The organism is Anoxybacillus sp. FSL W8-1294, from assembly GCF_037965005.1.
Taxonomy (GTDB): Bacteria; Bacillota; Bacilli; order Bacillales; family Anoxybacillaceae; genus Anoxybacillus; species Anoxybacillus flavithermus_G.
This window is the reverse complement of sequence record NZ_CP150179.1, coordinates 232,501-290,171: the sequence shown is the minus strand read 5'-3', so window position 1 is coordinate 290,171 and position 57,671 is coordinate 232,501. Positions and strand designations below refer to the sequence as shown.

The following is a 57,671-nucleotide window of genomic DNA, read 5'->3' as shown; positions in this document are numbered from 1 at the left end:
TTGATGTATGTCGATCATTTTCGTCAAAAATTTTTCCTTGGTATCCATGCCCACGATATAATTCTGGATTTGTGTACGTCTTTGAATGCGGATCAGCATGGTTTACCCATTGTAAATGTGTATCAACAAACGTCAATCGTCCTAAATGGGTTGGCAATAACAGCTCTTCATATTTTTCTTTCGTTAATTTCGGTGCCGTTTGTTTTACTTCTTGTACCCATTTGTCAAACTCTTTTGGCGTTTGCGCTAAAACTTCAAATTGCATATGCGCATACCCACGTCCATTAAAGTTTGTATTTCTTCCTTCGTACGAACCAGGACGTTCCGCAACAACGTACAATTCTGTCTCCATTTTGTTCATCGTATATTTTTGTCCCGCTAACGCAGGCACCCAAAATGACTGCATAGTCGATGCGGAAGTCATTTTAAATAGCACGAGACGATTGACAGGAATATTGACGTAGTTCACTGTTTCAATATTTTGCTCTGGGTAGCTAAAAATCCATTTCCAATCCGCTGATGTCACGTGAATAACAAGCGGATCTTGATCTTCGTACCCCTTCGGAGGCTTTTCTAAATCATATAATGTTCTCACAGTTGGGATCGTTAACGCAACAACGATTAAAATCGGAATTACCGTCCATACAATTTCAAGCACCGTACTTCCGTGTTCTTCAGGCGGCTCCTCCCCTTGACGCTCAGGTCGATCTCGATATTTCCACACAATATAAGCAAACAAAGCAAAGACAACGACAACAACAAGAAGCATCCACCAAATCGACCAGTTAATCAATTCCATAATGCTTCGTGCCGCTGGTCCTTGCGGTTGAAACACAACCATCTCACAGCCCCCAAGAAGCGGAAGCAGTCCCGCAATTAAGAAGACAAATAAACGCTTCATCATTTTTCACCTCAACAAAATTGTGATTCATTGAACAAGGAAGTAAATACGAAACGAGCGACATTTATTTAGCTTTGTAGTATTAGCACTATCGAAATGATTTTAACATGTATTGTAGAAATAATTGTGACGAAAAAAGTAAGGAAGAAACTGCATTGAGGGGAAAACAAAAAGCAAAATCATTGACAAAAAGAAAAACACTTTTCTCGACATCAAAAATCGTGCGAGAAAAGCGCCATCTTTTATATAATACATGGAAATACAAAAAGAAATAGGTTGTCTGCATGAAAACTTGTCACATTTTCGTCAAATTTTTTTCGTAATTTGTTCAAATTTATTTCCAAAAACAAAAAATACCCATGAAAAATACTTTTTCATCTCAATAGTTTCCGCACCCATTTGAGCGCATTTGGCTAACGTCTACTCCTCCCTCTACAACAGCAACATACTCCTCTGGAAACGCTTCTGAAATGATTGTTTTCAGCAATGCCGACATTTCTGGCGTATATTCAGACGGCTTCACTACCGCACAATTTCCTGCCGCAATCGCGCCGATAAGTGGACTGATCGCAAGCTGAAACGGATAGTTCCACGGCGCAATGATTAGGCTTACTCCATATGGCTCTGGATATACGTAGCTTTTCGAACCAAAGTGCGTCAACGGTGTCGGCACACGTTGTGGCTTCATCCAATCGCTCAGTCGCTTCGTGATAAAGCGAATCTCTTCATAAACGATACCGATTTCTGTTGTATACGCTTCAAACGGTGATTTATTCAGTTCTTTCGCTAATGTATCGATAATCGCTTGTTCGTGCGCTTGAATCACCTCTTTCAAACGCGCAAGCTGTGCAAGCCGAAAAGACAACGAAAGCGTCGCCCCTGTACGAAAATACCGCTTCTGTTTTTGTAGAAGATCATTCATATCCCTATCCCCTTCAATACGTATCTTTTCTCAACTGTTCCACAAGCGCCTCTTGGTATCCTGCTTTTTTCCGCCACAATATTTCTTGTTTTACTGGCTGCAAGTCATGAAGCGTCACCGATTGCAGTTTCGCCAAACGTTCATCGGATAGCGGAACGGTCGGTTTGGTCGCCAAATAATCAGAACAGTCGTAATGCCAAAGCCGAACAGATGAACCGTACCGCTCGACAAGGCGCTGCGCCATTTTTAGTCCTTCCGGGTCAAAATCGCCCGAATAATAAAGGGTAACCCCTTCTTTTACGAGTAAATCAAACAACCACCTCGTCGCTAAATTCAATTGACCGTTTGTGCTAATGAGCGGTACGTTCGCATCTAACAGCGTCGAAAACACACCGGCATTTTCGACGACAAAGACGTTGTTTCCTACGGACGGATACGCCCGCACTAGCGGCATCACTTCCCGTAACGGCACATTTAGCGCCGTATTCGTTGCACATGCGGCAGCGAAAACAGGATGGCGGCCTTTCTCTGTTTCTGCCATCACGCCAGCGCACGTCACAAAGTTTAATACATCTTCCCGCAACAGCCGATACGACTGCAATAGTTCGTTCACGTCTTCGACCGCCGAAAGGTCGTACTCGGTGTCCGTATAAAATTCGAGCGCCGAAAGCAATAGCTTCCCTGCAAGTGTATGCAAATCAAACATATGCGGATCGTTCGCTACTTTTTGCGCAAAAACGGGCAAGCGAACGTAGGTGGACGGAAGCTGTTCGAGCGCGCGGCAAACAGCAGAAAGCGCCACCTCTAACGCGTGATGGTTTTGTTGATACGCTAATTGCACAAACCGCTGCTTTTCTACCGCCATCAACCAATCGCGCTGTGCTCGATACGTATTCATAAGCCGGGTAAAATAGGCTTCCTTTTCCCGCTCTATTTCTTGTTGTTGCTCTTTTTTCGTTACGAGCGGCTCGCCAAAATAGCATGACAGCAACTCCACGAGAGAAATGCCGGCAAACCTTGTATTCGCAAGCTGTTGTTCAAACGCCGCGAGCGACACGCGGCTCATTTCTTTGCCAAAAAACGACGCGATCGCTTCCTTTTCCTCCGCCGAAAAAGACGAAACGGAAATCGTGCCCCCTATGCGACCAAGCGATTCGTATTTCTTTTTCATTTCGCAAAAAAGGCGGTGAAACGAACGTTCACCGCGAAAAAATTGCACCGCTTCCTCTACCCGATTCAATGCGATCCCCCTCTCATCATTGCCGCTAACTTTTCATCCGTAACAAGCTGCTTTATTTTTCCGTTCCAATAATAGCGAATGACCGTCACGAACGAAGCATTTTTCGGACGAACGAGTTCGCAAATCGATAGCGCCGGAACGGTATCATAATCGCCCCAGAGCGCTTGCGAGTTCATCACATAGTTAAACCCAAGCTGCTCGACAAGCCCGAACATATTGCGAATATTATTTTCGTCTACCCCCGCGAACGCTTCATCCAACGAAATAATGTACGGCGCATCGTCTGCTGCTTCTTGATAACGCGAATACGTCGCGGCAAACAACGGAATATACATCGCCATCGCTTTCTCCCCGCCGCTAAATTGATAGAACCGTTGGTTCGTCAACTCTCGTTTCGGTTCATTCGTTTTTTGGTAATAAAGGGTAAATGAAAACCATTTCCGATAGTCTAATACTTCTTTAATAATTTGGTGGAGCGTATTGCCTTGGCCGCGCTCTTCTAGCAATTCGCGCGCTCGATGAATTTTCGAGCGGAAATGTTTCGTCACTCGCTGCAAATCTTCCTCTTTTAATAGCCGCGAGTTCATCCGCAACAACTCGACAAGCTCTTTCGTATCCATCTCTTCTTCCGTTTCCGCGGTGCGCGGCTTCCATTGAATAAACAACACCAGCCCAGAAGACGTGTCGAGCTGTTGCATTAGTTCGTTCATATCTTTTACCCAACGCTCCGCCCGTTGAATGCGGCTGCGCAAAATTCGACCGATCGTTTTTAAAATAATTTCTTCATACAATTCGCGGTCTTGCTCTTTCATATATTCCCGCTGCAAGAAAATGTCGTGCTCGATTTCACGCAATACATAAAATGGTGATACGCGCTGCCCTTTATAATCAAGCAAAAGGACGATGCGGTCTTGCTTTTCTCTCCATCCGGATACTTTTAATTCCATTTCTTCATCTAGCTCGATATCCGTAAACAAATTGTCCTCCTCAGCTGCGACAGGCTCTTGGCTGAGCCGGTATTCCATTAAATTCGCCGACTCTTGGAAAAAGACGCTATTTAATCGGTTCACAAGCGACGTTCGAGCTTCTTTCGCTAGCACCCCGTATTGCTGCATCGCTTCTTTTGCTTTTTCCAACCAATCAGAACCGTGAAGCTCTACAAGCTCAAGGGAAAGCTCTCGCGCAAACGACCGCTTCCACGCCTCCGCTAGCCGCTTTGCGAACGTTTCTTTCACCGAAAGCTGTTCGCATTTTTCACGAATGGCTTTCAGCTCATGCTCTAGCGCAATGCGCTCGTTCATTTTTGCTGGCATTTCTCGCTGCAAAAATGCCAACCGGCCGCGGACGCGCTGAATTTCCGCTTGAACTTCTTCTGCGCCCATTAGTTGCAGCGTCCGCTCGATTTCTTGTCGCTTCAGTTCGAGTTTTTGCTGCTCTTTTGCGAGCATATGCCGTTCGCCTTTCGTTTCATCGATTTCTTGTTGCAACGTTTCTAACTGCTCTGTCCGATGATGAATCATGTCGAGCAAATGGAGAAACTCCCGATGGGTCATTTGCAATTCATGAAGCCCACGCATATACGATTTCATAAAAACAAGCGCCTGTTCATAGCCGTCCTTGGAAAACTCTAAATCGAGCCCCTCGGTTTGCTCGCGCAACGTTTGTTTTGCTTGTTGCCAATCGCGGGCAAGCTGGGCTAACTTTTCGTTTTTCTTTTCCCATTCGCGTTGTTTGCTTATTATCATTCGCTTCGTTTTTTCTCGTTCTTCAAAGGCTGCGCGCATGTCGCGGTCGGTTGGAAAGGCACGAAACCAGCGGGTTATTTGCGCAATCGTCTGCTCGAGCTGTTTTAGCATGTCGGTTCCCTCATGAAGCTGGGTGCGAAGTTCGTGGAGTTCTGCTTCGAGTGCGGCGATCTTTTCTAGCCGCCAACGCTTGCGGGCAGTGCGTCCGATAAACAACGCTTTTTCCCGCGCCGGGGCATGCCCTTTGATTAAGCCGAGCGTATAACGCCCTTCTTCATGAAGCATAAACGTTCCGTCCATTTCTCCATCGGCAAGAACGATGCTTTGAAGTACTTCGTTAATGCGCGTTTTGGACACTTTGCATCCTTCATCTACATCTGGCTGCAAATAGTCTGCTAATGTATGCGCCAATTCGACAGGACGTGGAACAATCACTCGGTCACACGTTACTTCGACATCGGTTTCTGTAATTAACGCATCAAGTAGCCCTGCATGATACAATGCCGATTCAATCCGCTCCCGAAGCGGTTCTGGTACATGGTCTTGAAATTCCACCCCTGCATAAAACGGGACAAAAGCAATCCCTTTTTCGTCTAACTCCGCCCGCGCTGCGATCGTTTGTTCATCGCGCATGAGCTCGGGGTCTTTTTGCGTTTTCCATTGGTTCCATTCGGCTTCTTTTGAGGCGATTTTTTCCTCTAATAACGTGCACGTATGCTTTTGCTTCATTTTTTCTTCGTTTTTTCGATTGAGTGCTTCGTAATACGCTTCCGTAAACGGTTGCTTCATCTCATCGACGTGATACGTTTCGTATAGTTCGTGAAGACGCTGTAAAAATAGTTGGACAGAGGGTTCCGGTACGGAAACGTCTTGGCATTGTTCGAGCCAGCGAAATACTTCTTGTTGGAAACGCGCTTTTTCGTTTTCTAACAGTTCGAGCCATTTCGCTTCTTCATGGCGCAATTCGTCTACTTCCCGCTGCAGCTCCCCTGCCTCTTTACTCGTTTCTTCATAGCGCGCCTTCATTTCATCATGGCGGCGCCAAAGCGCAATCGTTTGTTCTAGTTTTTCAACGTATTCTTGTCCTTCTCGCTTCCAGACGGTAAAATCAAATTTCGTTTGGCGCTGTCGAGCAAAGTCCGCTTCGTTAAGAGCATGGGAAGAGAAGGAACTTTCCATCGCATCATGCCGTAAGTCTTCTACTTGCTGCGTGAGTTGCTTTTCTATCTGATACCGCCGGTCTTCGTCTTCTTCTAACTGGCGCTTATAGCGGCGTTCGAGCTGCTCTTTTTCATCGATTTGCCGCAATAGTTTTTGTTGCTTGTCATGAATGTCGCGTATTTCTTGTTGGACTCGCTCATATTCTTTCGCCGCTTGAAACACTTCGTGGCTCGCTAATTCTAATTCTCGTTGATGCAATACGTCCTGTTCGTTTGCAAGCGTTTGAATGTATTCGCTCAAAGCGACAAGGTGCGCTTGCTTTTCCTGTTCCTCCGCAAGCCATTGCTTTTCTTCTTCTGCTAGCCGCTTCACTTGTTTGTCAGCCTTTATCCATTCGCTTGCTTTTTCCGCAATCATATACTCGTTATACGCTCGATATTGCGCACAAAGCCGTTTTAGTGATTGCTCATCGCGCTCTAGCTGCTCTAACTGCTGTTTCGTTTGGTCCATATTTTCAATCGTTTCCGATAAATGGCGCAACTCGTCGTCTGTCAACGCGGGGAGCGAGCTTTCTAAAATCTCGTAAATGACCGTTGGCTTGAAATCCTTCGATAGCTTCGGGCTACGCAATTGAATCAATAGCTCAATTAATTCTTGAAACGCCTCCATCGATTCAAATCGGAAGACGTGCTTATTGACGAGCTCCATATATTCTTTTTGTGAATCCACGACCGTTCCGCCGTTGCCAAGTACATTCGCCAGTTCGCGTTTGGTGAGCGGGATTTTTTCCGTTCCATCCGCTGATTTTTCCGTTTTATATAAAAATAAATCGCGACCGATGCGGCGGTTATCAAAAATGACGAACCCCCAAAAATCCATATTTTTTTGTCGCTTTGCCCGCAACCCGATTCCCGTTGTCACATATTGGTCCGTCTGCTTTCGTTTATATTCTAAAAACAAATAACCTGTCCGCTCATCGCGATCGACAATTTCCTTTTCGCCAAGCAAGTAATCTTCCATTTTTCGTGCCCGTGAACCGAACGGGTCAAGCCGGTCGGGCGTTTTTTTCCCGTCCAATAAGACAGGAAGCAAGCTTTGCATCGTTACTGACTTCCCAGAGCCGTTCGTCCCGCGCAACAACAACTTCCCGTCAGCAAATTCGAAATATTGCTCGTCGTAATACCAAAAATTTATCAATCCCGCGCGATGAAGCACCCATTTATTCGTCATCATCGTCTCTTCCTTTCGTTGTAAAGTCGTCTGGATATTGACCGACAAGCCGTCCAAGCAGCGGATAAAGAGTCACCATGCCCGTTTCCTGTTCATATTCTGCCATCTTCCATTCTTTTAAAGCAGAGAGCAGTTCAGATGAAAGTTGTGCCAATGTCATTTCTCGATACGTTTTGCTCCAGCCTTCGCCATACTGCTCGCTGCACCGGTGAAGCAGCTGCCGAAAATCGGACATCGTCACGTGGATTTGCCCGTATTCATCCGGTGGATAGTTGTCCAAATGAGCGCGAACGACAGAGGCAAAATGAAGGATAATATCCGACGTTCCCTTTTGATCTGGAAATAACGTATACACATGTTGCCGTTCTGGAATCGTCAGCAAGGCTGCATTTTTATATAGTTCGTAGCGAAAATCGGTATGCGCCTCGATGTCATCGCGCAGTCGATGGCGGAAGTTGCGCAAATAATAAAAGTTTGGGTCGTCTTTTTGCCGACGATATACAACAGGAGATAAAAAGAGCTGCCGATAAATAAAGTGGCGGCGGTAGTCGTCGGGTGACACTTTCCACTCTTCCTCCAACAGTTGCTCGATCGTTTCATATTGAATGAAGTCTTTCGGATAGGACCGCATAAAATAGCGGGACAGTACAGGAACTTCATACAACGCTTCTTCGTCTTCTTGATTGGCAAACGCCTCAACTTCCCCGTCGACGTGATGTATAATCCCGATTTGCTCGGCTGTTTTTAAGACGCGAATTAACGCGCGACGATGTTGGTAGTTCGTCCAATCGAGCGCCGTTTCGCCTGGATACATCGCTTTTATTTCTTCGCATACATCAGACAATAAAAATTTTTCTTCGACTGCTTTTCCTTCTAAATATGCTAACAAGCAACAAAATAACGCGTAGTCGAGCGGTTCTTGAAACGACTCCATTCCCATCCACGCTTCTGGTTCGGCTGGTATTTTTTCGAGCTTAGCAAAATAGCGGTGAACAATGAGCCGATAGCCGAATTTCTCTTGCACATACCGCTTTAACACTTTTTCACGTTCCCGTATTTTTTGAAAAAGTTCCGGCTCTTTTTCCCGAACAATCCAAAACTGTTCAAACAGCGCCGTTAACGCTTCTTTCGCTTTCTCATCGAACTCTTTTTCCATTCTCTCTTCTCCTAGTCTAGCAAATGGATTTCGTAATTTGGCATCATTAACGTACCATCTTCTGCTTTCAGTATAATCGTCCCTTCACGTTGGACTACTTTCACTTTCCATCCGTTTTCCGTTTGCACCGTCCGGTCTTCTCGCCCCATCGCTTTTGCAATCCACCCGAGCAGCGTTTTGCGAATATGCGGAGCAACGACCGGTAGCTCCTGAAGTACAATTTTTCCGTCGTTTATAAGCTGTGTGAGTTCTTCTTCCTCCTGTTGTTTCGCTGCTAAGTAGGCGGCCATCGTTTCCTCTTTTTCTTTCCGCCGATCAATCATTGCTTCTGGCTTTTTCTTTTCTCGGTAGTGGCGAACGCGCGGTTTTACGAGCCATTCTGCCGGCTGTTCCTCCCAAATATCGCGGTACATATTTTCCGTTGCATCGTTTTCGGCGACGATGTGCTTTGTATGAAAACAGCCGAACACAACCGCCGATAATTTATGCGCTTCTTCTATCGTTTCTAATGAAGAAAACCATTTCGCTAAATGCAAGTAATCTTTTTTTCGGCTGCGGAAGTGGTGATGACGTTCCCCTAAGCGCTGAACGACGCGCGTCATTCGCCGAATCGCTTCGTTTGTCTGCTTTTGTAAAAACGACAGTTCGCTTTCATGCCCGTTTCGTCCTAAAAACCATTCGCTTAAACTGCGCCACGTGTCTAATTTCTCTTCTACTAGCTGTTCACGCGAAAGAATCGCCCCTTCAAAGCGTGGAATGGCAAGCTGGTAAGCGACCACTTCCTCAATAAAACGGCGAACACCGTCCTCAGGCAAGTCTTCGAGCAGTTTTTCAATTTGCATCGACGTTTTTTGCAATGCGACGATAAAATCGCGCAAATAAGCGGTAAACTGTTCTTTATAGACGAGAAATGAATCAGACATCATCCGCTCTTCCATGTTTTCTCCGTTTAAATAGGCAATATAGTCGGCAGAATTTTGGATGATTTTTTTAAAATAATCGAACGTTTCTTCCCACACTTGATTCATTTCTTCCCTTTTTTCGGCAAATCCATCGTGGATAATCGATTCCATTCGGACAAGCGACGCATACAAGCGGTCAAACCGCGTTTTTTCGAGCGATCCACCGAACGTCTCCCCTAGCTGCTCAAGCGCGCGAATCATTCGTTCGATTTCAACCGTATATGGGCTGCATTGATAGCGAAACCGTTTCTTTTTAAATTCCTCAATCGTCCGAATATGACCCGTTTCTTGTCTAGCGATTAAGTTTCTCCATTTGACAAGCTGCTCTAAGTCTTGTTGCAGCTCTTCTTCTGTGTAATCTTGAAATTCATCGAATTGTTTTAAAAAAGCGTACACTTCTTCTGGAAACAAATATTGCCGCATTCGTTCGTGTTGCGTATAAAAATAGCGTAAAATCGCGCGGTACCGGTACGCGTTATCCACTACTAAATATTTCGCCTCCGTAATCGGCTTTAGCCACGACGTATCCATCTTTCGCTCCCCTTCTATCCTTCATCTACTATCATTGTAATCGATTCGCTATTCGTTCTCTACTAAAACGTCGTTGGGAAAATGTGCTCCTCAAGTAGCTTGCCTAAAAAATGAACATGTTCGCTAGTCATCCGCTGTCGATTCGTGTAAAATGGAAACGAAAAGGAGGTGAACGAAATGGTGGAACAGTTGCTTTATGAAATTCTTCATGAAGTCAAAGCAACCCGCGAAAAAGTCGAATCGCTAGAAAAACGAGTGGATGTGCTAGAAAAAGAAGTGTCTTCCTTACGCCAACAAGTACAAGCACTGGACGAGAAAGTTCAAGCGCTGGATGAGAAAGTTCAAACGCTCGATGGCAAAGTCCTAGCACTTGACGAAAAAGTGCAACTACTCGACGAAAGAACGCTCGAAACGAAGGCGATTTGTGAAGCGGTTCGTCATGGTCAAGAGGTGCTCGCCGCAAAATACGATGCACTCGCACTCGATGTCCACAACATGCAAGGAAACATCACCCGCTTAACTAACATACTCGAAGAGAAAGTACTCCCTGCCCTCACCGACCACGAATCGAGCATCCAAGTATTAAACAACCGTGTATTTAAAGTCGAAAGCACTTTACAAAAGCTTGTACACCTATAAAAATAAAGCGGCATTGCCATCGGACAATGCCGCTTTGTTTTTATCGTTTATTAATTTCTTCAAGCAATAGCTTATTGACAAGCGGTGGGTTGGCTTGTCCTTTTGTTGCTTTCATAATTTGACCGACTAAGAATCCGATCGCACGGTCTTTTCCGTTTTTGAAGTCTTCGATCGATTGTGGATTCGCGTCGAGCACTTCTAACACAATTTTGCGCAACGTTGCTTCGTCAGAAATTTGCACAAGCCCTTGTTGTTTGACGATTTGCTCTGGATCGCCGCCTTTTTCCACAAGTTCTTTAAAGATTTTCTTCGCAATTTTTGACGAAATTGTACCGTTTTGAATAAGTTTAATCATGCTTGCAAGACTTTCTGGCGTTAACGCAATGTCATGTAATTCTTTTTGTTCTGCGTTTAAATAAGCAGATACTTCGACCATGAGCCAGTTTGAAGCAAGCTTTGGATCCGCACCATTTGCAACCGTTGCCTCAAAAAAGTCTGCCATTTCTTTTGTAAGCGTTAATACTTTCGCATCATACTCTGGCAAACCAAGCTCTTCGACATATCGCTTTTTCCGCGCATCCGGAAGTTCTGGAATGGACGCACGTACGCGCTCTTTCCACTCATCGTCAATATAAAGCATCACTAAATCTGGTTCTGGGAAGTAGCGATAGTCTTCCGAACCTTCTTTTGTACGCATTAAAATCGTTGTTTTCGTCGCTTCATCGAAACGGCGCGTTTCTTGCTGGATCACACCGCCAGACAATAAAATTTTCTCTTGGCGCTTCGCTTCGTATTCTAATCCTTGGCGAACGAAGTTAAATGAGTTTAAGTTTTTCAATTCCGTTTTCGTACCGAACTTGTCTGAACCGATTGGGCGAAGGGAAATGTTTGCGTCACAACGAAGCGAACCTTCTTCCATTTTGCAATCGGATACGCCTGTATATTGAATGATTGATTTTAATTTTTCTAAATACGCATACGCTTCTTCTGGTGAACGAATATCTGGCTCAGATACGATTTCAATAAGGGGCGTACCTTGACGGTTAAAGTCAACTAGCGAATAGCCATCCCCTGTATGCGTCAGCTTTCCGGCATCTTCTTCTAAATGAATGCGCGTGATGCCGATTTTTTTCTTTTTGCCGTTCACTTCAATTTCGATCCAACCATTTTGTCCAATCGGTTGGTCGTATTGTGAAATTTGGTACGCTTTCGGGTTGTCTGGATAAAAATAGTTTTTCCGGTCAAACTTCGTTTCCGTCGCAATTTCGCAGTTTAATGCCATCGCTGCTTTCATCGCATATTCAACCGCTTGTTTATTCAGCACCGGAAGAACGCCCGGATACCCTAAGTCAATGACGCTCGTTTGTGTGTTTGGGGGCGCTCCGAATGCGTTTGGGCTACTTGAGAAAATTTTCGATTTCGTTTTCAGCTCGACGTGCACTTCAAGTCCGATGACAATTTCAAAATTCATCACTCATTCCCCCCTTACAACGTTGGTTTTTGTTTATGATAGTCTGTTGCTTGTTCGAACGCATGAGCGACGCGATAAATTGTGCTTTCATCGAAATGTTTGCCGATAATTTGCAAACCAACCGGAAGCCCGTCGACAAATCCGCATGGAATCGAAATACCTGGAACACCGGCAAGGTTTACTGGGATCGTTAAAATGTCGTTTGCGTACATTGTTAATGGATCGCTCGTTTTTTCACCAATTTTAAACGCTGGCGTTGGGGTTGTTGGTCCGATAATGACGTCGTATTTTTCAAAGACGTTTTCAAAGTCTTGTTTAATGAGCGTCCGCACTTTTTGCGCTTTTTTGTAATATGCGTCATAGTAGCCCGAGCTTAACGCAAACGTTCCGAGCATAATGCGGCGCTTCACTTCGTTGCCGAACCCTTCGCTGCGCGTTTGCTTGTACATCTCCATTAAGCTTTTTGCATTGTCTGTTCGGTAGCCGTAACGAACGCCGTCAAAGCGAGCAAGGTTAGCAGACGCCTCAGAAGATGCTAATAAGTAGTATGTCGCGAGCGCATATTTTGAATGAGGGAGCGATACTTCTTCCCACGTTGCGCCGAGGCTTTCTAACACTTTTAGCGCTTGTAATACCGATTGGCGAACTTCGTCTGATACACCTTCGCCCAAATATTCTTTCGGCACGGCAATTTTTAAACCTTGAATGTCACCTGTTAGGGCAGAAACATAATCTGGTACATCGACATTTGCTGATGTAGAATCCATTGGATCTAAACCAGAGATGACTTGTAGTAAATATGCGTTATCTTCCACCGTGCGTGTAATTGGACCGATTTGGTCAAGCGAAGACGCAAACGCAACAAGCCCATAGCGCGATACGCGACCGTACGTCGGTTTTAAACCAACGACGCCACAAAACGCTGCTGGCTGGCGAATCGATCCACCTGTGTCTGATCCAAGCGCAAATGGCACTTCTCCTGCCGCCACTGCTGCCGCTGAACCGCCGCTAGAACCGCCTGGCACGCGCTCTAAATCCCACGGGTTGCGCGTGAGTTGAAAACCAGAGTTTTCTGTCGATGATCCCATCGCAAACTCGTCCATATTTAATTTACCGATCGTTACTGCATCAGCTTCGTTTAAACGCTCTACAACCGTCGCATCGTAAATCGGGTCGAAGTTGTATAAAATTTTGCTGGCACACGTTGTGCGTAGCCCTTTTGTCACAATGTTATCTTTAATGCCGATCGGCATTCCGAAAAGTAAACCAAATTCCTTTTCTGTTCCCAATTTTTCATCTAGCTCTTTTGCCTTCATGCGAGCTTGTTCTTCGTTTAACGTTAAAAACGCCTGTACTTTTTCTTCTACTTCGGCAATCCGTTTAAACGATTCATCCACTAAATCTGAAACGGAAATTTCTTTTTTATGTAATAAACTGTGCAGTTCAGATACACGATAATCAAACAATGACATATTCTTCCCTCCTTACTCTAAAATGGCTGGTACTCGGAATTGCCCGTCTTGATGGTCTGGTGCGTTTTTTAATACGTCTTCTAACGGAAGACCAGCTGTCGGTACATCTTCACGCATGACGTTTTTCATATTTAACACGTGCGACGTTGGCGGAACGTTTTCTGTATCCAGCTCATTTAACTGCTCCGCAAACGTAATAATGGCGTCTAATTGTTTCGCAAACATTGTCGCTTCTTCCTCTGTAATCGCTAAACGTGCTAAATGCGCGACGTGTTTTACTTGCTCGATTGAGATTCGTGACATATGTTTCACCTCCGATATTGTCGACCTTTCACAATACTATGATGATACCAAACTTTCGTGCAGTGAAGCAACATTTGCCATTCATTTTAGATGAACAAAAAAACGAGATGCCCAACTGGACATCTCGTTATCGTTGGGAAAACTGTTTCAATCGCTTCTTGTGTATAACCAGATCCAGGGTTTACCCCTTTTAAATTTTCGACAATGAAACAATATACATTTTTATCGTTTATTCGACATAAATCAAGCATTGACGAGAGAACAAATAACATTGTAGAATGAAAAAAATTTTTGAAAAACAACTCGTATAATTTCGGAAATATGGTCCGAAAGTTTCTACCAAACGACCGTAAATCGTTTGACTACGAGGATTGCTCCTCGTATCGAGTTGGGGTAGCGTCAAAAAATCTATGAAAAGTCATCATGGTCTACCTGTTGAAGGAAAATAAAGAGGATAGTGGAATTGGATTCGCCCTTGACCAACACTCGCCAAAGGAGAAAAACGGTCAGTAAGGGCAAGGGCAGAAAAGAAGGGCATAGGAAAGCAGCCCTTGCCCTATCCTGATTTTACCTTTGGCGAGGTTCGGATGGTCAAGGGTACGCTCCGCCGAATCCGTCCTTAGGATGCAGCTTGTTGGGTCAACATCTCTTGAGCCATGACAATGAGCCTTGCCCAACGTGCCGGCATATGCGGAAGGCTCTCTAATGCTGGGATGACGACCGGTACCCGTTTTTCTAACGCGCTATGCGGACGCAAGAAGTTGAAATACGCCACAAAGAGTGTGACAAAGGAAACCGAGCCTTCTTCTGCGCCAAACCCATGAGTCGGTCGGTAGTTGCCTTTAAACGTTCGGTTGAATCGTTCAATGATCTGTTTAAGTGGTCGATATTCCTCGGACACAGGATCCTCGTTTGTCAGCCCGATGACTTGACGGACATCGAAAGAAATCCCTTGTTGGGCGAAAAAGTGCTGCGCCAACAAGTAGATCGGGTTGCCATCGACGACAAAAGACAAATCTTCAGGAATGGACGGCAGTTTCTTGAGAACATCATCGATCGCACGGATGGCAGAGAGTGTATCCCGATGTGGAGAGACCCGATAAGACAGCACGACCTTTTTCACGGCATCAAACATAAAAAACAAGTAATGCCAGCACCCTTTGACGCGGATATACGTCTCGTCGCCGCAAAAAGAACCAGACAGTTCGTAAGGAAAGTGATCGATGAAAGGTTTGACGATCAGCGCAACACTGTTGGCATAGTTGATGACGGTCTGATGAGAAATCGACAACCCATGAATGTCTTTCATGATCCTCGCTGTTTTCCGCGTGGAGAGTCCATAGTTGACGTGATACGTCAAGATGAGTCCGAGTGTATGCGAAGACACGGAAAGACGCGACAAATCCACCTTCGACTGTATCGGTGACGACGGTGCCAACGGCTGAAAATCAAAGAGAAACTCACGGAAAATGTATCGAACTTTAAAGGCATACGGCGCATGTTGAAACTGTTCTTTTTCCTGAGGTGTCATCTGTCGCAAGTTTGCTTGGTAAAACGAGCAATCATCATTCTTACATTTGTGGATGTAATAATCGTTGCGCTCTTTGATTTTCTCGAGTGCCTTTAAACAATGTGGGCACCGAAAAATCACTTGTTTGGCAAAACGGCTACGATGGTTGAAACGGCAACGACACACTTTGCATTGATACTGCCCTTTACCTCCGTTGTTGGCGTACACATAATTAGATGGCGCTTGGCACTGTGGACACGTCAATGCATCAGGCACCGTGGTTTTCGTGTTCGCGTGCCTCTTGATCGGCTTCAACGGTTTTCCGTGTTGTTGTTCGTATTCGACAAGAAGATGACGATAGTCTAAACGCGGAAGCGTTTCGATGACAGGCAGTTCATCGACTTGGAGTTTCTGATACGATTGATTCACCGGTTCTTCGTCATCCCAGTCTGTGAGGGACTTTCCAAAAAGTACACCTAGTAAATAAATAATGATTTGATATTGGGTCTTGATTATTTGAAGACATTTGATTAATAATTGAGGTAACAAGCTTGTCACTCCTTTGTTTGGATTGGGTGTGTGGTTACCTCAATCGTACCAAAAACAGCAGGGGTGGCAAGCTTTTTTTGTCGAAAACCGCATAAAATCAATAAAAACTTAGGGTATGTCTTTAAAACTTTTGACAATACCCGAGTTGGGGAGGAGGAACATCTATGAAACAACTTGCAGTAGCTTCCAAAAGACAAATCGCTGATATTGTTGTGAAAAACGGAAAAATCGTCAATGTTTTTACCCACGATATCATCGAAGGAGACATTGCGATTACCGACGGAAAAATCGTCGGTATCGGTACATATGACGGGCATACGATCATTGATGCACAAGGAAAATACGTTTGCCCGGGTTTGATCGACGGACATGTTCATATTGAATCATCAATGGTTACCCCAAGCGAGTTTGCTCGCGTCATCGTTCCGCACGGCATCACAACCGCCATTACTGATCCGCATGAAATTGCGAACGTCTCGGGGACAAAAGGCATTGAATTTATGCTAAACGATTCGAATAACATTCCGCTCGATGTATATGTCATGCTGCCATCGTGCGTACCCGCCACCGATTTTGAACATGCTGGCGCGACATTGCACGCTGAACAGTTAACACCGTTTTTCTCCCATCCGCGCGTGCTCGGACTTGCAGAAGTGATGGATTATCCTTCACTTCTAGAAGGAAAGCAACCTATGCTTGCGAAACTAGCCGCTGCGATGGAAGCAAATAAACTGATCGACGGTCATCTAGCTGGACTGGATGAAACAGCTATTAACGTCTATCGAAGCGCAAATGTTCATACCGACCATGAATGTGTCACCGTAGACGAAGCGCTCACTCGCGTTCAACGCGGCATGTACGTTTTAATTCGCGAAGGGTCGGTTGCAAAGGATTTGCATAAACTGCTTCCAGCTGTCAATACGTATAACGCGCGCCGCTTTTTATTTTGCACGGACGATAAACATATTGATGAGCTTGTCACAGAAGGAAGTATCGATCATCATATTCGTCTAGCGATTCAAGCAGGCATGAATCCACTTACAGCTATTCAAATGGCGACATTAAATGCGGCAGAATGTTATCGCCTATATACGAAAGGCGCGATCGCTCCTGGGTACGACGCTGACTTTTTGCTTGTCGAAGATTTACCGTCGTTTTCCATTACGCACGTCTATAAAAAGGGGGCGCTCGTTGCGGAAAACGGACGCGCTACCTTTTCTGTGGCGAAAGCAACTTCGATCGACAAAGCGATTACTCAATCGGTTCATGCCAAAAAGATAACAAAAGAAGATGTGCAAATTTCGTTTACACGCGGAAAGCAAGCAAATGTCATTCAAATTATCCCAAATCATTTGCATACAAAACGGCTCATGACAGAAGTGGATGTTGAACACGGGGTCTTTCAACCATCGGTGGAGCGGGATCTGTTAAAGCTTGTCGTCGTTGAACGTCATCGTGGTCTTGGTGTCAGCGTTGGCATTGTCAACGGCTTTCAACTGAAAAAAGGAGCGATTGCGTCATCGATTGCCCATGATTCACATAACATCATCGCTACTGGAACGAACGATGACGACATCATCAATGCAATTGAACATATAAAACATATAAACGGTGGGCTTGTCGTCGTCGACAATGGACATGTGTTAGCAGACTTGCCGCTTGAAATTGGAGGACTGATGACAGCAAGAACGTATGAAGAAGTGCTAGGGCGGCTACAAACAATTCACAACGCTTTAACAACCATTGGAGCATCAGACGAATTCAATCCATTTATTACGCTCGCCTTTTTAGCGTTGCCAGTCATTCCAGAACTGAAACTAACCGACCAAGGCTTATTTGACGTTTCATCGTTTCAATTTATAGACGTGGAAGCATAGGGGGATTTTTTATCCCTCTTTTTGTCGAATGATGTTATAATATGGTTGTGTGCAAAGGAGGTGAGAAGATGAGCGAGCAATTATTGGAGAAAATTTTACTCGTCGTCACAGACATCCAAAAAGAGTTGCAGGACATTCGTGAAGAGCAAAAAGCCATTCGTGAAGAACAACAAGCTATTCGTGAGGAACAAATGGCTATTCGCGAAGAGCAGAAAACATTCCGTGAAGAAATAAACTTGTTGCGGGAGGAAATGAATGCATTCCGCAAAGAGCAGCAACTCATTCGCGAAGAGCAACAAGCATTAAAAAATGGACAAAAAGAGCTTTACGATCTTATGAACGCTCTTCTCCATCGTCAGGACGAAACGGACGCAAAGCTTGAAGCTTTAACAATGGATGTCCATCATATGCGCGGTGAAATGACAGCAATGAAACAAGAAATCCACGCACTAAACGAAAAAATTGACTCCCACTACAAACAATTCAACGAACGTCTCAACAACCTCCAACTTGACGTTGATTTCACCGTTCATAAAACAACGATGACGGAACGCGAACTTTTCAAAATGAGAAATCGGTTGTTTTCATAGAGAGGGCATTTCCCCATACCCGTCAAGTTTAGTGGTTAGGCATTGCTGTATCCCATGCGCAATGTCTGTGATCATTAGCTGAAGAAAAAGAATACCACATGTTTTAGGCATGCCAAATAACCCTCTTGGAGAGGGTTATTTGGCGTTTTTATGAATCTAATCAATAAATACCCAATTTAACCAAGAGATCCGATGCCGTTTCTTTTCCTTTCCTTCGATCCTTTCTTCCATGTTTTCTCAATAGAAGGAGGAGAGAAGAAAGGCTGATTTCTTCCTTGGATAGGCGCAAAAGCAGTTGTTGCCAATAGGATTGGAGAACATCTAGTGCTTTCCGTTCGCTGATTTGAATTCCTTCTGTTTGTTGCCAATACGTTCGAGCTTGAAACAGAAAGGTCTGAGTCACCAAAATGGCAATCAACGTCCCATATACATGGCATTCGAACCGTTCTTTCTTCATCTTTTTGACTTTCGCCAGATCAAAGATGGACTTCCACGCTTTAAACAACAGCTCAATTTGCCAACGCAAAGAATAAAGCTCATAAACCTGCATCCGTTTTTGTCATTCTTCTTCCGTTAGACGTCGAAAGATCAAGCGTGGGATATACAAACGCTTATGCCCGATGTATACATGTTCCATTTCTACGGCTTCCCCTTCCTTTAATTGATTCCCAAGAGATTCCTAATCTCATTCCTTCCACTGACTATTCTCTTCGATATACACTTTCATATCGGAACGAAGCCGAGTAATATAATACGCTCCGTGGGCGTCGATCTCGGTTAGTGTGGCAATGGAGAAAAAGCCTAAATCACGAATACATAGGTCATTCGGCAAAATCATGTGCTGGGCATGATAGGCAAAACGGGCGTCCGAGTCATTCGCCGATTGCACACATAGTTGAAGACAGGCACCAGACAACAAGTCATATTCAAACTGAATTTTCGCTCCTGATGAGACGGAACCTCGGTAGTCTTCCCCATAGTCGGCAGGAACTAAAAAACTGGTCGAGTCCAAAATCCGCAAGCGAGTAAAACACGTCCGGTGGGCTTGGATGGTGGACCAAAGCAATGTCGTTGGAGGAGAAGGAAAAACACTTCTCGCAAAAACGCCACGGCTCGCTCGGTAAAGCGCTGATTCAATCCTTCGCTGGACAGGGAACAGTCATGGCGGAGCGCGAGAGACGTACATAACCGTTGGAGTGATTGTTGTGCCAGTGAGCCATCTCCCCATGCACAAAGAGTCAAAAATGCTTCTGCCGTTAATGCTCGTTTTCGTTGGATAAATCCTGTTTCTTGAGCAAGATGAGTCAATGTCTTAGGCGAGAAAAGTTGGCGGATGGTTTTCATCCATGCTTGCATTTGATTTTCCATAGAAAAAATCCTTTCTAACGAAGAGTATTCGCTAGAAAGGATACCATGTTTTCAGTGGTGTATAAAAGCTCAATTTCTTAACTTGATGGCTATGGCTATGGGATTACACTCATCCACACCCAGCCGTATGACCCGCAATGCAAGGGAAAAATCGAACGGTTCTTCCGCACCGTACAGACACGGTTTTATCCACTGTTGGAGCGGAATACGCCGAAATCGCTTGACGAGTTGAACGAGCATTTTTGGAAGTGGCTTGAAGAGGAGTATCATCGAAAACCGCACGCCTCACTGGACGGAAAAACGCCGCATGAGGTGTTTCAATCGCAAGTGCATCTCGTGTCGTTCATCGAAGATGACGATTGGCTGGATGCGATTTTTCTGAAACGGGGGCACCGCAAGGTGAAAGCCGATGGCACGATCACCCTGAATAAACAGCTATACGAAGTGCCGCCTCGGTTCATTGGGCAATCGATTGAGCTCCGCTATGACGAACGAGGCGTCTATGTGTACGAAGATGGCAAACGGGTGGCGGAAGCCATTCGGGTGCGTTTGGAGGACAATGCCTATGTGAAGCGCCACCGGTCGCCGTTTGCGGCGGTTTCGGCGAAGGAGGGCGAACAGGATGTATAAAACGTTTTATTCCCTCTCGCGGGAGCCGTTTGCGAAAGAAACCGACCCGTCCGAGGCGTATCAAGGGGCGGCGTTTCAAGAAGCGTTGCGGGCGCTGGAGTACGTGAAGCGAACCTGGGGGATCGGGCTGTTGATCGGAGAGCCGGGGGCGGGCAAGACGTTCGTCCTTCGGGCGTGGAAGGAATCGTTGTCCCCTTCGTTGTATCATGTGGTCTACTTCCCGTTATCGACCGGAGGCGTGATGGATTTTTACCGTGGACTGGCCTTGGGATTAGGAGAGGAACCGAAGTACCGCAAGGTAGACCTCTTCCGCCAAATCCAGCAGGCGATCGAGCGTTTGTATCATGAACGACAGATTACGCCGGTGTTCATTTTGGACGAGATGCATTTCGCAAAGGATGCCTTTTTACAGGACATCGCCATCTTGTTCAACTTTGAGATGGATTCGACCAACCCATTTGTCTTGATGTTGGCCGAGCTGCCCCATTTACAGGGGAAGCTGCGACTCAATCAGCACCGCTCTCTCGATCAGCGGATCATCATGCGATACCGGATGGGGCCGCTGGAGAAGGAAGAGGTGGCGGGCTACATCGAGCATCGGATGAAACAGGCCGGGGCGAAGCATCCGATCTTCACTCCATCGGCGTTAGAGGCGATTGCCCTGCAGTCGCGGGGATGGCCTCGGGTGATCAACACGTTGGCCACGACGTGCCTGTTATACGGGCATCAGCTGAAAAAGGACGTCATTGACGAAGAAGTGGTGCGCATGGCCGCAGAGGAAATGGGGTATTAGGACGAAAGGGGCCGAATCGGCCTCTTTTGTGCTTTCACTTTTCCATTTTCCATCGGTCCATCAGGCGCGCTGGAAATCTTCATCTGAAAGAGCGTGCAAACGTTCCGAAAGAATGTGCAAAATCCGGAACAATCCGCAAAAATTTTGCACATTAGAATCCATCTGAAATAATTTGAAAAAGTGATTCTGAAATAATGTGCTAATTTACAATAACGCTCGCATTCACCATGCCAACATGGTCAAGGAGTTTTTGCGGGAAGAAGGGCAGTGTTTTCACTTTCTTTCCCTTCCTCCCTATTCGCCATAGCTGAACCCGATCGAACACTCATAGAAATAACTGGGATATACAGTGATTGCCAATGTGTTTCACAAGGATCGCAACGATATCATTCAAGCCATTACTCGGTTTGTCCACTACATCCACGAACGTTCGGAGGAAGTGCTGCAGCGCTTAGGGTGTGCAGGATGACTGAGAAGTCAACTCTTCATGTTGCATGTATATAGTTCTTCTCTTAGGGTTTTATGATAAGAAAAAACTCTTTAAAACTTTTCTCTTTTTTGTTAAAATTATATAAAATAGTTTTTTTAATCTAGTTTCTAGAAAAAGGTGAAAATGTAAATGAAGAAAATAATTCTTCCTGTAATTTTATTCGTCAATCTTGTTTTTATAGTGGGTTACCTCATAGATACTGGGTTCCCCTTCGGTTCTTTATGGCTGGTATGGCTACCCTTTTTCGTTGCTGGTATCATCCTGTCCATTATGTTTCTGGTTCGTTATAGAAAGGAATCCAACGCTAGCCTATTTTTATCGCTTGCTGTCTTGTTAAGTAGCCTTAGTTCTTTAGGTCTTTGGAGTTTTTATTATTATTTAGCTCGTGTTATGGGAGGATAAGAGCACGAAAAGAGGCTGTCCCAAAAGTGTTCGCATAGCGTTCGCTTTTCGGACACCCTTCTTTTTTTCGCAAAAAAAGAAGAAAACCGTTCCTTTTTTGGTATAATAGAGTCGCCACAACCCTACCAAGAAAGGACGGTTTTCTTATGTACATTTATTATAACCGAGATCAACTCATTTTGCCAATGGATCTTGAGATTTTCATCCCGGAACATCATCTTTGCCGAATCGTGGATCTAGCAGTGGAACAAATGGATCCGGCTCTGCTCGCTTCTCTCTATCCTGGCGGAGGCCGCCCAGGCTATCATCCAAAAATGATGTTGAAAGTCATCCTGTATGCCTACGCCAATCGGATCTACTCCTCTCGCCAAATCGCCAAGCAATTGAAAGAAAACATTTACTTTATGTGGCTATCCGACCATCAAACACCAGATTTCCGCACGATCAACCGATTTCGGTCGGAACGGATGAAGGACGTCATTTACGAAACATTTTTCTCCATTGTCGATCTTCTGCGTAAAGACTCCCAAAAATTACCGCGGAATGGGAGGCTTATTTGTGCTGCCCACAATTTGAAAAAGTGGGCGGTCACGACCGATCCAACCAGGAAAAAACAGGATAAAATTCAGAAATAAGGAGAAATTCCTGCTTCAAAAAAGGAATAAATAACCAAATGGTAAGAAAAAGAAACAGAGGCTGTCCTCAAAAGGTCGGTTTAACGACCTTTTGAGACAGCCTCTTTTCAAACATTTAGCAAATGCTTCCTAGTTTTCCTTGAGAGCACAATAATCCAAACTCGGCAACCATCCACCAGCCCGGATCATAAGTAGCGTTTGCACAGAGATATAATTCGTAATCGCAACCATCGTCTCCTTTACCAAAATTAGCCCAACAACGATCGTGAGCTTGGCAGCATCGGTCTAATGCGTTAATTGGTGTTCCACTTCCACACTTGGCTCCACAGTACTTGTAGTAATAATATTTTCCACTACCAGAATCATAGAAAACTAAGCATCCCTCATACCAGGCTTCAGGTGCGATTTCATCTTCAGTTATTTTGTCAGCCCCCATTGGGTTTTTAAGCTCTTCTACAAACAAGAAGTAAGAAGCTTCAAAAGGAATTTCAAATTCAATTTCAACTGAATTATCTTTGACAATGGCTTTTCTGATTACTTTTTTTCTGTTTTTTAGAGCAGAGAAATGAGCTTTAATTCTAAACTCGTCCTCATCCTTCAAAGCCTGAATAATTGCCTCATCATTTAACTTTACAAATATAGCATCTATTGTTTTTCCGGTACCAAAAGTAAGTTTTAAAGCATCTGTTTCCTTTACATCTTTTACTGTATGTTGTCTTGAAATTTCGGAAACCAATAAAGCAAATTCATCACTGTTATTAAGCTCTTCAAGTAAAGCATTCTTACTTTCAGTTTCTAATTCCTTGCTTTTAATTAGTACGGCCATTCTAATATCCTCCTTTTTCATTTTTATGGACAATCACAATATTGAAAAGCTAGAGCTCCACTAGGTAGCACTTTAAAAGTTGCAGGACAGCTATCCCCATAATGGCAGCAACTACGATGTGGCGCACAAATCAATGAGGTAGAAGGAAGAATTATTTTTTTTTCATCCTGCCTTTTCATTATTCGTGTTCACCTCTCTTTCTCTCTATTAATAAAGGTGTATTTTCTTTTGAAAAACTCTAAAAAAGACAAAATTTTTTTTTTTTGAGTTTTTTCTAGTTGTTTTCACCTATAAAGATAGAGAAAAAATGAGGGAGGTAATAAAAATGAGCTACTCAATTACGGTTTATACCAACCCGTTTTGTGGGCATTGTTACGCCCTTAAAGCATGGTTAAAGGAAATGGAAATAAACTTTATTGAAAGAGATATTGTTAATGACGTATCCGCAGCTCAGGAATTTAGAGAATTGGGACAAAAATATACTCCATTTACAGTTATAGAGACAGTTGGTGAAAGACACGAGATTTTAGGAGCTAATATCAAGAAAATTGCAAGAATCTTATCTCTAGATAAAGATGTGATTGTTTAAGTATGAGGGTGAAATCGTGGAAAAGATTGATGAGAAAATTAAAAAATATAATCAAATCAAAATTGATCTTCTTAAAATAGTTAAGTGTATTGATTGTTGTACGGAAGATGAAAAAGAACTTTACCAGAATATTGCCATAGAATACTCAAAGGAACTAAAACGTTTGAAGAAATCCATTGAGTCTGCATATGATGTAAAGATATGTGATTACTGTTTCTATTTAGACGAAAAGGAATAATACCAACAAAAAGTAGAGGACATACTATAAGACAATTTTGGGATGAAAAAAGCCGATTTTTCCTACGCTAATAAGGAATCATCGGCTTTTTTGTTTATTGGTAATAACTAAAAAGAGAGCTGCTAAGCTTGTTAGCAGCTCGTTTAATTGTAAAACTTAAATAACTTTTAAAATAATGTGTTAATGACAACCACAATATTGTAGAACAGACGTACCATCTGGAAAGTAATAAAAAGTTCCTGTGCAACTTTCGTTATTTATACAACACTTACGATCTTTATCACAATAAACTACAACTTGAGAAGTCACTTTGTTTTCTTTTTTGGTGTTATGTCTTTCCTGATTCATATTTTTCACCCCCCTTCCAAATGTAATGTTAGTGCTAATTAATAAAGATATAGTGAATAGAAAATAATAACTATTTTAACAATTTTTATATTATATATTTAGTTGGTAATGGCAACTTACATATTTTTCATTTTTTTATTACTTGTTGCAATTGATTAATTGCTTCCGTCAATGATTCTATTTTTTTCTCAAAACGTAATAGTAAATATACAGCCAATACTAAAGGAAAGCCAAAATTTCCGATTGCTTTAATAAACGTTTCGATTGGAGTATTTGTTATTGTTTCCATATTTTTATCTCCCCTTATAATTTAATAATTCCATTTCCTTGTGTTTTGCTAGAATAACCATTTAAAAATAAAGAATGAGAAGCTAAATATAGATATATTTGTTCAAAATTTATCGGTATATTTTGTGTTTTAAATAGGTTTAAAAGTAAAGCGATTGCACCAGTAACGTGAGGAGCTGCCATAGAAGTGCCAGAAAGTTTTGAGTAAGTGTTGTTAGGGAAAGTTGAGTGAATATCTTTTCCTGGAGCCAAAAAATCAATATTTATATTGGTATTGCTAAAGAAAACTGGATTAAGTTGCTCATCGATTGCTGAAACTTGAATTACTTCCTTATAAAAACCAGGATAAAGAATCTCATCTGTTATTTCTGAACCATCACCGTTATTTCCAGATGCAGCAACAATAAAAATGTTTTGCGAAACGGCTTTTTCTACAACATTTTTTAAATCCTTATCATCATTTGGTCCCCCCAATGAAAGATTGATAATATCGATCTTCTCATTGTTTTTACCTCGCCATTCAATAGCAAAATTAAGGGCTCTAATTAAGTTTTTATAATCTCCAGAACCATCTTTTCCGATTACTTTCAAAATCAACAATTTAGCTTTTGGAGCAACCCCGATAATACCGTTCTTATTAGAAGCAGCAATAATTCCTGCGACGTGTGTACCATGACCTGAATAATCGGTTATATTGGTTGGATCTCCATCATCATCGTTTGTGAAATTGAATCCATCTATAATGTTGTCGGACAATTCTTCGTGTTCTCTATCACACCCAGTATCAATCACCGCAATATTAATTCCTTGTCCTTTGAAAGAGCGATCCCAAAATGCAGGGGCATTGATTAAAGAAACCCCGTAATTGTCAAACGAAGAACGCGTATAGTTAGGGATTAAAATCTTCGGCATTTATATACCTCCTTTTGTTAAATAAGTGAAAAGAAAGGCAAAAAAATAAAAGGAAGTTGTTTGGGAAAATATGTATAAAATTACTGTTTTTTATAAGATAATAAGAACACACATTCCTTTTTTATTTTTTTGCAATTTTTTTCACTTTTAATAAAAAAAGGGGGAGAGAGTTTTGTTATCTAAAGAAGTTAATAACAGTGAAATTCGTTGTGAGGTAGAAAGATTAAAGGAACGTTTGCCTATAATATTAGAAAATCCCATTATAAAGGAGTTTTTAAAGGATAGCGATCATAGAGAAGTATTTTATAAAACGTTAGAAGATCCTAGTGTAAACAACGTACAGATGTTAGATGAAAAATTTAAAAAGTTTTATCGCTATAACCGCATCATTAGATATTTAATGGGCTTCATCCGTAGGTATCCCATTGATTATGACAAGAAGGTCAAATTGAGAAGTAGCAGATACCAGTTAATTATTGATAAACCCATAAATAACGGGAGAGATGATTCAAGGGTGTCAATGAGAGAAATGATCGTTGACAAGAGGGAATTACCTTTAGATTTTCTATTAACAAAAGAATACGAGAGGCAAGGTATTTTTTACATTAAAAATGAAGTTTTATCTAATGCCTTGCAAAGTTTAAACCCAAACCAACGTAAAATCCTATATCTTTACTACGAAAGAGGATTTAACAATAAAGAAATTGCTAGAATACTTGGACAAACAGAGCAAAATATTTCCTATTGGCATAAAAAGACGCTGAAACAGTTAAGGGAGAAACTAATTCATTAGACAAAGGAGTATGATATTCGTGGACGAAGAACGCAAAAAAGAAATTGAATTTATATTAAATTGGTTGGACAACGAAATAAAGAAACACTCTAAACAAACGGTATGGTATGAAAGGGAAGATCTTTCGCAGGATATGCGAATTAAAATAATTGAGAAGTTAAATGTACTATTAGAAGAAGAGGCTCCGGGATTTTTAGAATATGTTAAAAAAAATAACCCGTGGTGCTAGATAAACTTGATCAAGCATAAAAATAGCCCTTGCTGGCGGATCTCCAGTAGAATGAAAGTGTCACCCATCATTCGAAAGGAGAGATCCCCCATGCAAGAGCACTTTCATTTTACTACAGATCGAGCCAAACTTCAAAAACAATATGCCGCCATTTTCTGTTTTGTTTCTGCCCAACTGTCGTTGATTCAAATGTATCTTCATCGCCGCAACCGTCACTTGGTCAAGCAAGAAGACGAAGTGGTCATGGCGGTTCTGCTGGGCTTTTCTTCCGAACGAGCCTGGCATCGCTTTGTCACGGGAAATTTGTTCACAAACGGCTCGTTTCTTGAACGCTCCCGATACAACCGCCGCTGCCGAGCGCTTGGCTTCACGGTCAAATGGATTCGTCATGAACTGGCGAAACGTGGCCAACACCATGCTTATGCGGTTGTCGACAGCTTGCCTCTTCCGTTGTGCCATCCCGCAAGAATGCAGCGCGTCAAGTCGAGGGATCGCGGATATGGGGTATTGTGCTTCCAAAAAGCAATGGTACTACGGTTTCAAGCTGCATCTTCAAGTGACCAATCAAGGGCTGGCCATGGGCTTATGTTGTCGTGACGGAAGCGTCCTGCCACGACGTCAAAGCCGCTGAAACGGTGATGACTCAAATCCCTCATCCCTACAACTTTGGGGACAAAGGGTACATCAGCCACGCCCTTCGAGAAAAGCTGTACGAAGAACACCAAGCTGCGTTCTGGACACCGTCTCGACACAATCAAAAGCACGGCCCATCCAAGGCATGGGAAGAATGGATCAGGAAAAAACGCAAAGTCATCGAGACGGTGTTTTCGATTCTCGTAGACCAATACCGGATCACCGACATTCGAGTGAATTCCATGGCCGGGTTTGAAGTGGCACTCGATGGCATCTTGTTGGCGTATTTCTTGGTCACACTAGGGCCGGTTGAGCGCTGACACTCAACTAGCACCACGGGTTTTATATTATATCATTTGCTTTTAACCATTCTTCAAATAGCTTACTTCCGACTTCATAAGATAAATCATCTGCATCAACAGTAAAAATCTTGTAACCATATTTTTCATGGAAATCACACTTATCTAATATTTTTTTAACTAATGTAGTATCTTGTTCATTATCTAAAAAAACTACCCATTTATTTTCATTCTGAATTTTATATGCGGCTGCTTCTATATACATGCACCTTAAAACCATGACTTCTGTATGAACACCTTTTTTCATGGCTATACTGCTCCTAAATACTCATGTGTAAAAGGAGCGGAAAGGACATGAAACGTCTAAAAATCACAAATGATCACGGTTGGACGCCTCGAACACTTCGGAAACAAGAACGGAAAATCAAAGATGCTTCCCTTCGCGTTCGGGTGACCGCTGTTCGTCTTGTCATGGAAGGTCATCTTGGTAAAGATGTCGCGAAAATGGTCAACGTATGCCGTCAATCGGTTGCCCTCTACGTTGCACGTTTTAATCAAGGTGGGCTCGATCATCTACTCGATCGTCGCTTACCACCTGGCCGTGTGCCGTTTCTTACGGAAGAACAACAACAAGAAATTAGACAACTCGTGTTAACCACCACACCTGTGGATGCTGGTTGGGGCATCGCTTCATCATGGAACACGCGCATTTTACAATCTTACATTCAACAAACTTATGGCGTTTCGATGTCACGGGAAGGGATTCGTAAGTTGTTGCATCGTTTGTGTTTGTCATGGACACGTCCGACGTATAAGCTCGTCAAAGGAGACGCTAAGCGTCAAGCTGCCTTTCAAAAGAATTTGAATTTATAAAAAAAAACTAGTTACCGAGAATGTCACGCTGTTTTATGTGGATGAGGCACATGTTCGTGCTTATCAAGCGCTACGTACGACGTGGGCAGAAGTAGGAAATCAAAAACAAGTGCCAAGCTACGGTCACCATGCCCACGTTTCTATTTTTGGCGCCGTCGATGTTCAACAAGGCGATGTAGTGTTTCATCGTGCATCATCCGCCAATGCCGAAACGTTCCTTGACTTTTTGCGCCGATTGAAAGAGAGATATACGGACCGATTCCTCGTGCTTGTGTTGGACAACGCACGCATTCATCATGCCAAGATGGTACAAGCCTTTCTTGATGGCGAGGAAGGCGATGCGTTTCATTTCATCTTTTTGCCACCGTATTTTCCACAGTTGAACCCGATTGAACGGCTGTGGAAGTGGTTGAAAGATGAGGTGATTGCCAATGTTTTTCACAAGGATCAAAACGACATTGCCCAATCCATTACTCGCTTCGAACAGTACGTTCTACAACACCCGGATGAGGTGTTGCGCCGCATCAGGTGTACTGCGTGAACCAGAGGTTAAAATTTTAAATTGGATGTATATACCTACATTGCCTCTAATGTAATCGAGCACATAGTCTTCTCCCTACATAATATCCTAGTGCTCCCATATAAATCGGGGCTGCAAAACCAAAAGGAGGATAAAAAGGAAGCGTCGTAATCGTTGCGATCCCTAAAACAACAGCCCCATCCCATTTAAATCCCCATTTTTCATCGATAAAAAAAATGAGCGCCTCTGTTACCGCACATATAAACGGAACAGCTAGTACTGCAATTGGAAAAATGGCAATAAAGAAAGAAAAACCGCTAAATAATGAGAACGAAAGGGCAAACATGACAAACGACAACAAAACTCCTATTAAAAATTTTTTCACTCATTCTCCCCCTATTCTTCCAATTCACGAACTCGTTTTTTCATCTCTACTAATAATTGATCAAATAAATGAACGTATCGCTGGCGAATATGTTCATAAATTTCCATCGCTATTTGTTCATCGTATGTATGTGATGTCCTATTTCGATCTTCTAACATTTGAATCCACGCTTCTCCATCTTGAATAAGTCCTTCTTTAAATGCTTGTTTAATCGTTTTTCGCGGACTTGTCATTTCGTTGTTCCCGTTATATTCTAAGTAACTTTTCATCCATTTCCATGCTAGTTCGTACGCAAATTCAAATCGTTGAATTGTCGCGTCAAGAGCTAAGTCGTCTTTTTCCACATCACGCGCGATGCTTTGATGCAGTTTATTTAATGCTTTTTCAAAGTCAAATAGTTTATCCATGATTTTATTCATCGTCACAACGGCCTCCCCGCGTTCATTCGTTAAAAAAATTGTCTTTCCTTCGAGATCAATATACGATTTGAGCTTTTCATTGGTGATCTTTTCGTAATCAATAGCATCTACCGTATAAATGATATTTGCTTCCGCTAAATCGTCTTGAATGCGATACAGCTGCTCGTTATGGCTTCTAAACTTAATCGCAATATCGATGTCCGACGTTTCTTTATAATCGCCTCTCGCCCTTGATCCGAACAAAATCACTCTTTCAATGATGTCGGCATAATTTCGAAACACACAAATGAGGTTATAAAATGTTTGCTTTTTTAAGCCGTACATGTTTGTACTCAATCGCCCATCACCACCCACTTCTATATCATATGAAGGATGTTTTTCTTCATTATACCTTATCACTCTTATCTTACATATTTGAAACCCCTCTTAGCGTTTTCGCCAAGAGGGGTTTTTCCATTAAAACATTTCGGATACCGTTTTTGCTTGCATATGAAGAAGTAAGTAGTCTGGTCCACCTGCTTTCGAGTCTGTTCCAGACATATTGAACCCACCGAATGGATGGTAGCCGACGATGGCACCTGTGCAACCGCGGTTAAAGTAAAGGTTACCAACATGGAACTCCTCACGCGCTTTTTCAAGGTTAAAGCGGTTATTTGAAATGACGGCACCTGTTAAGCCATATTCGGTATTGTTGGCAATTTCAAGCGCATGGTCGAAGTCTTTTGCTTTCGTAAATGCCACAACAGGTCCAAAAATTTCTTCTTGCATAATGCGCGCTTTCGGATCAACATCGGCAAACACCGTCGGCTGAATGAAGAAGCCTTTCGAGTCGTCTCCTTCGCCACCTGTCATTAGCTTGCCTTCTTGTTTACCGATTTCGATATACTCCATAATTTTGTTGTACGCCGATTGGTCAATAACCGGTCCCATAAACGTGCTTTGTTCTTCTGGGTTGCCGACTTTTAATTGCTTCGTTAACTCGACGACGCGGTTTAATACTTGGTCATACACGTCTTCAAGCGCGACAACACGCGAGCATGCCGAGCATTTTTGCCCAGAGAAGCCAAAAGCAGATGCAACAATTGATTGTGCCGCCAATTCTAAATCTGCTTCTTTATCGACGACAATTGTATCTTTTCCGCCCATTTCCGCAATGACACGCTTGAGCCAAATTTGTCCTGGATGCACTTTCGCTGCGCGCTCGTAAATGCGAATGCCGACGTCGCGCGAGCCTGTAAAGCTAATGAAACGTGTGCGCGGATGATCAACTAAATAATCGCCTACTTCCGCACCGCTTCCTGGAATGTAGTTTAATACGCCTGCTGGAAGACCTGCTTCTTCTAGCACTTCAACGAACTTATATGCTACGACTGGCGTTGCACTTGCTGGCTTTAAAAGCACCGTATTTCCTGTGACAAGCGCTGCTACGGTTGTTCCCGCCATAATCGCAAATGGGAAGTTCCACGGTGAAATGACAACGCCAACACCAAGCGGAATGTAAAAGAAACGATTCGTTTCTCCTGGACGACTCTCAACAGGAATGCCATCTTTCAACTTCAACATTTGACGTGCATAATATTCCATAAAATCAATCGCTTCCGCTGTATCAGCATCCGCTTCTTTCCACGGCTTTCCTGCTTCTTTCACAAGCAATGCGGAAAACTCATGTTTACGACGGCGCACAATCGCTGCCGCACGGAATAAAATGTCTGCACGCATTTCTGGCTTCGTTTTGCTCCACCATTTGAATGCGGCATCTGCTGCTTGCATCGCTTTTTCTGCTAAATCTTTATTCGCTTTCGCTACACGTCCAACAACTTCCGTTTTATTCGCTGGGTTGATGGAAACAATTTTATCTTCTGTCATGACGCGCTCGCCACCAATGACAAGCGGATAATCTTGACCGAGATAAGCTTGTACCGTTTGTAATCCTTCTTCAAACGCTTTTTTGTTTGCTTCGACTGTAAAATCTGTAAATGGTTCATGTTTGTAAGGTTGTACCATATGTAAGCCCCCTTTGTTGAAATTACAAAAGCGTTTTCATACACACAATTCCATTCTAACGGATGGAACATACATATTCAAATTTTTTATGGTTGATAGATGTGAACGAACGGCTCATTTTGATCTGGATTTTTTATAATGATGCTCTCCGGTCCACGCACCGAAGAAATGTAAACGGAAATCGGCATGTAATCAGGCATTTTCTCCATAAGAAGACCTGTGACATATTGCGTAAATCCGATGACTTCTGTTTTTCCGTAAAACTGCATCACAATATCAATTGTCAATTGTTGCAATTGGTCATCGCGATAAAACGCCCTGCCAATCACTCCAGTATAATTCGGGAAAAATTCTTCAATATCGGATTTTAAATTTAAAAATTTCACTAAATCATCGCGATGATTTTTTTCCGCTTCATCCGATGGAAACACATAATATTCTTCATTTATTTTTTCCCAATCTTGAATATCGTTACTTCCCTTATCAACATAACCAACCGCAAAAAAGTGTCCTGGAACGATAGACGATTTTGGTTGTTGCTCAAATAAACCAACAACAATTGGCACTTCCTTTAACCCATCGATTTGACGTAAGCGAGAAACAATTTCCGCCGCTGCTTTTTTCCCTTCCTTCTCCATATCGCTTTTTGAAATTTTTACTTCGCGTGGATATCCTTCTTCTGTTTCATAGTAATGAACAGAATTCATCGCAAGTCCGATGACAACCCCGCCTAATTTCACTTTATCGTTTCCCGTTTTCACTAAGTAGTTATGTTCTAAAATATGTGAAATGTAAAGGGGAGATTTTTTATTTTTTTCTGCATTTGTCCCTTCATTTCTTAGAGCAGGATTCAACCCTTCGCCATTTCCTTGTTTTCGTTTGAGCCACGACTCAATCGTTTTTCGATCTAAATATTGTCCTTGTTGGAATAAATATTGCGATGGGGAGAATTTCTCTTGTGCAATGCGCATTAAACCAAGTTCAAATTCATCCATATCTAATCTTGTATTCACATTTTCAACGACAAGCCCGCGCGCCTCTCCAGGTTGAAAAGGTAAAATGGTGCGATAATACGAATTAGAAATGTTGTACTTTGGAATAATCGCCTTTTGTTTTTTATTATCTGTCTCTTGCACTACTTGCTCTTCTTGATTAAATTTTGGCGCGCATGCTGACAAAGTAAGAAGCATACAAGCAAGCAATATGATCCACTTTTTCATCGTTCACGAAACTTACGCAAGGAAGCCCACGCCTTTAGGCACGGGGAGGAATTGCACCTTACGCAAGTTCCGCCACCCCCTTTCCATAAGCATATCCGTCAAATCGCTGAATGACTTGGACATATCTATAATTTATTCCTTGTGCGATACGCTTTCCGTCCTTGCCTTTAATATCGAAACTTCCAGTCTTTCTACATGCGACTTCGCCAAACCAAACGCCTTGATATTTCCCTCTTGGGACAACAGCCTTAACCATGTCCCCTGTTTGAAAACCAAAGAAGAATTTTTGTCTTGCAAGATAACCTCTTGGGAAGCCATATCTATCTAGGTTTGTACGAGAGCGACTACCACGCCCTTTTGCCTTGATAAATAACACTTCTTTTGTTTTGAAATATAAGTGATTTGTTGTGCTTTCGCCTACACAACAAGCGTCAAAATAATGTGTTTTCGGCAAGTCTAAACGAATACGATTCATTTTTGTTCGTGCACCTGTTCCACACTCGACATCTAATCCTGTCTGCTTTAACACTTCATACGCTTTCCATCTTGTCGAGTTGATAGCACTTGTATCCTTTAATGTTTCTTTGACTTGCTTTTGAATGTGCGGATACCCGAATTCTTCTGCTGTCTTACTTCCTTTGCGCTGATTACAGTCATGACAGGCAAGACATAGGTTATCCACTCGGTCTGTTCCACCTCTCGATTTTGGAATGATATGCTCCACTTCAAGTGGAACATTTTCTTTTCCGCAATAACAACACTTCCGCCCAAACTTTTCAAGCAAATACTCCCGTACTTCATATCCTTGTAGCGTGCCTTGTTGATACTCTACACCATTGATTTCAGGATTTCGCATGAGTTGCGTGTCGAATTTGGCATTTTCGTATGATATATACCCAATGGGGCATAACTTCTTTAGGCGGTTAACCCATGTTTGGATATTTTGCACACGACTCTCTAGTGATGACGGCAACCACCCCTCCTTTCGCTTGCGGTTCAGAAAGCGTGGTTTTCTGTATCTTGTTTTTCGATTTCGTCTTGCTCGACGAAAAGCACGCCTTTTATCTATTCTTTCCTTGATGTCTGTGCGATGGTCAAGTTGCCCTAACCATACCACTTCTTGTCCTCGCAAAATCGCTAATCCTGTATGCCTGCTTCCATAGTCGATTTTTAGCCGATATGTTGCTTTAATTTCTGATTCGTCTACTGATTTTTTCAAGATGATGGTAAATGGAAATCGCCTGTAAATCGCCGCCTTCCCTTGTTTCAACAGCTTTCTTGCAACTGCTTCGTGACAAGGAGCAAGCGGACGTTTGTTTGTGTCTAACACAAAAACCATAGGGTTCTCCCCTTTCCTCTGCATAAAGCAGGTCATATTCTCCTCGACCATGTTATAGATGCTTGTTATGTGCAAGACACTAGCGCTACCCACCACGCTTGTTTAACCTTGCACGACAGAGGAACGGGCTGGAGAAGCACCCGAACGTGTCATGACATCTATAACGTAGGCTCTGTTTCAAGCCTTGGTCTGGTCAACATGGGGCTTACAAGCCCATGACTTTAGTCATTGGGTTGTTGACACCTGCTTTGATTGTTGTATTTCTTGAAGAAAACGCGCTTCATCCCAAATCGTAATACCAAGCTGTTTCGCCTTCCCTAATTTTGACCCAGCGTCTTCACCGACAACGACAACGTCTGTTTTTTTGCTGACGCTTCCTGTCACTTTTCCACCTAACGCCTCAATTGTTTCTTTTGCCTCACTCCGCGACATCGACTGCAACGTACCTGTTAAAACAAACGTCTTCCCAGCAAACGTGGAGCTTATATCGACTGTCTGTTTTGCTCCTTTATATGTCATATTGACACCATATGCCCGCAAACGTTCAAGCAACTGCTTCACTTCTTCTTTTGAAAAATACGTGACGATTGAATCCGCCATTTTTTCACCGATTTCGTGAATGGCCGTCAACTCTTCTTTTGTCGCTTGTTGGAGTCGCTCCATCGTTTCAAAATGTTCCGCTAACGTTTTTGCCGCTTTTGCGCCAACATGGCGAATACCGAGACCAAACAATAAGCGCTCAAGTGAATTTTGTTTTGACGCTTCAATCGCTCGTAGTAAGTTTGTTGCTGATTTTTCACCCATTCGTTCTAATGCGACAAGCTCGTCTTTCGTTAATGTGTACAAATCTGCCACGCTGCGAACAAGACCATGCTCAAATAGTTGAGCAATGACTTTTTCACCTAGTCCGTCAATGTTCATCGCTTGACGTGAGACGAAATGAATCAGCCCTTCTCGAATTTGTGCCGGACATTGCGGATTCACGCAGCGGAGGGCCACTTCATCATCCAGTCGAACAAGCTCGCTTGCACATACTGGGCAATGGGTTGGCATATCGAATGGCTCTTCTTTTCCTGTCCGTCGCTCTGGTAACGAACGAACAACCTCTGGAATAATATCGCCTGCTTTTTTTATGATAACGTAATCGCCGAGACGAATATCTTTTTCACGAATGTAGTCCGCATTATGAAGAGAAGCGCGTTGTACAATCGTCCCTGCTACACGTACCGGCTGTAAAATAGCTGTCGGAGTGACTGCCCCTGTTCGTCCGACGCTCAATTCAATATGAACGAGCTGCGTTACGACTTCTTCAGCCGGAAACTTATAAGCGATCGCCCAGCGCGGACTTTTCGCGGTTGCTCCGAGTTGTTTTTGCTGAGCAAACGAATCTACTTTAATGACGATACCATCAATATCGTATGGAAGCTTTTCCCGTTCTGCATGCCATCGTTCGATGTAAGAAAGAACATCGTCGATCGTTTCGCATACTTGACGTGCACAATTTGTTTTAAACCCAAGCTCATCTAAATAGCGAAGCGCTTCACTATGAGAATTAAACCCTAACTCTTCCGCATGGACAACACCATATACAAATATATCTAGCTGACGGGAAGCGACGATTTTTGGATCGAGCTGACGAAGGGAGCCGGCTGCCGCGTTGCGTGGATTGGCGAATAATTCTTCCCCGTTCCTTTTGCGCTGTTCGTTCAGCTTTTCAAAAGATTGTCGCGGCATGTATACCTCTCCGCGCACTTCAATCGTCACTTGTTCACGCAAGCGGAGCGGCAACGAACGAATGGTTTTTACATTTTCTGTAATATCTTCCCCTGTCGTCCCGTCCCCGCGCGTCGCTCCTTGTACAAAATAACCATTTTCATAGCGGAGCGATACCGCCAAACCATCTATTTTCAGTTCACATACGTAACGCACATCGCCGACTTCTTGGCGTACTCGCCGATCAAAATCGCGCAAATCCCCTTCGTTGAAGGCGTTGCTTAAGCTAAGCATCGGCACGCGATGGGTCACTTTCGCAAACGACTCTAACGGAGCTCCGCCAACGCGTTGCGAAGGGGAGTCCGGCGTTTTATATTGCGGATATTGCTCCTCGAGTTCTATTAATCTTCTCATCAATTCGTCATATTCAGCATCAGAAATAGACGGTTTGTCTAACACGTAATATTCGTAATTATATTTTTCGATTTGTTGACGTAATTGAGCCATTTGTTTTTCCACGTCGTGCAGTGCCACATTCTCCATCCTTTCTATACTTTCGTAATCGGAGCAAACTTCGCCAATAGTCGTTTAATACCAATTGGGCTTGAGAAAGCAACATCTAACTCTTGATCCCCATCGTTTTCCTTTACGCGCACAATTGTACCAATACCCCACACTTTATGACTCACTTTCTCTCCTACGCGCCATCCCCCTTGCGAAGCTACAGATAATCGCGGAGAGGCCGATTGTTTTTTTGCTCGCTTATGCGCATATTCAATCAATTCTTCAGGAATTTCATCAATAAAACGAGATGGGGCATTGACATGCGTTTGTCCAAATAACGTACGCATATGGGCGCGCGTTAAAAACAGTTCTTCTTCAGCACGAGTAATACCGACATACGCCAAACGACGCTCTTCTTCCATTTCATCTTCATCATTTAATGAACGGTTATGTGGGAAGATCCCTTCTTCCAGCCCGACTAAAAAGACGACAGGAAACTCTAATCCTTTAGCTGAATGGAGCGTCATTAAAACGACCGCATCATTTGTTTGTCCTTCGCTATTATTATCAAGCTGGTCGATATCTGCTACAAGCGCCAAGTCTGTCAAAAAGGCAACGAGCGATTTATCTTCGTTTACTTGTTCAAAATGTTGGGTGACAGATAAAAACTCATCAATGTTTTCAAGTCGGCTATGCGCTTCTAACGTTTTTTCTTCGCGAAGCATATCGCGGTAACCTGAACGATCGAGTACATCTTCAACAAGTTCGGTTACAGATAAATAATGCTGCATTTGGCTCCAATGATGAATTTGTTCGCGAAATTGTACGAGCGGTGCAGCGATGCGAGCGCTAATCCCCATTTCTTCAATGGAACCAAGCGCATCAAACATCGATATCCCTTGACTCGAAGCATATGCTGCAATTTTATCAATTGTCGATGCCCCTATGCCGCGTTTTGGAACGTTAATAATACGAGTTAAGCTAATGTCATCATTCGGATTCGCAATTAACCGTAAATACGCTAAAATATCTTTAATTTCTTTTCGATCATAGAATTTTAACCCACCGACAATTTTATATGGAATGTTCGCCTTCAATAACATTTCTTCAAGCACGCGCGATTGCGCATTCGTACGATATAAAACCGCAAAATCTTTATACGTTCGTTTTCCGTCATCGACATATTCTTTAATTTTTCCAACGACAAATTGCGCTTCATCGACTTCCGTCATCGCTTCGTAATACACAAGCGCTTGCCCTTCGCTATTTTCTGTCCAAAGTTTTTTCGGTTTTCGTTGCGTATTATGTTCAATGACCGCATTCGCTGCCTGTAAAATCCGCTTCGTTGAACGGTAATTTTGTTCAAGCAAAATCACTTTTGCATTCGGATAGTCTTTTTCAAACGATAAAATGTTGCTAATGTCGGCACCGCGCCAACGATAAATGGACTGATCGGAATCCCCGACGACACATAAATTTTGAAAACGTTTTGCAAGCATGTTCACAAGCAAATATTGCGAACGGTTCGTATCTTGATATTCATCGACATGAATGTATTGAAACTTTCGTTGATAATATTCCAGCACTTCCGGAACGCGTTGAAATAATTGGATTGTCGTCATAATTAAATCATCAAAATCAAGCGCATGATTGCGCAACAATCGTTTTTGATATTCTTGATACACTTCCGCTACAAGCTTTTCATATGGGTTTGCTGCTTGTTCGGCATATTTTTCTGGTGTCACCAAATCGTTTTTCGCGCTGCTAATCGCACCTAAAAGCGCACGTGGATCATATTTTTTCGGATCAATATTGCGATCTTTTAAAATATGTTTTAACACCGATAATTGATCAGTCGGGTCTAAAATAGAAAAGTTCGCATGAATGCCAATGCGATCGATGTCACGTCGTAAAATGCGGACGCACATCGAATGAAACGTCGAAATCCATATATCTTCCGCTTGCTTTCCAACGATGCGCTCCACGCGTTCTTTCATTTCACGTGCGGCTTTGTTTGTAAACGTAATCGCTAAAATGTTCCACGGAGCAACGTCTTTTTCCGCCATTAAATAGGCGATGCGATGCGTTAATACGCGCGTTTTGCCACTTCCTGCTCCCGCCATGATTAGAAGCGGTCCTTCTGTCGTTTTTACCGCTTCTTTTTGCTTTTCATTTAATCCATCCAACAGCATATGTGCCGACATACTCATTTTTTTCACCACCAAAACATATGTTCTCTTTTTTATTCTCCATTTATGTTGATTTTCCTTTTACCGCTTCGACTGTTTGTAATGCCATTTGTAAATTTGTATAAATAGCGTTGCCAACAACAACTGTATCCGCCCACATCGCCATCTCTTTCGCTTGGGCTGGTGTATGAATGCCACCGCCATAAAACAAACGGGTGTGTTTTAGCGTCCGCTTTACTTTCTCGACAAGCCTTACATCTCCGTATCGCCCACTATATTCCATATAAAAGATAGGAAAATGATATATATGTTCCGCCATGCGAGCATAAGCGATGACATCTTCCGCTGTTACATTCGTTCTTGCACTCGTTAACGATGCCGCCTTACATTCCTCGTTTAAAATACAATACCCTTCAACAAACAGTTCTTCCCAATTGATTAAATCACCAAACTGTTTGACCGCTTCGTGATGTAAATCAATTAACCAAGTAAGATCGCGGCTATTGAGCACCATAGGAATGAAATAATAGTCAAATCCAGGTGTGACTGCCTCGATATTTGATACTTCTAGCGCACAAGGAACGGAAAAACGACGCACACGTGCAAGTAAGTCAATAACGTTTTCAAGCGTTACACCGTCTGTTCCACCGACGATAATCGCATCGGTACCTGATTCACATATTTGCTCTAACTGTTCGTCAGTAATGGCTTTGTTCGGATCTAATTTAAACACATGTCGCCATGTTGTCATCTCATTCATGTTTTTTCACCTCATCTCATTATAACAAAAATCATACCAAAACATCGTAAAAAGAAGCTGACTCACTGTGAGCCAGCCTCCTCCTTTTGTTCGTTATAAATGCGATCGAGTGCCATCGCATACGCATCATTTCCGTAGTTTAAGCAGCGCTTAACGCGCGAGATCGTCGCTGTGCTTGCCCCTGTTTCTGTTTCAATTTTATGATACGTATACCCTTCGCGCAACATGCGTGCCACTTCTAATCTTTGCGCAAGCGCTTGTATTTCATTGACAGTGCATAAATCGTCGAAGAAGCGGTAACATTCCTCTAAATCTTTCAACGACAAAATGGCTTGAAATAATTGATCGAGCTCTCTGCCACGCAATTTATTAATTTGCATATACATCCCCCTATTCATATTGTACTTGTTGCAAATTAGGAACGACTTGAATCCATGTTTTACCTGGAACAAACCCAAGCGGAACGCCGTCTTGATAAGGAAGAAGGCGGCCGTCAACGTTTCTCCATTGCACTTGTTGTACCGTTCCTTTTTGGAATAAATAACCTTTTCCACCTGACGTGAAATCAATATGTCTTCGTCCGTAATCATCAATCACTTCATGTGTTGCTTCAACAACAAACACATTTTCTACTGCAATAGGTGTATTCGTTTCCCGATCAACAGTCGGCTCGCCACCACTCGAACGAACGTATTTCGTTCCATCATACGTATAATGAACATGAGCATACGATCGTTTAGAATACACAACATCAATATTCGTCGCTTCTACAGCACGTGTCAAATCATTTGAGAAAAACGGCAATGGCTTCACTTCTTCTTCAAATGCATAGCCGTTTTTTTCGGCTCCTTTTTTAATATTTTCAAAGGAAATGTAAGAGTTGTGCGGCGATTTTCTCGTTCGATCTCGCCAAAATAACGTCCCATCGTAAAACAATCCATTGACGTAATCTACTGAACTAGACTGCAATAACCGTTGAGCCTCTGGACTCCATCCATGGCATACATATAACGCGTGAAAGCCGTTGCTTAATTGAATAAAATAATCGCGCGCGCTCCGAACAGGTCCGATCACATCAGGCTGCTCACTTTGATAAATCGCTAACAGCCGCGTAATATCCCCTTCAGCAAGCGCCTCGTAGACGATATCTGCTTTATGTAACCCCGATTGCGGTCGGGCGGTAGGGTAGTTGTTAACCATAACCGCTACGACGCGTTGCATCGTTTTTTCACTCGCTGGCATACCAGTTAACGGGAACGTCCACATCGCTTCTTCTTTCCCTTGTTCATTCTCTTGTTCGATTGTTGTTGGAGGAGACTCCTTTTCTTTCGTGTTTTGCTCTGCACGTTGACATCCAACACCAAACATAACCGCGAGCGTAATGAGCAATAAAAACAATAATCGCCGCAACATAAACCCAACCTTTCATTTTCGTCCCTTTTATATTTTAACGCATTATTGTTGGAAAGAGTACTGTTTTATGCATGACATCGTAAATTCCTTTCGGTGTAATGCGAATATATGGTAAATGTGTCGATGATAAAAAAAGCAAAGTGTAAATTGGATCCGCAAACGCATAACCGCGCGCTCGCAACAGTTCGCCGAGCGTTTTTTCTTCTTCCATTAACACTTCCATCGGTTTTGCCGACATTAATCCGCCTAAAGGAAGCGAAATTTCATGAATGATTTCTCCGTGTTCACAAAGGACAATACCGCCTCCGATTTGTTTCATACGTTCAAAAGCAAACAACAAATCACGTTTACTTTTCCCAATTAAAATAATGTCCCCTGTATTAGAGTACGAACTAACAAGTGCTTGCACATGTGTCGCAAACCCTTTTAATATAGTGTTTACACGCCATTTTCCGTTGCGATCAATAAGCATTAAAAAGCTTTCATCATGATCCGCTGATAGCTCATCAGCAGATGTATCAATCGAAATCGAATATGGCTTAATAATGACCGAGTTCTCCATATATATCCCTAACGGCATTGAAAACTGCAAATCATCCATCTGTAAATCCCAAGTCAGCGCAAGTGGCATAAGACCATGTGCATCCCATTCCATCGTTGAGAAAGCATGAACAGGAACGCCATCACGTTTGACCCATTGTCCGCTTGCTAAAACAGAAATCGGTGTCGGATTGGAAGCATGTTCAAGAATATTAATATGTGCAATACGCCCTGGTGTAATGCTTCCGTGCAAATGATCCATATTATAATAACGAGCGACATTCCACGTTGCCATGCTATATGCATCAATATCGCTTACTCCTTCTTGTAATGCAATGCGAATCATTTCGTCGATCATTCCATTTTCATAAAAAGCAGGGGTCGAACCGTCTGTCGTAAACATGCAATGATCGTAATGATGAATGCCGCATTGTTTCATCTCTTTAAGCAACGTCGGCAAATCAGGCCGAATGGATGAATGACGCAGCGATACGGTATACCCTTGCATCAACCGCTTATAGACGTCACTTCCGGTCATCGCTTCATGGTCAGCGTCCGCACCAAACAGTTTCATTTTCGTTAACGTGCGATCTGAAGCGCCCGGAAAATGACCTTCTACTTTTTTACCGAGCTTTTTCGCTTCCTGTATCCAATGGAGAATGAAATCGTCCCCTTCTAACAGCTTTGGCCATCCAGTTAATTCCCCAACTTGTAATACCGCATCATTTTCCAGCCAACTTTTCATGTTTTTATACGAAAAAAAATGCTCTTCTCCGTTCATTTCTGTCTGTGGATCCAGTCGGCACCACCAATACATCGTCACCGGTTGTTTTTCCATAGCGGACAAAAAAGAAAACGCTTTCTTTTTTGTTAACTGTAAAAAAAGGAATAGATTGTCATTAATAAGTGTTGTTGTACCGTGCTGTGCTGCATATTCCGCTAACGTATGGGGATTATATAACTGAAACGGATGAGCATGTGGCTCCATATAGCCAGCAACAAGCACTTGATTCGAGCAGTCCACTACTTCGCATGAATCGAGTTGCTTCGGTTTATTTGGACCGACATATACAATTCGGTCATCGCAAACCCAAACGTTTCCTTGTACCCATTGACGTACGTATGGATGTAAATACGTTGCGTTCATGAACACTTTTGTTGGCGCTTGCTTTCCGTCAACAACGGCAACGTGTCGGCGAATTTGTTCGTTTTTCCATCGATATCGTTTTTCCATCATGATCGCTTTCCTCCTAAATCGTACCATCGTCTATTCACATTTTAACGGATGAAAGCAAATTTCACAAACAAAAAGGAGGGAGAACATGAAACAAAACATCGGTATCATCAATGCGATGATTCGCATCACATGCGGATTTACGATGCTAGCTTGGGCAACTGCCAATTTTTCTCGCAAACCGTGGCGTGAATCGTATATTTGGGTCATGATGCTCGCTGCGATGAAAATCGCAGAAGGTATCGTTCGTTTTTGTCCTGTGATGGCTTTGTTTGAACGATATCAATGCCATTGTGACAGCAACAATGAGAATGAGAAAGCGATTCCGATTGAGCCAGTTAACCCTTCGTAACAATAACCCCCTTGTATGCATACAAGGGGGGAAAGGAGAGAAAGTATGATTGCCGAATATATAACAGATACATTCTTTATTCTTATTCTTTTAATTGGCAGCATCGTTGCCCTTAGTTTTGTATACGTTCGCAAGCGACGTGCGCGATAGCTTTATTGCCAATATCACGTCGATAAAAAAGTTGAGCACAGTCAATGTTCTGAATTTGTTCATACACAAGACGTTGTGCTTCTTTCAACGTATTCCCACTCGCCACAACAAGGAGCACTCGTCCCCCGTCTGTTACCCACTCATCGTCCACACGTTTTGTGCCAGCGTGAAAAACTTGTGCTTTCGTTATACGTTCTAGACCACGAATAACAGCACCTTTTTCATATTGTTCAGGATATCCTTTCGCCGCCAATACAACCCCAATCGTTGCTTCGTCACTCCAATGCAACGTAACAGGCTTATCTTCTAAAAGTGAGACGATGACTTCAACGAGATCATTTTGCAAACGCGGCAAAATGACTTGTGCTTCAGGGTCACCAAACCGTGCATTAAATTCGATGACTTTTGGTCCTTCTTCCGTCGCAATTAATCCTGCATATAAAAATCCAGTAAATGAACAGCCTTCTTTCGTTAATGCTTTCACCGTCGGTTTGACGATCGTTTCCATCGCATCGTGAACGATCTGTTCGCTTATTTGCGGCACAGGAGAATACGCCCCCATTCCTCCTGTATTTGGACCTTGATCATCATCGAACGCTCGCTTATGGTCTTGGGCGATAACCATTGGATATACACGTTCTCCATGTACAAATGTCATAAGCGAAAATTCTTCGCCTTGTAAATATTGCTCAATGACAACTTGTACCCCCGCTTCACCAAACTTTTTGGCAACCATAATGTCATACAAAGCATGGAGCGCCTCTTCAACTGTCATCGCCACCGTTACCCCTTTTCCTGCTGCAAGCCCATCCGCTTTAATGACAATCGGAGCCCCTTGTTCGTGCACATATTGTACAGCTTCATCATACTCTGTAAATGTCGCATAGCTCGCTGTCGGAATGTTATATTTTCTCATCAAATCTTTCGCAAATGCTTTACTTCCTTCAATTCGCGCCGCCTGCTGTTTTGGACCAAAAATGCGTAATCCTTCCCTTTCGAAACGATCAACTACTCCTTCCAACAGCGGTGCTTCCGGTCCAACAATCGTTAAATCAATCGCTTCTTTTTTCGCCCATTGCACAAGCGCTTCGACGTCAGCCTCTAAAATCGGAACGCGCGTAGCGATTGCATTCATTCCATCGTTTCCTGGCGCCACGTATATGTGGGTCACGAGCGGGCTTTGTGCTACTTTCCATGCAAGTGCATGCTCTCGGCCACCACGACCTATAATGAGCACTTTCATCCGTTGCTTCCCCCTTAATGTTTAAAATGGCGAACGCCTGTAAATACCATGGCTATTCCATATTCATTAGCTTTTTGAATCGAATCTTCATCGCGAATCGAACCGCCCGGTTGAATAATGGCTGTGACTCCCGCTTGAGCAGCCACTTCAACTGTATCGCTCATCGGGAAAAAGGCGTCGGAAGCTAATACCGCTCCTTTCGCTTTCTCTCCCGCCTGTTCAATCGCAATGCGAGCAGCTCCAACACGATTCATTTGTCCAGCGCCGACACCAATCGTCATCCCGTTTTTCGCGAGTACAATCGCATTCGATTTGACATGCTTCACCACACGCCAAGCGAACGTTAAATTCGACCATTCTTCTTCTGTCGGCTGTCTTTCAGTCACAACTTGAATGTTCGCATCATCAATTGTATACGTGTCTTCGTCTTGAACAAGTAGTCCCCCACGTACCGATACGACAAATGGTTCTTTTTTCCGCTCTGCTTCAAAATCGACCGTTAACAGACGAATGCTTTTCTTTCTCTTTAAAATTTCTAGCGCTTGTTCTGTAAATGAAGGGGCGATGACAATTTCTAAAAAAATGTCATGTAATTTCGCAGCCGTTTGTTCGTCAACTTCACGATTAAGCGCCACGATGCCGCCAAAAATGGACGTTGGGTCGGCTTCGTAAGCTTTTTGAAACGCTTCAGCGATCGTCTTGCCAACGCCGACTCCACACGGATTCATATGTTTCACCGCTACCGCCGCTGGTTCAGTGAATTCCCCTACAATTTGTAAAGCTGCATTGGCATCGTTAATATTGTTGTAAGACAGTTCTTTTCCATGTAATTGCTTCGCTTTTGTAATAGAAAATGGTAAACTGAGCGGTTTTTCGTAAAATGCAGCCGTTTGATGTGGATTTTCACCATATCGTAACGATTGTTTCTTCACAAACGTCATCGTCATCGTTTCCGGATACGTTTCTCCAACGACGTTTGTCAAATATTGTGCAATCATCGCATCATACGCTGCAGTATGGCGAAATACTTTTGCAGCTAACGCCCGTCTCGTCTCAAGCAATACTTCGCCATATTGTTTTAACTGTTCAATGACTACATCATAATCGGCAGGATCGACAACAGCTGTGACGTAAGCATGATTTTTCGCCGCCGCTCTAAGCATGGTCGGACCGCCAATATCGATCTGTTCAATCGCTTCCATCAGCGTTACGTTCGGATTTGCGATCGTTTCTTGAAACGGATATAAATTGACAACAACAAAATCGATTGGCGTGATGTTATGTGCTTGTAGCTGCTGCTGATGTGTTTCGTCATCTCGCACAGCTAACAGTCCACCGTGAATATTTGGGTGCAATGTTTTGACCCGTCCGTCTAAAATTTCTGGGAAGTTTGTCACATCAGAAATGCTTGTCACAGGAATTCCGTGTTCTGCTAATACACGCTTCGTGCCACCTGTTGAAATGATTTCCACTCCAAGCTCAGCTAGTTGCTTGGCGAATGTGACAATTCCTTTTTTATTTGACACGCTAATAATTGCTCGTCTTTTCATTCTTTGTACTCCCTTTCTCCGTCAACAATTGTTGAATGACTTGCGGATACAACACATGTTCAATTTCATGAATGCGGCGCTCAACGCTTTCTAATGGTTCTCCGTCATCAATATATAGTGCCCGTTGCGCAATAATTGGTCCCGTATCCATTCCTTCATCAACGTAATGCACTGTAACCCCTGTCACTTTCACACCGTAGCGATACGCTTGGCCAATCGCATCTTTTCCTGGAAACGCCGGCAGAAGAGAGGGATGAATGTTTACAATTCTGTTCGGATATGCCTGTAAAAGCGTTGGACCGATAAGCCGCATATAACCAGCAAGAACAACTAAGTCGATTTCTTTTTGTTGTAGTTGTTGTAAAATCTCACGTTCAAATTGTTGTTTCGTTTCATATTGTTTAGGGTTAAAAACAAATACCGGCACGTGTTCACGAATCGCTCGTTCAATCACTTTGGCATGCGGTCGATCACATACAAGAAGCGCCACTTCTGCTTGAATGTCTCCTTTTTTTACTGCGTCGACAATCGCTTGAAAATTCGTTCCGCTTCCTGATGCAAAAATAGCTATTCGCTTCATTCGATTTTTCCCCCAGCAAACGATACACCTACTCCTTCTTTTACCCGACCGATAATGTACGCCTCTTCTCCACACGATTCAAGCAACTGCACAACGTCTGGCACAACATCGCTATCGACAGCTAATACAAAACCGATTCCCATATTAAAAATATTAAACATTTCCGTTCGTTGTAGCTGTCCATGTTGCTGTAAAAAGTTAAAAATCGGCGGAATCGGCCATGAACCGTAGTCTATTTCGGCTTGTAATCCTTTTGGCAACATACGCGGAATGTTTTCGATAAAACCGCCCCCTGTAATATGTGCCATCCCTTTCACACGAAATTGTTTTAATGCTTCAAGTACCGCTCGAACGTAAATGCGTGTAGGCGTTAACAACTCCTCGCCAAGCGAGCGAGAAAACGGTTCATATATGTCATCTAATCGCAAGTCGGCATCTTTTATAATTTTTCTTACAAGCGAATAGCCGTTGCTATGAAGCCCGCTCGAAGCCAAACCGATCAGCACATCGCCTGGAACAATCGTATCCCCTGTGACTACTTTCGTTTTTTCAACAACTCCAACCGCAAATCCAGCTACATCATATTCATCTTCACCGTACATGCCCGGCATTTCTGCTGTCTCTCCGCCAATGAGCGCACAGCCTGCTTCGACACAACCGTCGGCCATCCCTTTGACAATGTGCTCAATTTTTTCTGGCACCGCTTTTCCACAGGCGATGTAGTCAAGGAAGAAAAGCGGCTCTGCCCCTTGTACGACAATATCGTTTACGCACATCGCTACGCAATCAATTCCGATCGTATCGTGCCGATCAAAAGCGAATGCAAGCATTAGTTTCGTCCCTACACCGTCTGTTCCAGATACAAGGACAGGTTGTTTATACCCGAGCGAAGAGAGGTCAAACATTCCTCCAAAACCACCTAAGCTTCCAAGTGCACCGATTCGGGCAGTTTTGGCGACATGTTTTTTCATCCGCTCTACCGCTTCATATCCAGCTTCAATATTCACACCGGCTTGTTTGTACACATGTGCCAACATGCTCTCCTCCAATCTTCGTCGGATATTGTCCTGTAAAGCAAGCTAAACATTGCCCGCAGTTTGCTGAATCGTTTGGTCTTCCAATCGCTTGCAAAAGCCCTTCTGGACTTAAAAAAGCAAGAGAGTCCGCTTCAATGAGTTGTCGAATTTGTTCGATCGTATGTTTAGCCGCAATAAGCTCTTCTTTTGTTGATGTATCGATGCCATAAAAACATGGGTGCGTAATCGGCGGGGAGCTAATGCGCACATGCACTTCTGTTGCTCCTGCCTCTCGAAGCATGCGTACGATACGCTTGCTCGTCGTTCCACGCACAATGGAGTCATCAACCATGACGACTCGCTTCCCAGCGACGACCCCTCGAACAGGCGACAATTTCATTTTTACTCCTTGTTCCCTAAGTGCTTGCGATGGTTGAATAAACGTCCGTCCAACATACCGATTTTTAATTAGCCCCAACTCGTACGGAATACCTGTCGCTTCCGCATAGCCGATCGCTACTGAAATGCTTGAATCCGGTACACCTGTCACCACATCCGCTGCAACAGGGGCTTCAACGGCTAACTGTTTTCCTAAATTTTTTCGTGCTGTATGAATGTTAATGCCATCAACGTTGCTATCCGGGCGAGCGAAATAAATATATTCCATACTGCAAATCGAGCGGGGAACTTTAGGGGCGAAACGCTCAGAACGAATGCCTTGTTTATTAATCATAATGAGCTCTCCCGGCTCCACTTCTCGCTCATATGTGGCACCAATGACATCAAACGCACACGTTTCCGACGCTACAACGTACGCCTCGCCTAAACGCCCAAGCGATAAAGGGCGAAATCCATGTGGATCAAGAGCGATATACATTTCTGTTTCCGTTAAAATTAAAAAGGCAAAAGCGCCACGTAAATGCGACAACGCTTCTTTAATCCGTTCTTTTAAAATCGGTTCGCCACTACGCTTAATTAAATGAGCAAGCACTTCCGTATCAGAAGTCGTTTGAAAAATACTTCCTTGTTGTTCTAAACGAAAGCGCAACTCATCGGCATTTACTAAATTTCCGTTATGTGCAAGCGCTAAACTGCCGCCTTGGGAACGGAACAAAAGCGGTTGAACATTCGCATACCCGCCTCCGCCGGCAGTTGAGTAACGGACGTGGCCGATCGCAGCCATGCCCGTTAATTGTTCTAGTTCACCGCGACTAAACACTTCTGTGACTAAACCAAGCCCCTTATGAAATTGTAACGTTCCGTTGCCTCCGACAACAATTCCTGCTCCTTCTTGACCACGATGTTGTAAACTATGCAGTCCGTAATATGTCAACGTCGCTGCTTCCTCATGTCCCCAAATGCCAAAAATTCCGCATTCTTCATTTAATCCTTTGATTTCAGCAAGCATGGAATAGCTCCTTTCCATACGTTTCGCATTGTTTCTACTGGAACGTGGATGATACTCGTATCCTCATTCACCACATGAAGCATTTCATCGTTCGTCACTTCCCCAATACATATCGCTTGAACGAGCTGTTCAAACGCTTGACGATGTTCCTTTTTTACAGAAACGATAAAGCGTGATTGTGTTTCACTAAATAGTTCTGAAACGACATCACCTTGAATTGTCACACGTGCACCTAAACCTTGTGCGGTCATTAGACATTCCGCAAGTGCAATCGCCAAGCCACCTTCCGATATGTCATGCGCTGATGCTACTACTCCAGCTCGAATCGCGGTGAGAAGCTGTTGTTGTCGCTCTGCTTCCACATGTAAATCAATCGTTGGCGCTTTTCCAAAAATGCGACCTGTTAGCCATTTTTGTAGCTCGCTCCCACCAAATTCTTGCTTAGCTTCCCCAATGACATAAATCAAGTCGCCAGGTTGTTTAAATGCTTGTGTCGTAATATGACTAATATGTTCAACGACACCGACCATGCCGACAATTGGTGTCGGATAAATGGCTTCGCCGTTCGTTTCATTATAAAGCGATACATTTCCGCTAATGACTGGTGTTTCTAGTACACGACACGCTTCGCTCATTCCTTCTACCGCTTTTTCAAGTTGCCAAAAAATTTCTGGTTTTTCCGGATTTCCAAAATTCAAACAATCGGTAACGGCAAGTGGCTGAGCACCGGAACATACGATGTTGCGTGCTGCTTCTGCGATCGCAATTTTCCCACCGACTTCTGGATCTAAATATACGTAGCGAGAATTACAATCGGTTGTCATCGCCAGCGCTTTATTTGTGCCACGAATGCGTAAAACAGCTGCATCAGACCCTGGAGCAACAACCGTATTTGTTCGCACCATATAATCGTATTGTTCATACACCCATTCTTTACTTGCAATCGTTGGCTGACTTAATAATGCAAGCAACGTTTCTTCATAATCGTTAATCGTCGGTACGTACTCAATCGTTTGAAACTCACGATAATATGCTGGTTCTTGCGACGGCTTATGATATACAGGGGCATCTTTGGCAAGCGCATCAACCGGAATTTCGGCAACGACTTCCCCGCGGTGATACAAACGTAACATTTGATCATTTGTTACGCGACCAATCGCTTTCGCCTCGAGCCCGTATTTAGCAAATACATCTATAATTTCTTGTTCACGACCCTTCTGAACAACAAGAAGCATGCGCTCTTGCGACTCAGACAACATCATTTCATACGGTGTCATTCCTGTTTCGCGTTGTGGTACAAGATCTAAATTTAGTTCAATACCAGAGCCTGCCTTGCTCGCCATTTCGGCCGATGAGCTTGTTAAACCGGCCGCCCCCATATCTTGCATACCAACGAGTGCATCGCAATGAATAACCTCTAAACAAGCTTCAAGAAGCAATTTTTCCATAAATGGATCCCCGACTTGCACAGCTGGACGTTTTTGTTCAGATTGTTCCGTTAATTCTTCCGATGCAAATGTCGCCCCATGAATGCCGTCACGCCCCGTTTTCGCCCCGACATACATGACCGTATTTCCAACGCCTGCCGCGATTCCTTTTTGAATATCTTCATGTCGAATCACCCCGACGCACATCGCATTTACAAGCGGGTTTCCTTCGTATGCCGCATCAAATTGCACTTCACCACCAACAGTCGGAATACCGACACAATTTCCATATCCCGCAATCCCTGCGACGACGCGCTCAAATAAATATTTCACGCGCGGTGACGTTAATTCGCCAAAGCGAAGCGAGTTTAATAACGCAATTGGTCTTGCCCCCATCGAGAAGACATCGCGAATAATTCCCCCAACACCTGTGGCAGCCCCTTGATACGGCTCAATCGCAGATGGATGGTTATGACTTTCAATTTTAAATGCTACCGCTAATCCATCTCCAATATCGACAATACCAGCGCCTTCTCCTGGTCCTTGGAGCACATGTCTCCCTTCAGTCGGAAACTTTTTTAATACAGGTTTCGAATTTTTATAGCTACAATGTTCTGACCACATGACAGAAAAAATGCCCGTTTCTGTATAATTAGGCAAACGTCCAAGAATACGCTCAATCATCGCAAACTCTTCATCTGTTAATCCCATATCACGATACATCTTCTGTTCTTTAATCATTGTTGGACTTGGCTCAAGTAATAACGACATGTGCGTCCCTCCAATATGTCACAATTGATTGAAACAGTTTTAAACCGTCTGCCCCTCCAAGCAACTCATGAACAGCTCGCTCAGGGTGTGGCATCATACCAAGTACGTTCCCTTTTTCGTTCACGATGCCTGCAATGTTGAATAAACTACCGTTTGGATTTTCTCCCTCATACCGAAAAACAATTTGGTTATTAGCGATAAGCTGTTGTAACGTTTGTTCATCACAATAATAGTTTCCTTCTCCGTGCGCAATGGGGATTGTAATCACTTCTCCTTGCTCGTATTGCGATGTAAACATCGTTTCGTTATTTTCGACACGAAGCTTTACCGGGCGGCAAATAAACGTTAACGTATTGTTGCGTCGCATCGCCCCCGGGAGAAGCCCCGCTTCTAGTAAAATTTGAAATCCGTTACATACACCTAAAATCGGTTTCCCTTCGTCTGCTGCTTTTTTTATCGCTTTCATGACGTTGGAAAAGCGCGCAATCGCTCCAGATCGTAAATAATCCCCGTATGAAAAACCACCTGGCAAAAGAATAGCATCAAACTCATCTAAACTTTCTACATCATGCCAAACGTATTCAACATCTTCCCTTAATTCATCTGCAATCGCATGATACATGTCGACATCACAGTTGGAACCCGGAAATACAATGACCGCAAATTTCACTGAACGACGACCTCCTCAATTTCATAGCGATAATCTTCAATGACCGTATTCGCCAACAACTTTTCACACATATCTTTCACGAGTGCATCTATGTCGCGGTCACTTTTTTCTACCGTTAACTCCATGAACTTTCCAATACGCACATCTTGCACCTCATGATAACTTAAGCTATGAAGCGCTCCTTTTACAGCATTTCCTTGTGGATCTAATACATTTTCACGCAATGTGACATACACTTTTACTTTGTACATGATAATCCTCCTAATCGTTGTAAAAGTTTCGTATATGTTTCTGTTAAGTCGCCTAAATCACGACGAAATACATCTTTATCAAATTTTTCTTTCGTGTGTACATCCCATAATCGACACGTATCTGGGGAAATTTCATCCGCCAACAGTACCGCTCCCGTTTCATCTTTTCCAAACTCTAATTTGAAGTCGACAAGCTGTAAGTCACATGAACGAAATAAGGAAGTTAAAATGTCGTTAATGCGTAACGCCGTCTGTTTCATGTGCAAAAGCTCATCATGAGTGGCAAGCTGTAACAAAGCGATATGATCTTCCGTTAATAGGGGATCGCCTAAATCGTCATTTTTGTAGTAAAATTCTACAAGTGGTTTTTCAAGTACCGTTCCTTCCTCAAGACCAGTACGCTTCGACAAACTCCCGGCGACAATATTGCGGACAACGACTTCAAGGGGTATGATCGTCACTTGACGCACAAGCTGTTCTGTATCGGATATTTTACGGATAAAATGATTATTTACACCTGCTTCATGCAACAAGGAAAATAGTAAACTCGTAATTTCGTTATTTAATCGTCCTTTTCCGCTAATCTTTGCTTTTTTTTCACCGTTAAATGCAGTTGCCTCATCTTTATATTCAATCCATAATACACCCTCTTCGTTCGTCGCATACACTTTCTTCGCCTTTCCTTCATACAGAAGGTGTTGCTTTTCCATGTTCTCTCCCCCAGTTATACAGAATATTAGGAAATTTTCGTGTAAAGGTAAGGACGGCGCCTTACCTACTGCAAGCCAAGTCGCTCGAAAATCGTGTCGACATGCTTTAAGTGATAGTTGTAGTCAAAGCAATCAGCAATTTGATCCTTCGTTAAACGACTTGTAATTACTTCGTCTGCTTCAATTAACGAGCGGAACGGCACTTGTTTTTCCCATGCTTCCATCGCCTTTGGTTGTACAAGATCATACGCTTCCTCACGCGTCATACCTGTGTCAATAAGCGCTAGCAATACGCGTTGTGAATAAATAAGTCCGAGCGTGCGATCCATATTCTTCTTCATATTTTCTGGGAATACGGTCAAGTTTTTCACGATATTTGTAAAGCGGTTGAGCATGTAGTCTAAAGCGATCGTTGCATCCGGTAAAATAATGCGCTCCGCTGACGAATGTGAAATGTCACGCTCATGCCAAAGCGGTACATTTTCATACGCCGTTAACATATACCCACGAATGACGCGAGCCATTCCTGTCATATTTTCTGAACCGATCGGATTCCGTTTATGCGGCATCGCAGACGAACCTTTTTGTCCCTTAGCGAAAAACTCCTCTACTTCCCGTGTTTCACTTTTTTGTAATCCACGAATTTCAACAGCAAATTTTTCAATCGATGTTGCAATTAAAGCGAGCGTCGCCATATAGTGGGCATGACGATCACGCTGTAACGTTTGCGTCGAAATAGGCGCAGGCTGTAAGCCAAGTTTTTCACATACGTACTGCTCAACAAACGGATCGATATTGGCATACGTACCAACAGCACCAGAAATTTTTCCAACGCGTACCGTTTCGGCTGCTTGCTTGAAACGTTCTAAATTTCGCTCCATTTCGGCATACCAAAGCGCCAATTTTAATCCAAATGTCGTTGGCTCAGCATGAACACCATGCGTTCGTCCCATCATGACCGTATATTTATGCTCAATCGCTTTTTCTTTTAATACAGCAATAAAGTTCTCTAAGTCACGCAATAAAATGTCATTTGCTTGTTTTAATAAGTATGATAATGCTGTATCAACCACATCCGTAGACGTAAGGCCGTAATGTACCCATTTTCGTTCTTCTCCTAGCGTTTCTGATACCGCGCGCGTAAAGGCAACAACATCATGGCGCGTCTCTTCTTCGATTTCTTTAATGCGCGCGATATCGAATGAGGCGTTTTGACGAATTTTTTCAACATCTTCTTTCGGGATAACACCTAACTCGGCCCATGCTTCACATGCTAAAATTTCGACTTCTAGCCAAGCACGAAAACGGTTTTCTTCCGTCCAAATCGCACCCATTTCTGGTCGTGTGTAACGTTCAATCATACGTTCATCCTCCGATCTGTCCAAATCGCAAATTCATCTATTTTTCGTTGGATCGCATCGACATCATCAGCTAACCATGTCACATGTCCCATCTTTCGCTTCAGCTTCGCTTCCTTTTTTCCATAAAAGTGGACGTGGGCGTCACGAAATTGGGCGATGTTTTGAATGACTGCATCCACATGTTCTCCTAAAATGTTGACCATAATTGTAGGTTTGAGCAACTCCGTGCTGCCAAGCGGCCAATTACAAATGGCGCGAATATGTTGTTGAAATTGCGATGTGATACAACCGTTTATTGTATAATGACCTGAGTTGTGTGGTCTAGGGGCAAGTTCATTGACATATAACTGCCCATCTTCTGTTAAAAACATTTCAATAGCTAGTGTGCCGACAAGTTGAAAAGTTTCCGCTAATCGTCGAGCATACATCTCCGCCTGCGCAATGGTTTTCTGGCTAACTTGGGCTGGGGCAATCGTTTGATGCAAAATATTGTCGCGATGAATGTTCTCGACAACAGGAAACAGCTCTATTTCACCAGAAACGCTACGCACAACGATAATAGATAACTCTTTCACAAATGGAACCCATGCTTCCAATACACATTCACCGTAAGCGAGCAGCGAGCGCGCCTCGTGAATATCATCTAAACAACGAATAACAACTTGCCCTTTTCCATCATATCCCCCACGGCACGTTTTCAACACAGATGGAATACCAATCTCTCGAATCGCTCGTTCTAATTCTTCTTCTTTTAGCACAAGACGATAAGGTGCAACAGGCAAATCTGCAGACTGAATAGCCCGTTTTTCTTTCCAACGATGTTGTGTACTCGCAAGAAGCTCGCTTCCTTGAGGCACATATCCTCTCTCTGCTAATCGATTCAATGCATCCGCATCAATATTTTCAAATTCATAGGTGATGACATCACTTACTTCAGCTAGCTGACATAATGCTCGTTCATCGCTATATGAAGCAACAATTTCAATGTCAGCGACTTGAGCACATGGAGAGTGTGGGGTAGGATCGAGTACAGCAACGAAAAACCCCATCTCTTTCGCAGCGATCGCCATCATTCTTCCTAGTTGTCCTCCGCCAATAATGCCAATCGTTTGCCCCGGAACAATCATTTTAGTCAAGCTGATCACTACTTTCCATCACTTGTTTTCGAATCGTTTCACGTCGCGCACGTAACGCTTCCATATACGTTGGTTCATACGTTCCAAGAATCGAAGCAGCAAGCAGCGCAGCATTGATTGCACCTGCTTTTCCGATCGCTACGGTCGCAACTGGCACCCCGCCTGGCATTTGAACAATAGATAACAATGAATCAAGACCGTTCAACGTCTTAGACATAATTGGAACACCGATGACAGGTAATGTTGTTTTGGCTGCTACCATTCCAGGCAAATGAGCGGCTCCACCAGCTCCAGCGATAATGACTTTAATGCCGCGCTCTTCAGCTGTTTCAGCATACGTAAACATAAAGTCCGGTGTACGGTGAGCTGAAACAACTTTTTTTTCAAACGGAATATGCAATTCTTCTAATATATCACATGCATGACGCATCGTTTCCCAATCTGATTGACTTCCCATAATGACAGCTACAAGTGGCTGCATCCGTACTCACCTCTTTTTATAATCAGAAAAAAATCCAGAACAACGCCCCTCGACCATAAGGGAAAGCATCGTTCTGGACATATTTCGCCCATTGGGTGAAAAAAGCCAATAAGATCCTTTCCCTCATAGTCCAATAATTTACGGTTATTGGGTAGAGACTTTTGGGCCATATTCCCAAAATTATATGAGGGTTCAACAACGTATTCATTTATCTTCATCTTACCAGTCGTTTTTCAATCATGTCAACATAAAATCGAACATTTTTACACACAAAATAATTAATGTTCGGTTTTTACTTAAAAATCACCATTTCATCTTTTTCACCATATAGTAAAAAGAAAAAGAGAAAGGGGAGAAGCTTATGGATTGGACAAAGCAATGGGAAGCCTTTTTTACTCATCCATTTTGGAACTCATCAAATTCCTTTTCTTCCTATTCATCAGGCATCAATATGTATCGTCGTGATAATGAGCTACTTGTCGTCGCAGCGATCCCAGGGTTAGCACATGTACACGATGCAGAAGTGTACATTCATTATAATACATTAGAAATTAAAGCAAATGTTCAATTGCAGTTTGAAGGCTTTGAACTAATTGAAGAAGGAATTACACAAGAACCTTTTGAACGAGAGATACAACTTCCCTTTCCTGTAGGAGAAAAAGTGGAAGCTGTGTACGAGAACGGACTGCTATTTGTTCATCTTCATCGTCTCATCCCTGATCATATAAAAAGGAAGGTGGACATTAAATAAAAAATGAGCTAACCGATATAGGTTAGCTTTTTAACTATGGGGGAGAGGATTGTAAAAGCGTTAAACGCAAATACATGGACAAAAAAAGTTAGAGAACAAAACGGAGCTGCCCTCTAACTTGCTATGTCCGCCCGGCAACGTCCTACTCTCGCAGGCGGTGTCCCGCCAACTACCATCGGCGCTGGAGAGCTTAACTTCCGTGTTCGGGATGGGAACGGGTGTGACCTCTCCGCCATCGTCACCGAGCAAACATGCTTTTTCGTTTCGCCTTTTTGGGCGTGAAGGATGATTCCTTCAAAACTAGATAACAGAACAGTCACCTGCGCTTTTCTTGACTACGTCAAGAACCGTTCTCAGCTTTTCTTGATGTCTAGCTGCGGCTCCTAGCCCCTCGAACCGCTTCAGTCCTGCTGTGGCGGCAACAGCCTCCTCGCAGGCCTTTCGCGTTCTTCGTGGCTGGACAGTCGCCTTCGCTTTTCTTACTGTCTAGCTTCGAACTAACATCCTCCTACGCCTTCGCTTTTTCCGTTCGACGTGCAAGCACGTCTTCGTCAAAAGCTCTCGGCTCCGTCGGACGTTTCCTTGGCTTCGCCAAGGACCGTTCTCAGCTTTTCTTGTGTGCTTAGTTAAGTCCTCGATCGATTAGTATCCGTCAGCTGCACGTGTCGCCACGCTTCCACCTCGGACCTATCTACCTTGTCATCTTCAAGGGATCTTACTCGCTTGACGCGATGGGAAATCTCATCTTGAGGGGGGCTTCACGCTTAGATGCTTTCAGCGCTTATCCCTTCCGCACATAGCTACCCAGCTGTGCCCCTGGCGGGACAACTGGTACACCAGCGGTGCGTCCATCCCGGTCCTCTCGTACTAAGGACAGCTCCTCTCAAATTTCCTACGCCCGCGACGGATAGGGACCGAACTGTCTCACGACGTTCTGAACCCAGCTCGCGTACCGCTTTAATGGGCGAA

General features: G+C 43.3%; 54 protein-coding genes, 2 rRNA genes, 4 pseudogenes and 2 riboswitches (2 of these 62 only partly in view). Of the genes and pseudogenes, 18 read left to right on the top strand and 42 right to left on the bottom strand.

Annotation, left to right across the window (positions count from 1 at the left end):
• From qoxA to NSQ23_RS01600, 6 genes and pseudogenes are all read right to left on the bottom strand, one after another.
• Nucleotides 1–901: the 5' portion of a cytochrome aa3 quinol oxidase subunit II gene (gene qoxA, locus NSQ23_RS01625; protein ID WP_339172460.1), read on the bottom strand. The gene continues 65 nt to the left of window position 1, outside the view; the window shows 901 of its 966 coding nt (coding positions 1–901); the start codon lies at nt 899–901; its stop codon lies beyond the left edge, outside the window.
• 409 nt (nt 902–1,310) lie between these two features.
• A pseudogene (locus tag NSQ23_RS01620) lies at nt 1,311–1,823 on the bottom strand (aldehyde dehydrogenase family protein); the annotation flags it as partial.
• A gap of 13 nt (nt 1,824–1,836) precedes the next feature.
• Nucleotides 1,837–3,063 carry a TIGR02679 family protein gene (locus NSQ23_RS01615; RefSeq protein WP_339172458.1) on the bottom strand — a complete coding sequence of 409 codons (1,227 nt, stop codon included), beginning with the start codon at nt 3,061–3,063 and terminating at the stop codon, nt 1,837–1,839.
• Nucleotides 3,060–7,199, bottom strand: a complete 4,140-nt coding sequence (locus tag NSQ23_RS01610) for a TIGR02680 family protein (protein WP_339172455.1) — start codon at nt 7,197–7,199, stop codon at nt 3,060–3,062. Before NSQ23_RS01610 ends, NSQ23_RS01615 begins: the two co-directional genes overlap by 4 nt.
• Entirely contained in the window at nt 7,189–8,355 is a 1,167-nt protein-coding gene (locus tag NSQ23_RS01605) for a TIGR02678 family protein (protein ID WP_339172453.1), read from the bottom strand. Before NSQ23_RS01605 ends, NSQ23_RS01610 begins: the two co-directional genes overlap by 11 nt.
• Before the next feature lie 11 nt (nt 8,356–8,366).
• Nucleotides 8,367–9,848, bottom strand: a complete 1,482-nt coding sequence (locus tag NSQ23_RS01600; RefSeq protein WP_064221316.1) for a TIGR02677 family protein — start codon at nt 9,846–9,848, stop codon at nt 8,367–8,369.
• A gap of 177 nt (nt 9,849–10,025) precedes the next feature.
• Here NSQ23_RS01600 and NSQ23_RS01595 point away from each other — a divergent pair, with 177 nt between their 5' ends.
• Nucleotides 10,026–10,487, top strand: coding sequence for a hypothetical protein (locus NSQ23_RS01595; RefSeq protein ID WP_004888814.1), 462 nt, complete (start codon nt 10,026–10,028; stop codon nt 10,485–10,487).
• 40 nt (nt 10,488–10,527) lie between these two features.
• On the opposite strand, the gene gatB is transcribed toward NSQ23_RS01595, so the two are convergent.
• From gatB to NSQ23_RS01575, 4 genes are all read right to left on the bottom strand, one after another.
• Nucleotides 10,528–11,958: an Asp-tRNA(Asn)/Glu-tRNA(Gln) amidotransferase subunit GatB gene (gene gatB, locus NSQ23_RS01590; protein WP_192948590.1), complete on the bottom strand. Its 1,431-nt coding sequence runs from the start codon at nt 11,956–11,958 to the stop codon at nt 10,528–10,530.
• Between the two features lie 14 nt (nt 11,959–11,972).
• Nucleotides 11,973–13,430: an Asp-tRNA(Asn)/Glu-tRNA(Gln) amidotransferase subunit GatA gene (gene gatA, locus NSQ23_RS01585; protein ID WP_004888804.1), complete on the bottom strand. Its 1,458-nt coding sequence runs from the start codon at nt 13,428–13,430 to the stop codon at nt 11,973–11,975.
• 12 nt (nt 13,431–13,442) lie between these two features.
• Entirely contained in the window at nt 13,443–13,733 is a 291-nt protein-coding gene (gene gatC / locus NSQ23_RS01580; RefSeq protein WP_004888803.1) for an Asp-tRNA(Asn)/Glu-tRNA(Gln) amidotransferase subunit GatC, read from the bottom strand.
• A gap of 283 nt (nt 13,734–14,016) precedes the next feature.
• A riboswitch (purine riboswitch) is annotated at nt 14,017–14,118 on the top strand.
• A gap of 234 nt (nt 14,119–14,352) precedes the next feature.
• Nucleotides 14,353–15,792, bottom strand: a complete 1,440-nt coding sequence (locus tag NSQ23_RS01575; RefSeq protein ID WP_339170875.1) for a DDE-type integrase/transposase/recombinase — start codon at nt 15,790–15,792, stop codon at nt 14,353–14,355.
• 164 nt (nt 15,793–15,956) lie between these two features.
• Between NSQ23_RS01575 and ade the strand changes: the two genes are divergently transcribed.
• Both ade and NSQ23_RS01565 read left to right on the top strand, forming a co-directional pair.
• Nucleotides 15,957–17,669, top strand: a complete 1,713-nt coding sequence (gene ade / locus NSQ23_RS01570) for an adenine deaminase (protein ID WP_339172448.1) — start codon at nt 15,957–15,959, stop codon at nt 17,667–17,669.
• A 41-nt stretch (nt 17,670–17,710) separates the two neighbouring features.
• Nucleotides 17,711–18,259: a hypothetical protein gene (locus NSQ23_RS01565; protein WP_064220781.1), complete on the top strand. Its 549-nt coding sequence runs from the start codon at nt 17,711–17,713 to the stop codon at nt 18,257–18,259.
• A 160-nt stretch (nt 18,260–18,419) separates the two neighbouring features.
• On the opposite strand, the gene NSQ23_RS01560 is transcribed toward NSQ23_RS01565, so the two are convergent.
• From NSQ23_RS01560 to NSQ23_RS01550, 3 genes are all read right to left on the bottom strand, one after another.
• Nucleotides 18,420–18,785, bottom strand: a complete 366-nt coding sequence (locus NSQ23_RS01560) for a transposase (RefSeq protein ID WP_230456151.1) — start codon at nt 18,783–18,785, stop codon at nt 18,420–18,422.
• A 159-nt stretch (nt 18,786–18,944) separates the two neighbouring features.
• Nucleotides 18,945–19,271, bottom strand: a complete 327-nt coding sequence (locus NSQ23_RS01555; RefSeq protein ID WP_231110097.1) for a transposase — start codon at nt 19,269–19,271, stop codon at nt 18,945–18,947.
• Nucleotides 19,250–19,627 (bottom strand): hypothetical protein, encoded by a 378-nt coding sequence (locus NSQ23_RS01550; RefSeq protein ID WP_241736691.1) that lies wholly within the window; start codon nt 19,625–19,627, stop codon nt 19,250–19,252. The genes NSQ23_RS01555 and NSQ23_RS01550 overlap by 22 nt, the downstream gene beginning before the upstream one ends.
• Nucleotides 19,628–19,726: 99 nt before the next feature.
• Here NSQ23_RS01550 and NSQ23_RS01545 point away from each other — a divergent pair.
• From NSQ23_RS01545 to NSQ23_RS01525, 5 genes and pseudogenes are all read left to right on the top strand, one after another.
• Nucleotides 19,727–20,257: pseudogene (locus NSQ23_RS01545) on the top strand (integrase core domain-containing protein); the annotation flags it as partial.
• The gene (locus NSQ23_RS01540; RefSeq protein ID WP_004888799.1) at nt 20,250–21,050 is read left to right on the top strand and encodes an AAA family ATPase; all 801 of its coding nucleotides are present in this window, start codon (nt 20,250–20,252) and stop codon (nt 21,048–21,050) included. The pseudogene NSQ23_RS01545 and the gene NSQ23_RS01540, both read left to right, overlap by 8 nt.
• 196 nt (nt 21,051–21,246) lie before the next feature.
• Nucleotides 21,247–21,357 (top strand): transposase, encoded by a 111-nt coding sequence (locus NSQ23_RS01535; protein ID WP_178378766.1) that lies wholly within the window; start codon nt 21,247–21,249, stop codon nt 21,355–21,357.
• A 312-nt stretch (nt 21,358–21,669) separates the two neighbouring features.
• The gene (locus NSQ23_RS01530) at nt 21,670–21,942 is read left to right on the top strand and encodes a hypothetical protein (RefSeq protein WP_035018403.1); all 273 of its coding nucleotides are present in this window, start codon (nt 21,670–21,672) and stop codon (nt 21,940–21,942) included.
• 146 nt (nt 21,943–22,088) lie between these two features.
• Nucleotides 22,089–22,466 (top strand): annotated as a pseudogene (locus NSQ23_RS01525) (transposase); the annotation flags it as partial.
• A 226-nt stretch (nt 22,467–22,692) separates the two neighbouring features.
• Here NSQ23_RS01525 and NSQ23_RS01520 read toward each other — a convergent pair.
• Nucleotides 22,693–23,403: a hypothetical protein gene (locus tag NSQ23_RS01520; RefSeq protein ID WP_064220782.1), complete on the bottom strand. Its 711-nt coding sequence runs from the start codon at nt 23,401–23,403 to the stop codon at nt 22,693–22,695.
• 325 nt (nt 23,404–23,728) lie between these two features.
• Between NSQ23_RS01520 and NSQ23_RS01515 the strand changes: the two genes are divergently transcribed.
• Together NSQ23_RS01515 and NSQ23_RS01510 are read left to right on the top strand one after the other, a co-directional pair.
• Nucleotides 23,729–23,992 (top strand): glutaredoxin family protein, encoded by a 264-nt coding sequence (locus NSQ23_RS01515; protein ID WP_035018401.1) that lies wholly within the window; start codon nt 23,729–23,731, stop codon nt 23,990–23,992.
• A 16-nt stretch (nt 23,993–24,008) separates the two neighbouring features.
• Entirely contained in the window at nt 24,009–24,230 is a 222-nt protein-coding gene (locus tag NSQ23_RS01510) for a hypothetical protein (protein WP_035018400.1), read from the top strand.
• Nucleotides 24,231–24,705: 475 nt separating this feature from the next.
• Here NSQ23_RS01510 and NSQ23_RS01505 read toward each other — a convergent pair whose 3' ends face one another.
• Nucleotides 24,706–24,867, bottom strand: coding sequence for a YvrJ family protein (locus NSQ23_RS01505; RefSeq protein ID WP_004888796.1), 162 nt, complete (start codon nt 24,865–24,867; stop codon nt 24,706–24,708).
• A gap of 14 nt (nt 24,868–24,881) precedes the next feature.
• Nucleotides 24,882–25,778, bottom strand: a complete 897-nt coding sequence (locus tag NSQ23_RS01500) for a S8 family peptidase (protein WP_004888795.1) — start codon at nt 25,776–25,778, stop codon at nt 24,882–24,884.
• A 172-nt stretch (nt 25,779–25,950) separates the two neighbouring features.
• Here NSQ23_RS01500 and NSQ23_RS01495 point away from each other — a divergent pair, with 172 nt between their 5' ends.
• The 3 genes and pseudogenes from NSQ23_RS01495 to NSQ23_RS01485 all read left to right on the top strand — a co-directional run bounded on the left by NSQ23_RS01495 (nt 25,951) and on the right by NSQ23_RS01485 (nt 27,753).
• Entirely contained in the window at nt 25,951–26,571 is a 621-nt protein-coding gene (locus NSQ23_RS01495) for a sigma-70 family RNA polymerase sigma factor (protein WP_004888794.1), read from the top strand.
• Nucleotides 26,572–26,590: 19 nt separating this feature from the next.
• Complete coding sequence (locus tag NSQ23_RS01490; protein WP_004888793.1) at nt 26,591–26,800, top strand: hypothetical protein; 210 nt, start codon at nt 26,591–26,593, stop codon at nt 26,798–26,800.
• A gap of 90 nt (nt 26,801–26,890) precedes the next feature.
• A pseudogene (locus NSQ23_RS01485) lies at nt 26,891–27,753 on the top strand (IS982 family transposase).
• A gap of 22 nt (nt 27,754–27,775) precedes the next feature.
• Here NSQ23_RS01485 and NSQ23_RS01480 read toward each other — a convergent pair.
• Entirely contained in the window at nt 27,776–28,039 is a 264-nt protein-coding gene (locus tag NSQ23_RS01480; RefSeq protein WP_339172435.1) for a DUF3986 family protein, read from the bottom strand.
• 47 nt (nt 28,040–28,086) lie between these two features.
• Here NSQ23_RS01480 and NSQ23_RS01475 point away from each other — a divergent pair, with 47 nt between their 5' ends.
• A complete protein-coding gene (locus NSQ23_RS01475) occupies nt 28,087–28,605 on the top strand; it encodes a winged helix-turn-helix domain-containing protein (RefSeq protein WP_004888789.1) in 519 nt (172 codons plus the stop codon).
• A gap of 37 nt (nt 28,606–28,642) precedes the next feature.
• Nucleotides 28,643–29,146 (top strand): IS630 family transposase, encoded by a 504-nt coding sequence (locus tag NSQ23_RS01470; RefSeq protein ID WP_230456148.1) that lies wholly within the window; start codon nt 28,643–28,645, stop codon nt 29,144–29,146.
• A gap of 46 nt (nt 29,147–29,192) precedes the next feature.
• Here NSQ23_RS01470 and NSQ23_RS01465 read toward each other — a convergent pair whose 3' ends face one another.
• From NSQ23_RS01465 to NSQ23_RS01415, 11 genes are all read right to left on the bottom strand, one after another.
• Nucleotides 29,193–29,510, bottom strand: a complete 318-nt coding sequence (locus NSQ23_RS01465; protein WP_004888787.1) for a hypothetical protein — start codon at nt 29,508–29,510, stop codon at nt 29,193–29,195.
• 11 nt (nt 29,511–29,521) lie between these two features.
• Nucleotides 29,522–30,253 carry an HI0074 family nucleotidyltransferase substrate-binding subunit gene (locus tag NSQ23_RS01460; RefSeq protein WP_035019098.1) on the bottom strand — a complete coding sequence of 244 codons (732 nt, stop codon included), beginning with the start codon at nt 30,251–30,253 and terminating at the stop codon, nt 29,522–29,524.
• Nucleotides 30,254–30,385: 132 nt separating this feature from the next.
• The gene (gene pruA, locus NSQ23_RS01455; RefSeq protein WP_339172431.1) at nt 30,386–31,933 is read right to left on the bottom strand and encodes an L-glutamate gamma-semialdehyde dehydrogenase; all 1,548 of its coding nucleotides are present in this window, start codon (nt 31,931–31,933) and stop codon (nt 30,386–30,388) included.
• 86 nt (nt 31,934–32,019) lie between these two features.
• A complete protein-coding gene (locus tag NSQ23_RS01450) occupies nt 32,020–33,153 on the bottom strand; it encodes a CamS family sex pheromone protein (RefSeq protein ID WP_339172429.1) in 1,134 nt (377 codons plus the stop codon).
• A gap of 58 nt (nt 33,154–33,211) precedes the next feature.
• Nucleotides 33,212–34,492: an RNA-guided endonuclease IscB gene (gene iscB / locus NSQ23_RS01445; protein ID WP_096226206.1), complete on the bottom strand. Its 1,281-nt coding sequence runs from the start codon at nt 34,490–34,492 to the stop codon at nt 33,212–33,214.
• 225 nt (nt 34,493–34,717) lie between these two features.
• A complete protein-coding gene (ligA, locus tag NSQ23_RS01440) occupies nt 34,718–36,748 on the bottom strand; it encodes an NAD-dependent DNA ligase LigA (RefSeq protein ID WP_339172427.1) in 2,031 nt (676 codons plus the stop codon).
• Between the two features lie 5 nt (nt 36,749–36,753).
• Entirely contained in the window at nt 36,754–38,919 is a 2,166-nt protein-coding gene (gene pcrA / locus NSQ23_RS01435) for a DNA helicase PcrA (protein ID WP_339172425.1), read from the bottom strand.
• A gap of 43 nt (nt 38,920–38,962) precedes the next feature.
• The gene (locus NSQ23_RS01430; RefSeq protein ID WP_004888781.1) at nt 38,963–39,658 is read right to left on the bottom strand and encodes a heptaprenylglyceryl phosphate synthase; all 696 of its coding nucleotides are present in this window, start codon (nt 39,656–39,658) and stop codon (nt 38,963–38,965) included.
• Nucleotides 39,659–39,720: 62 nt separating this feature from the next.
• On the bottom strand, nt 39,721–40,038 hold the full coding sequence (locus NSQ23_RS01425) for a YerC/YecD family TrpR-related protein (protein ID WP_003398643.1): 318 nt from the start codon (nt 40,036–40,038) through the stop codon (nt 39,721–39,723).
• A gap of 10 nt (nt 40,039–40,048) precedes the next feature.
• Nucleotides 40,049–41,071: a DUF3048 domain-containing protein gene (locus NSQ23_RS01420; protein ID WP_339172422.1), complete on the bottom strand. Its 1,023-nt coding sequence runs from the start codon at nt 41,069–41,071 to the stop codon at nt 40,049–40,051.
• Between the two features lie 34 nt (nt 41,072–41,105).
• Nucleotides 41,106–42,848, bottom strand: a complete 1,743-nt coding sequence (locus tag NSQ23_RS01415; RefSeq protein WP_339172420.1) for an adenine deaminase C-terminal domain-containing protein — start codon at nt 42,846–42,848, stop codon at nt 41,106–41,108.
• An 85-nt stretch (nt 42,849–42,933) separates the two neighbouring features.
• Between NSQ23_RS01415 and NSQ23_RS01410 the strand changes: the two genes are divergently transcribed.
• Together NSQ23_RS01410 and NSQ23_RS01405 are read left to right on the top strand one after the other, a co-directional pair.
• On the top strand, nt 42,934–43,197 hold the full coding sequence (locus NSQ23_RS01410) for a DUF2892 domain-containing protein (RefSeq protein WP_004888777.1): 264 nt from the start codon (nt 42,934–42,936) through the stop codon (nt 43,195–43,197).
• Between the two features lie 15 nt (nt 43,198–43,212).
• The gene (locus NSQ23_RS01405; RefSeq protein WP_329401973.1) at nt 43,213–43,347 is read left to right on the top strand and encodes an EYxxD motif small membrane protein; all 135 of its coding nucleotides are present in this window, start codon (nt 43,213–43,215) and stop codon (nt 43,345–43,347) included.
• Here the strand turns inward: NSQ23_RS01405 and purD are convergent.
• From purD to purE, 12 genes are all read right to left on the bottom strand, one after another.
• The gene (gene purD / locus NSQ23_RS01400) at nt 43,310–44,590 is read right to left on the bottom strand and encodes a phosphoribosylamine--glycine ligase (protein ID WP_004888775.1); all 1,281 of its coding nucleotides are present in this window, start codon (nt 44,588–44,590) and stop codon (nt 43,310–43,312) included. The two genes, NSQ23_RS01405 and purD, sit on opposite strands and share 38 nt — an antisense overlap.
• A gap of 14 nt (nt 44,591–44,604) precedes the next feature.
• Nucleotides 44,605–46,140, bottom strand: a complete 1,536-nt coding sequence (gene purH, locus NSQ23_RS01395) for a bifunctional phosphoribosylaminoimidazolecarboxamide formyltransferase/IMP cyclohydrolase (protein WP_339172416.1) — start codon at nt 46,138–46,140, stop codon at nt 44,605–44,607.
• Nucleotides 46,118–46,720, bottom strand: coding sequence for a phosphoribosylglycinamide formyltransferase (gene purN / locus NSQ23_RS01390; protein WP_064214578.1), 603 nt, complete (start codon nt 46,718–46,720; stop codon nt 46,118–46,120). Before purN ends, purH begins: the two co-directional genes overlap by 23 nt.
• The gene (gene purM / locus NSQ23_RS01385; protein ID WP_004888772.1) at nt 46,717–47,754 is read right to left on the bottom strand and encodes a phosphoribosylformylglycinamidine cyclo-ligase; all 1,038 of its coding nucleotides are present in this window, start codon (nt 47,752–47,754) and stop codon (nt 46,717–46,719) included. The genes purN and purM overlap by 4 nt, the downstream gene beginning before the upstream one ends.
• On the bottom strand, nt 47,717–49,144 hold the full coding sequence (gene purF, locus NSQ23_RS01380) for an amidophosphoribosyltransferase (protein WP_192948600.1): 1,428 nt from the start codon (nt 49,142–49,144) through the stop codon (nt 47,717–47,719). Before purF ends, purM begins: the two co-directional genes overlap by 38 nt.
• Nucleotides 49,120–51,342 carry a phosphoribosylformylglycinamidine synthase subunit PurL gene (gene purL, locus NSQ23_RS01375; protein ID WP_339172412.1) on the bottom strand — a complete coding sequence of 741 codons (2,223 nt, stop codon included), beginning with the start codon at nt 51,340–51,342 and terminating at the stop codon, nt 49,120–49,122. Before purL ends, purF begins: the two co-directional genes overlap by 25 nt.
• A complete protein-coding gene (gene purQ / locus NSQ23_RS01370; protein ID WP_064221415.1) occupies nt 51,326–52,012 on the bottom strand; it encodes a phosphoribosylformylglycinamidine synthase subunit PurQ in 687 nt (228 codons plus the stop codon). The genes purL and purQ overlap by 17 nt, the downstream gene beginning before the upstream one ends.
• Nucleotides 52,009–52,263 carry a phosphoribosylformylglycinamidine synthase subunit PurS gene (gene purS / locus NSQ23_RS01365; RefSeq protein ID WP_003398656.1) on the bottom strand — a complete coding sequence of 85 codons (255 nt, stop codon included), beginning with the start codon at nt 52,261–52,263 and terminating at the stop codon, nt 52,009–52,011. The genes purQ and purS overlap by 4 nt, the downstream gene beginning before the upstream one ends.
• Nucleotides 52,251–52,973: a phosphoribosylaminoimidazolesuccinocarboxamide synthase gene (gene purC, locus NSQ23_RS01360; RefSeq protein WP_004888768.1), complete on the bottom strand. Its 723-nt coding sequence runs from the start codon at nt 52,971–52,973 to the stop codon at nt 52,251–52,253. The genes purS and purC overlap by 13 nt, the downstream gene beginning before the upstream one ends.
• Before the next feature lie 65 nt (nt 52,974–53,038).
• Nucleotides 53,039–54,334: an adenylosuccinate lyase gene (gene purB / locus NSQ23_RS01355; protein WP_339172407.1), complete on the bottom strand. Its 1,296-nt coding sequence runs from the start codon at nt 54,332–54,334 to the stop codon at nt 53,039–53,041.
• Nucleotides 54,331–55,479, bottom strand: coding sequence for a 5-(carboxyamino)imidazole ribonucleotide synthase (purK, locus tag NSQ23_RS01350; protein ID WP_339172404.1), 1,149 nt, complete (start codon nt 55,477–55,479; stop codon nt 54,331–54,333). Before purK ends, purB begins: the two co-directional genes overlap by 4 nt.
• A complete protein-coding gene (gene purE / locus NSQ23_RS01345) occupies nt 55,463–55,951 on the bottom strand; it encodes a 5-(carboxyamino)imidazole ribonucleotide mutase (RefSeq protein ID WP_339172401.1) in 489 nt (162 codons plus the stop codon). The genes purK and purE overlap by 17 nt, the downstream gene beginning before the upstream one ends.
• 106 nt (nt 55,952–56,057) lie before the next feature.
• Nucleotides 56,058–56,159: riboswitch (purine riboswitch) on the bottom strand.
• A 153-nt stretch (nt 56,160–56,312) separates the two neighbouring features.
• Between purE and NSQ23_RS01340 the strand changes: the two genes are divergently transcribed.
• On the top strand, nt 56,313–56,702 hold the full coding sequence (locus NSQ23_RS01340) for an Hsp20/alpha crystallin family protein (RefSeq protein ID WP_004888764.1): 390 nt from the start codon (nt 56,313–56,315) through the stop codon (nt 56,700–56,702).
• Between the two features lie 129 nt (nt 56,703–56,831).
• On the opposite strand, the gene rrf is transcribed toward NSQ23_RS01340, so the two are convergent.
• Together rrf and NSQ23_RS01330 are read right to left on the bottom strand one after the other, a co-directional pair.
• Nucleotides 56,832–56,948, bottom strand: a 5S ribosomal RNA gene (gene rrf / locus NSQ23_RS01335).
• Between the two features lie 376 nt (nt 56,949–57,324).
• Nucleotides 57,325–57,671, bottom strand: a 23S ribosomal RNA gene (locus NSQ23_RS01330) (it continues 2,579 nt past the right edge of the window).

Coding starts and splice junctions, on each gene's coding strand:
- NSQ23_RS01415 (WP_339172420.1), bottom strand. CDS start 42,848: ATGATGGAAAAACGATATCGATGGAAAAACGAACAAATTCGCCGACAC.
- purH (WP_339172416.1), bottom strand. CDS start 46,140: ATGAAAAGACGAGCAATTATTAGCGTGTCAAATAAAAAAGGAATTGTC.
- purS (WP_003398656.1), bottom strand. CDS start 52,263: ATGTACAAAGTAAAAGTGTATGTCACATTGCGTGAAAATGTATTAGAT.
- NSQ23_RS01420 (WP_339172422.1), bottom strand. CDS start 41,071: ATGTTGCGGCGATTATTGTTTTTATTGCTCATTACGCTCGCGGTTATG.
- NSQ23_RS01520 (WP_064220782.1), bottom strand. CDS start 23,403: ATGGCCGTACTAATTAAAAGCAAGGAATTAGAAACTGAAAGTAAGAAT.
- NSQ23_RS01540 (WP_004888799.1), top strand. CDS start 20,250: ATGTATAAAACGTTTTATTCCCTCTCGCGGGAGCCGTTTGCGAAAGAA.
- gatB (WP_192948590.1), bottom strand. CDS start 11,958: ATGAATTTTGAAATTGTCATCGGACTTGAAGTGCACGTCGAGCTGAAA.
- NSQ23_RS01595 (WP_004888814.1), top strand. CDS start 10,026: ATGGTGGAACAGTTGCTTTATGAAATTCTTCATGAAGTCAAAGCAACC.
- gatC (WP_004888803.1), bottom strand. CDS start 13,733: ATGTCACGAATCTCAATCGAGCAAGTAAAACACGTCGCGCATTTAGCA.
- ligA (WP_339172427.1), bottom strand. CDS start 36,748: ATGGAGAATGTGGCACTGCACGACGTGGAAAAACAAATGGCTCAATTA.
- purF (WP_192948600.1), bottom strand. CDS start 49,144: ATGCTTGCTGAAATCAAAGGATTAAATGAAGAATGCGGAATTTTTGGC.
- purL (WP_339172412.1), bottom strand. CDS start 51,342: ATGTCGTTATTACTTGAGCCAAGTCCAACAATGATTAAAGAACAGAAG.
- purC (WP_004888768.1), bottom strand. CDS start 52,973: ATGGAAAAGCAACACCTTCTGTATGAAGGAAAGGCGAAGAAAGTGTAT.
- NSQ23_RS01565 (WP_064220781.1), top strand. CDS start 17,711: ATGGTTGTGTGCAAAGGAGGTGAGAAGATGAGCGAGCAATTATTGGAG.
- NSQ23_RS01530 (WP_035018403.1), top strand. CDS start 21,670: ATGAAGAAAATAATTCTTCCTGTAATTTTATTCGTCAATCTTGTTTTT.
- NSQ23_RS01550 (WP_241736691.1), bottom strand. CDS start 19,627: ATGGAAAATCAAATGCAAGCATGGATGAAAACCATCCGCCAACTTTTC.
- NSQ23_RS01410 (WP_004888777.1), top strand. CDS start 42,934: ATGAAACAAAACATCGGTATCATCAATGCGATGATTCGCATCACATGC.
- NSQ23_RS01605 (WP_339172453.1), bottom strand. CDS start 8,355: ATGGAAAAAGAGTTCGATGAGAAAGCGAAAGAAGCGTTAACGGCGCTG.
- NSQ23_RS01430 (WP_004888781.1), bottom strand. CDS start 39,658: ATGAATGAGATGACAACATGGCGACATGTGTTTAAATTAGATCCGAAC.
- NSQ23_RS01500 (WP_004888795.1), bottom strand. CDS start 25,778: ATGCCGAAGATTTTAATCCCTAACTATACGCGTTCTTCGTTTGACAAT.
- ade (WP_339172448.1), top strand. CDS start 15,957: ATGAAACAACTTGCAGTAGCTTCCAAAAGACAAATCGCTGATATTGTT.
- NSQ23_RS01480 (WP_339172435.1), bottom strand. CDS start 28,039: ATGAAAAAAGGTGTTCATACAGAAGTCATGGTTTTAAGGTGCATGTAT.
- NSQ23_RS01405 (WP_329401973.1), top strand. CDS start 43,213: ATGCATACAAGGGGGGAAAGGAGAGAAAGTATGATTGCCGAATATATA.
- NSQ23_RS01600 (WP_064221316.1), bottom strand. CDS start 9,848: ATGGATACGTCGTGGCTAAAGCCGATTACGGAGGCGAAATATTTAGTA.
- NSQ23_RS01450 (WP_339172429.1), bottom strand. CDS start 33,153: ATGAAAAAGTGGATCATATTGCTTGCTTGTATGCTTCTTACTTTGTCA.
- purN (WP_064214578.1), bottom strand. CDS start 46,720: ATGAAGCGAATAGCTATTTTTGCATCAGGAAGCGGAACGAATTTTCAA.
- iscB (WP_096226206.1), bottom strand. CDS start 34,492: ATGGTTTTTGTGTTAGACACAAACAAACGTCCGCTTGCTCCTTGTCAC.
- NSQ23_RS01425 (WP_003398643.1), bottom strand. CDS start 40,038: ATGCAAATTAATAAATTGCGTGGCAGAGAGCTCGATCAATTATTTCAA.
- pcrA (WP_339172425.1), bottom strand. CDS start 38,919: ATGAGTATGTCGGCACATATGCTGTTGGATGGATTAAATGAAAAGCAA.
- NSQ23_RS01505 (WP_004888796.1), bottom strand. CDS start 24,867: ATGGAAACAATAACAAATACTCCAATCGAAACGTTTATTAAAGCAATC.
- NSQ23_RS01340 (WP_004888764.1), top strand. CDS start 56,313: ATGGATTGGACAAAGCAATGGGAAGCCTTTTTTACTCATCCATTTTGG.
- gatA (WP_004888804.1), bottom strand. CDS start 13,430: ATGTCATTGTTTGATTATCGTGTATCTGAACTGCACAGTTTATTACAT.
- purB (WP_339172407.1), bottom strand. CDS start 54,334: ATGATTGAACGTTACACACGACCAGAAATGGGTGCGATTTGGACGGAA.
- purD (WP_004888775.1), bottom strand. CDS start 44,590: ATGAAAGTGCTCATTATAGGTCGTGGTGGCCGAGAGCATGCACTTGCA.
- NSQ23_RS01515 (WP_035018401.1), top strand. CDS start 23,729: ATGAGCTACTCAATTACGGTTTATACCAACCCGTTTTGTGGGCATTGT.
- NSQ23_RS01610 (WP_339172455.1), bottom strand. CDS start 7,199: ATGACGAATAAATGGGTGCTTCATCGCGCGGGATTGATAAATTTTTGG.
- pruA (WP_339172431.1), bottom strand. CDS start 31,933: ATGGTACAACCTTACAAACATGAACCATTTACAGATTTTACAGTCGAA.
- purE (WP_339172401.1), bottom strand. CDS start 55,951: ATGCAGCCACTTGTAGCTGTCATTATGGGAAGTCAATCAGATTGGGAA.
- NSQ23_RS01475 (WP_004888789.1), top strand. CDS start 28,087: ATGAAACGTCTAAAAATCACAAATGATCACGGTTGGACGCCTCGAACA.
- NSQ23_RS01460 (WP_035019098.1), bottom strand. CDS start 30,253: ATGTACGGCTTAAAAAAGCAAACATTTTATAACCTCATTTGTGTGTTT.